Below are 56,546 nucleotides of genomic sequence, written 5' to 3' on the forward strand. Positions count from 1 at the left end.
CGGGGCCCCCCGGGGGCGGGGGCCGGGGGGGGGGGGGCTTCGGCCCCCGCCCCCCCCCCGCCCCCCCGCCCCGCCCCCCGGGCCCCGCCGGCCCCCCCCGCCCACGACGGCGGGGCGCCCGGGGTCAGTCCTTGTTCCGGGACGCGTTCCACTCCTCGACGAGCTTCTCGTGATCGGCGAGCGTCTTCGTGAACTTGCTGGTCTTGCCGTCCATGGAGATGAAGTAGTACCAGCCGTCGTGCGTCGGGTCGAGCGCGCCCCTGAGCGCTTCCTCGCCGGGGTTGTCGATGGGCCCCGGCGGCAGTCCCTTGGAGTAGTAGGTGTTGTAGGGATTGCCGTACCTGCGCAGCTCGGCGATGCTCAGGTCGAGCTTGCTCTGGTTCTTCACGTAGTTGTAGGTGGAGTCGAACTCCAGTCGCCCGTAGGTCTGCGGGTTGTCGACCTTGAGACGGTTGTACACGACCTCCGCCATCTTGCGGAAGTCGTCATGGCTGGTGCCCTCCGCCTGCACCAGGCTCGCCACCGTGAGCAGTTGCCAGGGGCCGTCGAGACCGAGCGCCTTCGCCTTGTTCTCCAGGCCCAGCGCCTTGTACTCGGCGGTGGCCTGGCTCACCATCTTCCGGAGCACGTCCACGGGCTTCTGCCCCTTGGTGACCGCGTAGCTCGAGGGGTAGAGGAACCCTTCCAGCGGGTCCTTCAGGTTCGTGCGGCCCATCGCCCAGGCGGGCAGCCCCAGGTGCTTGTACTCCTTCTTCGCGACACGCGCGGTGGTGCCCGCCGAGACTTCGAGGCGCTTGTCGATCAGGGCGTACACCGCCGTGTTGCGCAGGCCCTCGGCGATGATCAGGTTGCTCCGGCTCTTCGGACTCAGCATCAGTTCCACCGCGCTCGCGGCGGACATCTGCTTCTCCAGCGTGTAGACGCCGTCCTGCAGCGATGCGTTGTCGGGGTTCGCCTGCAGCGCGGAGACGAACGCGGCGGCGCTCTCGACGACGCCCGCGTCCTTCAGCTTCTGGCCGATCTCCCAGCCCCCCGCGCCCTTGGGGATCTCGACCGTGACCTGCTCGCCGTTGCCGTCGCCCGCGTAGTCCGGGGCGGCGCCGAAACGATTTTGGTAGAACGTGTAGCCGAAGTAGCCCACTCCGCCCAGGCCGCCGCCGAAGACGAGGACGACCACCATGCAGGCGCAGCCGGTGCGTCGTTTCTTGTCCTTGGCGGGCTTGCGGCCCTTGCCCCGCCGCTCCCGGCGGGTCTGGAGCTCGTGCTCCTCGTCGTCCTCGCCGCCGCCTCCCGCGAGGACGGCGTGCTCCTCCCCGTCCGCCGTCTCCGGCCCGGGCTCCGGCCCGGGGCGCCGGCGGCCGGGCGGCTCCGGCGGCGGGTAGGCGTCCTCGGTGCCGTAGAGGTCGGGCTGCTCGCCGCCGTAGGCCACGGGCTGCTGGCCGTACGGGTCCCCGGGGTCGGCGGCGTACGGCACGTGGCCGTGGGTGCCGGTGGCGTCCCAGCCGCCCTGGTGGAACTGCTGCTGGGTGTGGCCGGCGAACTGCTGGTCGTACTGCTGCTGCCCGGGCTGGTGGTGCTGCTGCCCGGACCCGTCGTGGTGCTGCTGCCCCCCGATGTGCCCGGAGTGCTGCTCGTGGCTCCACTCGTCGTACTGCGGCGTCTGCGGATAGTGCTGCGGCTGGCCGCCGTAAGGGGACTGCCGACCCGCCTGGGTCTGCTGTCCTGCCCATCCGCCGTCCCCGTACAACGGGTCCTCCGGATGCCACGGTTCGGAGCCTGGGCCCCGGCCATACTCAGTCATCGATCCCCTAGAGCCGCGAGGCCGACGGTCGCGCGGCCGGTGGGCCGGCTTCCGTTCCGCCTCTTGCTGTGCCCCGGCTGTTCGAACACCGGCGCATCGCGCGGAACGTTACCGTATCGCGATCAGATGACCACTTCGACGCCCTCGCCGGGTGCTTCGCCTGACACCCGTTCGGATTCCAGGGCCTGCTGGAGGATGACGACGGCGGCCGCCTGGTCGATGACGGCGCGGCCCTTCTTCGACCGCACGCCCGAGGCGCGCAGCCCCTGACTGGCCGTGACGGTCGTCATACGCTCGTCCACCAGGCGGACCGGCACCGGCTTGATGCCCGTGGCCAGCTCCTGGGCGAACGCGCGGACCTTGACCGCGGCCGGGCCCTCGCCCCCCTTGAGGGAGCGAGGGAGGCCGACGACGACCTCGATCGGTTCATACTCCTCCACCAGTTGACGCAACCGGCGGTGGGCGGCGGGGAGGTCCCGGCCGGGGACGGTCTCCACCGGGGTGGCGAGGATCCCGCCGGGGTCGCACGAGGCGACCCCGATGCGGGCGTCCCCGACGTCGATCGCGAGCCGGCGTCCTTGGCGCATGGTCCGGCCGCCCTACTTGGCCGTCTCGGCGACGAGCCGCTCGACGGCCTCGACGGCCTCGCCGACGGCGGCCGGGTTCTGCCCGCCGCCCTGGGCGACGTCCGGCTTGCCGCCACCGCCGCCGCCGAGGGTCTTGGCGGCCGTACGGACCAGGTCACCGGCCTTGAGGCCGCGCTCGCGGGCGGCGTCGTTGGTGGCGATGACCGTCAGCGGCTTGCCGTTGTTCACCGTGAACAGGGCGACCACGGCGGCCCGGCCGCCCTGGATGCGGCCGCGTACGTCGAGGACCAGCTTGCGCAGGTCGTCGGGGGTGGTGCCGTCCGGGACCCGGCCGGTGACGACGGCCACGCCGCGGACGTCCTTGGCGGACTCGGCGAGACCGGCGGCGGCCTGAAGCACCTTCTCGGCGCGGAACTTCTCGATCTCCTTCTCGGCGTCCTTGAGCTTGCCGAGCATCGCGGAGACCTTCTCCGGCAGCTCCTCCGGACGGCCCTTGAGCAGTTCGGTCAGCTGGTTGACGACCGTGTGCTCGCGGGCGAGGAAGTTGTAGGCGTCCACCCCGACGAGGGCCTCGATACGGCGCACACCGGAGCCGATGGAGGACTCGCCGAGCAGCTTCACCAGCCCCAGCTGGGCGGTGTTGTGCACGTGGGTGCCACCACACAGCTCCTTGGAGAAGTCGCCGATGGTCACGACCCGGACCCGCTCGCCGTACTTCTCGCCGAACTCGGCGATGGCGCCCTGCTTCTTGGCCTCGTCGATGCCCATGACGTCGGCGCGCACGTCGAGGTCGCGGGCGAGCACCTCGTTGATCTTCTGTTCGACGTCGGTCATCACGGCCGTCGGAACGGCGGACGGAGAGCCGAAGTCGAAGCGGAAGCGGCCCGGCTGGTTCTCCGAGCCGGCCTGGGCGGCCGTCGGGCCGAGGGCGTCGCGCAGGGCCTGGTGGGTGAGGTGGGTGGCCGAGTGGGCGCGGGCGATGGCCGTACGGCGGCGGGCGTCGATGGAGGCGTGGGCCTTGGCCCCGACGGTCACCTCGCCGACCTGGACGACGCCCTTGTGGACGTACACGCCCGGGACCGGCTTCTGGCAGTCGCGGATCTCGATGACGGCGCCGGAGTCGACCTTGATGCGGCCGGTGTCGCCGATCTGGCCGCCGCCCTCGGCGTAGAACGGGGTGCGGTCGAGGACGACCTCGACCTCGTCGCCCTCGGTGGCGGCCGGGGAGGAGACGCCGTCGACCAGGATGCCGACGATCGTGGACTCGCCCTCGGTGTCCGTGTAGCCGATGAAGTCGGTCTCGCCGGCGGTGTCGGCGATCTCGCGGTAGGCGCCCATGTCGGCGTGGCCGGTCTTCTTGGCCTGGGCGTCGGCCTTGGCGCGCTCCCGCTGCTCCTTCATCAGGCGGCGGAAACCGTCCTCGTCCACGGACAGGCCCTGCTCGGCGGCCATCTCCAGGGTGAGGTCGATCGGGAAGCCCCAGGTGTCGTGGAGCAGGAATGCCTTGTCGCCGGGCAGGACGGTCGAGCCGGCCTGCTTGGTCTCGGTGACGGCGGTGTCGAGGATGTTGGTGCCGGCCTTCAGGGTCTTGAGGAAGGCGTTCTCCTCGGCGAGGACGACCTTCTCGATGCGCTCGCGGTCGGTGACCAGCTCCGGGTACTGCCGGCCCATCATGCCGATCACGGTCTCGACCAGGTCCTTGACGACCGGGCCGGTGGCGCCGAGCAGGCGCATGTTGCGGATGGCGCGGCGCATGATGCGGCGCAGCACGTAGCCGCGGCCCTCGTTGCCCGGGGTGACGCCGTCGCCGATGAGCATGGTGGCGGTGCGCATGTGGTCGGTGACGACACGCAGGGACACGTCCGAGGCGTGGGCGTCGCCGTAGCGGACGCCGGTCAGCTCGGTGGCCTTGTCGATGACGGCCATCGAGGTGTCGATCTCGTACATGTTCTGCACGCCCTGCAGAATCATGGCGAGCCGCTCCAGGCCGAGGCCGGTGTCGATGTTCTTGCTCGGCAGGTCCCCGAGGATCTCGAAGTTGTCCTTGCCGATGCCCTCGCCGCGCTCGTACTGCATGAAGACGAGGTTCCAGATCTCCACGTACCGCTCGTCGTTGACGGCGGGGCCGCCCTCGACGCCGAACTCGGGGCCACGGTCGTAGTTGATCTCGGAGCAGGGGCCGCACGGGCCGGGGACGCCCATGGACCAGAAGTTGTCCTTCATGCCCAGGCGCTGGATGCGCTCCTTGGGCACGCCGACGACCTCGTGCCAGATCTGCTCGGCCTCGTCGTCGTCCTGGTAGACGGTGATCCACAGGCGCTCGGGGTCGAGGCCGTAACCGCCCTTGTCCTGGGCGCTGGTGAGCAGCTCCCAGGCGAGCTTGATGGCGCCTTCCTTGAAGTAGTCACCGAAGGAGAAGTTGCCGCACATCTGGAAGAACGTGCCGTGGCGCGTGGTCTTGCCGACCTCTTCGATGTCGGGCGTGCGCACGCACTTCTGCACGCTGGTGGCGCGCGGGAACGGCGGCTTGACCTCACCCAGGAAGTAGGGCTTGAAGGGCACCATGCCGGCGGGGACGAGGAGCAGAGTCGGGTCGTCCGCGATGAGCGACGCCGAAGGGACGACGGTGTGCCCGCGCTCCTCGAAGAAGCTCAGCCAGCGGCGGCGAATCTCTGCCGACTCCATCAGTGGTCCTCATTCCGGTTGTACGAGTACGTCGTGGGTTCGACGTACTTCGGCTTGCTGCGGTCGTTCTCGATGGCGGCGAGCCGCCGGGGCGCGGGCAGTTCGGGGCTGTCCTGGATGCCGAGTGCCTCCTCCAGCTCCGCCTCCCGCCGGGCCATGTTGTCGCGGACGTCGAGCGCGAAGCCGACCGCGCGGTCCTTCAGCCGCTGACCGGTCTCCAGGGCCTTGTTCGCCGCGGTGGCGGCCAGGCTCTCCGGGGTCAGCTGCCTCAGCTTGCGGTTGACCTTGGTGGTGGCCCACACTCCGGCGGCGACACCGCTGGTGAACCAGAACGTACGGCGGAACATCGCTCGGTCTCAGTCCTTACTTCCGCTTGCGTCGTGCGGCGGGGACGGTCCGGCCCACGATCACGGTACGCCGTGGCGACTTCGCGGGCATGTCCTCCTTGCGGCCGCCCAGCGCCCGGCGGACGCCGTAGCCGAAGGCCGCGACCTTGACCAGCGGGCCGCCGAAGGTGGAGGCGACGGTGGTCGACAGCGCGGAGGCGTTCGACGTGACCTCCTGGACGTCGGAGGCGATCGCGTCGACCCGGTCGATCTGGGTCTGCGCGGACCGCACGGCCTGGGAGGCGTCGGCGAGCAGGGGAACCGCCTGGTCGGTCACGTCCGCGACGAGTTTGGTGGTCGCCTTGAGCGTCTGGGCCAGCCTCGCCAGTGCGACGGCGAGGAAGGAGACCAGGATCGCCCAGAAGACGGCCACCAGGATCCCGGCCACCTCTCCACCGGACACTGTGCGCACCCGCTCCCTGAAACGTGCTCTGAACATCGGAACCATGCAAAAAAGCAGTGCCCCGAGCCTATCGCGCCGGGGCGGAGGTCCCGCACCGGATTAGTGTCGGGCGGGCGCGAGTTGCGGGAAGCGATTGTACGCAATGCACACACTTCAGTACGCTCCGTGTCCCATGCGAGGTCCTCACAGCCCCGGTCACTGGACGGAGGGCGATCCGCCCCTCGAACTCACCGCGTTCGTCGGGCGTGCGGCCGAGCTGGCCGCGCTCACGGCGGCGCTCGGCCGGTCCCGCCTGGTGACCGTGACCGGCGTGGGCGGGGTCGGCAAGTCCCGGCTGGCCGGGCGGGCGGCGGCACGGTGGGCGTCCGGCGCCCCGGCGGGCGGGGCTCCCGCGGCGGTCTGCGGCGTGGTGGAGCTGGCGTCCGTGCGCGATCCGCAGTTCGTGGAGTACGCCGTCGTGGAGGCGCTGGGACTGACCGACCACACGGCCCGAACGCCCCGGGAGATGCTGCTGGAGCACCTGGCCGGCCGCCGTGCCCTGCTGGTGCTGGACGGCTTCGAGCACCTGGTGGACACCTGTGCCGCGCTGGTGGCGGAGCTGCTGCGGAAGCTGCCGGGGCTGCGGGTGCTGGCCGCGGGCCGGCGGCCGCTGGGGCTGTCCGGCGAGTGGCTGTTCCCGCTGGCGCCGCTCGGCGAGGACGAGGCGGTGGAGCTGTTCGCGGACCGGGCCCGGGCGCAGGGGACGCCGGTGGCCGACGGCGCCGAGGTGCGTGCGGTGTGCCGCCGGCTGGAGGGGATCCCGCTGGCGCTGGAGCTGGCCGCCGGGCGGCTGCGGGCGCTGTCCCCCGCCCAGCTGCTGCGGCGTCTCGACGACCGGTTCCGGCTGCTGACGGGCGGTGGCCGGGACGCCCTCCCCCGGCACCAGACGCTGCGCACGGCGATCGGCTGGAGCCACGAACTGTGCACGCCCGCCGAACGGCTGCTGTGGGCACGGCTGTCGGTGTTCACCGGAACCTTCGACCTGGAGGCGGCCGAGTACCTGTGCAGCGGCGAGGGGCTCCCCGCGCACGAGGTCCTGGACGTGCTGTCGGAACTGCTCGCGCAGTCGGTCATCGCCCGTGAGGAGGCCCCGGCGGGCCCCCGGTACCGGATGCTGGACACCGTGCGCGCCTACGGCGCCGAGTGGCTGGCGGCGACCGGGGACGCCGGCCGGCTGCGCAGACGGCACCGCGACTGGTACCTGGGCCTGGCGACCTGGTGCGAACTGGAGTGGTTCTCGCCCCGGCAGCGGGAGGTGGCCGCGCGGGTCGAGGCCGAGCTGCCGAACCTGCGGACCGCGCTGGAGTTCTGCCTGACCGAGCCGGACGAGGCCCACCTCGGCCAGTACCTGGCCGGTTCGCTGTGGTTCTGCTGGGTGGGCTGCGGCCGGCTCGCGGAGGGGCGGCGCTGGCTGGAGCGCAGCGTGGAGCTCGCGTCGGGGTACGAGCGCTCCCGGCTGAAGGCGCTGTGGGTGCTCGGCTACGTGATGATCCTCCAGGGCGACACCGTGCCGGCGCTGCGGGTGCTGCGGGCGTGCCGGGAGCAGGCGGAACGGTCCGCCGACCCGACGGCGGTGGCGTACGCCGAGCACCGCACCGGCTGCCTGGCCCTGGTCACGGATGACATGGCCCGCGCGGAGACGCTGCTGCGGTCGGCGCTGCGCCGCTACCGGGAGACCGGCGAGCTGAACAGCAACGTCCTGATGGGCCAGGTGGAGCTGGCGATGGCCCGGGCGTTCCAGGGGGATCTGCCGGACGCGGTGCGGCTGTGCGAGGACGTGCGCCGGGTGTGCGAGGACCACGGGGAGCGGTGGGCCCGGTCCTACGCGCTGTACGTGCTGGCGTACGCGGCCTGGCTGGACGGCGATCCGGCGGGCGCGCGGGAGCTGCTGGCGGACTGCCTGCGCAACGCGCACGCCTTCCGCGACCTGCTGGGCTCGGTGCTGGCGATCGAACTGCTGGCCCTGGTGACGGCGGGTCAGGGGGATGCGGCGGAGGCGGCGGTGCTGCAGGGCGCCGCGAGCGGGCTGTGGCCCTCGGTCGGCCTGCCGCTGTTCGGTTCGGCGTACTACAACGCCCCGCACGAGCAGTGCGAGGCGACCGCACGGCGGGCGCTCGGCGACGCCCGGTACGCGCAGTGCCTGCGGGAGGGTGCCGCGCTGGACCGGGAGGCGGCCGTGGCGCGGGCGCTGCGGGGCCGGGGGGTACGGCCGGCGGGGGCGCTTCCCGCGCCGCGCGGGCAGACGGGCCGGCGGGCCGGCGACCCCGGGAGGCAGCAGGACGCCGGGGACCAGGAGCACGCCAGGGAGCAGGAGCACGCCAGGGAGCAGGAGCACGCCGGGGAGCAGCAGGACGCCGGGGAGCGGGGGCACGCCGGGGAGCGGGGGCACGCCGGGGAGCAGCAGGACGCCGGGAAACAGGGGCGCGCCGGGGAGCCCGGTCGGCACGGGAAGCGCGGTGGGGCCGGGAAGCGCGGTGGGGGCGGGAAACGCGAACCCGCCGCCTCGCCCACCCGGAAGGGCGGGGAGACGGCGGGCTGAGGTGCTGCGCCGGGGCTGGGGTCAGCGGGCGTAGTACTCGACGACGAGCTGCTCGTCGCAGATGACCGGAACTTCCTTGCGGTTCGGCTCGCGGTCCAGGCGGAACGCCAGGGCCTTGAGGTTCACCTGCAGGTAGCGCGGGGTCTCACCCTCGGGGGCGAAGCCACCCTCACGGGCGATCTGGAAGAGCGTCTTGTCCTTGGAGCGGTCGCGGACCTGCACGACGTCGTCCGGGCGGACGCGGAAGGACGGCTTGTCGACCTTCTGGCCGTTGACCTGGATGTGGCCGTGGACGACCATCTGGCGGGCCTGGTAGATCGTGCGGGCGATGCCCGAACGCAGGACCAGCGCGTCGAGGCGGCGCTCCAGCTCGACGATCAGGGCCTCACCGGTCTTGCCCTGGACCTTGGACGCACGCTCGTAGGCGCGGACCAGCTGGCGCTCGGAGATGTCGTACTGAGCGCGCAGGCGCTGCTTCTCCAGCAGACGGACCTTGTAGTCCGAGTTCTGCTTGCGGCCGCGGCCGTGCTCACCCGGCGGGTAGGGGCGGGCCTCGAAGTACTTGACGGCCTTCGGGGTCAGCGCGATGCCGAGGGCACGCGACTTCTTGACCTTGGGGCGGGACTGGTTCGCCACTTGTTCTGTCTCTTTCCTAGATTCCGGCTCGTCAGGGTTACGGAGGTCGCATCCGCAGCCGGGAAAACCCGTCGGGTCCACGGGGGACCTGCCGGGCAGCCGCTTCCCTGGTCTGGGCACATACGTGCAGCACGCGAGTGGCCCACCGACCGATCCCGGAGTTCGGGTGGTGGTGGGCTGCCCGCGACACCGTTCGACGGTGCGCGACGCTCCTGGAGCCGGTCCGCTCGGGACCGGATCTCCGGCTGACCGTCCCGCTCTGACAGCACGGGACACAGCACTTCGCAGCAGTCTACAGGGCGCTCAGGGCCGCTTGCGACCGAGGTGCGCGCGGGTCCACTCGACGGCGTCGGCGTACCTGGCCTCCGCGCCGTGCCGGCTCGGCGCGTAGTACTCGCGGTCCTTGAGGGCGTCCGGGGCGTACTGCTGCCGGGCGATGCCCTCGGGCAGGTCGTGCGGGTACACGTACCCCTGGGCGTGGCCGAGCTTGGCCGCGCCCTGGTAGTGCCCGTCGCGCAGGTGCGGCGGCACCGGACCCGCCTTTCCCTTGCGTACGTCCTCCAGGGCTGCCCCGATCGCGGTGGTCGCCGAGTTGGACTTCGGGGCGAGGGCCAGGGCGATCGTGGCGTGGCTGAGGGTGAGGGCGGCCTCCGGGAAGCCGATCATGGCGACGGCCTGGGCGGCGGCGACCGCGATGGGCAGGGCGTTGGGGTCGGCCAGGCCGATGTCCTCGCTCGCGGAGATCATCAGGCGGCGGGCGATGAACCGGGGATCCTCGCCGGCCTCGATCATGCGGGCCAGGTAGTGCAGCGCCGCGTCCACGTCGGAGCCGCGGATGGACTTGATGAGGGCGCTGGCGACGTCGTAGTGCTGGTCGCCGTCGCGGTCGTACTTCACCGCGGCCCGGTCGACCGTCTGCTCCAGCGTCCGGAGGCCGATCTCGCTCTCGCCCTGGTCCAGGGCGGCCCCGGCGGCGGCCTCCAGGGCGGTCAGCGCACGGCGGGCGTCTCCGCCGGCGATCCGCAGCAGGTGCTCCTCGGTGTCCTCGGGGAGGCCGACGGCGCCCCGCAGCCCGCGCTCGTCGGCGAGGGCGCGCCGGAGCAGCCCGCGGACGTCGTCGTCGGTGAGCGGTTCCAGGGTGAGCAGGAGGGAGCGGGAGAGCAGCGGGGAGATCACCGAGAAGTACGGGTTCTCCGTGGTGGCCGCGATCAGGGTCACCCAGCGGTTCTCCACGGCCGGGAGCAGGGAGTCCTGCTGGGCCTTGCTGAAGCGGTGGATCTCGTCCAGGAAGAGGACGGTCTCCTTGCCGAAGCCGCCGCTGGCGCGGCGGGCGCCGTCGATGACCGCGCGGACCTCCTTGACGCCCGCGGTGATCGCGGAGAGCTCCACGAACCGCTTGTCGGTCGCCTTGGAGACCACGTACGCCAGGGTGGTCTTGCCGGTGCCGGGCGGGCCCCACAGGATCACCGAGGACGGCCCGGCGGGGCCGCCGTCGCCCTCGCCGACCAGCCGGCGCAGCGGGGAGCCGGGCCTCAGCAGGTGCTGCTGGCCCACGACCTCGTCCAGCGTGCGCGGGCGCATGCGCACCGCCAGGGGACTGGCCGCCGGGTCCTTCTCCTGGCGTTCTTCTGCTGCGGCGGTGAAGAGGTCGGGTTCCACGCTGAAACCCTAGAACACCGCACCGACAATCCCCCAAGGACCGTCAGCTGGTCCAGAAGTCCCACCAGCGGGTGAGGACCAGCATGCCGATGATGCCGACGTGCAGGACCGGCAGCACCCAGGTGAACTCGCCGAAGAAGGACTTCAGCCAGCGCGGGGACGGCAGGAAGCCGTTGCGGATGTTGAACGAGGTCACGTACCAGAACATGGTGATCGTGGCGACCCAGGCCAGCGAGCACCACAGGCACAGCGCGTTGATCCGGTACAGCGACTGGAACTGGAGCCACCCGCAGAACGCGACGCCGAAGAGGGTGCCGGCGTTGAAGGTCAGCCAGTACCAGCGCGGGAAGCGGGCGCGGGCCAGCAGGCTCATGCCGACGCAGATGACGATGCCGTAGGCGACCAGGCCGAGCATCGGGTTGGGGAAGCCGAAGGCGGCGGCCTGCTTGCTCTCCATGACGCTGCCGCAGGAGACCACCGGGTTGAGGCTGCACCCGGGGGTGAAGGTCTTGCCCTCGACCTTGGCTTCGAGCAGCTTGAACTTGTCGATCGTGATGACCCAGGCGGCCAGCAGCCCGGCCGCGCCGGTGATCACCAGCAGCATGGCGAAGGCACGGCTGCCGCCCGCCGGGCGCGGGGTGCCGGCGCCCCGGTCCGGACCGGGCTCCGCTGAGACGTCTGTGACTGTCGTCTTGCTCATCACGCCGATTCCGTCTGCTTGAGAGTTGGACCTTCTTCGGGCAGGGGCCATTGTGCCGCACCGGCGGCCCCGTCCACCGTTCGCTGGACATAAATGAGGTACGCGGGACAGACCCGGAGCGTTCGGTTCCGGCCGGAGCCGGATGCCGGAGGCCGAGGTGCCCGGCGGTCCGGCGGAGGGGGCATCGGTCCGCGGCCGTGCTCCCGGCGCCCCACCCGGTTCACCCGCACGGGGCGGAAGCGCGTTCCGTCCGGTACGGCCCGGCTCCCGGCCGGGAAGAGTGCCGCCGTACCACTCGTGACGGGAGAAGACCATGTCCCAGGAGAACGACGTCGAGGCGGACCCGACGACGGACGCCGACGAGGCCGTGCTGGAGCGTGTGCTGGCCGCACGCGGAGACACCGCCGCGTCCGAGCACGGGGAGAGCGTGAGCGAGGTGCACCCGGCCCGGGCCTCCGGCGCCCAGGCCCGGCCCGACGGCAGCCCGGCCGCCCGCAGGAAACCGGAATCGGAGTAGGAGCAGCGCCATGTCGATGACCTTCAGGAACAACTACCACCAGACCATCTGGGCGATGGTCGAGTGGTACCGGCCGAACTGCTCCGACGGCAGCAACTGGCTGAAGAAAGGATGGTGGCGCATCGACCCGGGGCAGTCCGCGGTCGTCTTCGGCGGCGACGCCAGAGCGGTGAACCCGATCTGGTACGGCTACGCCCACGCGTCCGACGGGACGGAGTGGCGCGACCAGTACCAGGAGCTGGTCCCCAGCCGCGCCTTCGAATGGTGCTCGAACACGGCCGACACCAGCTCACGGCAGATCCTCATGCACGAGATCGTCGTGAGCAAGCCCAACCACACGCACAACTTCAACGCCTGACCGGCACGGGCCGCGGATGGGGCGGAGGGCCGGACACGCCCGCTCCCCCGCCCCGGCCGCCTCAGCCCAGCCGGGACTCCAGCTCCGCCACGATCTCGTTGACGCCGATCGCCGTCTGCTCGCCGGACTCCATGTCCTTGAGCTGGACGACGCCCTCGGCGAGGTCGCGCTCGCCGGCCACGACCGCGTAGCGGGCCCCGCTGCGGTTGGCGTTCTTCATGGCGCCCTTCAGCCCCTTGCCGCCGTAGGCGAAGTCGGCCGCGATGCCCACCTTGCGCAGCTCGGCGACCTTCCCGAACAGCACCCTGCGGGCCTCCTCGCCGAGCGGCACCGCGTAGACGCTGGTCGAGGCCGGGATGTCCAGCCGTACGCCCTCGGCCTCCAGGGCCAGCACCGTGCGGTCCACCCCGAGGGCCCAGCCGACGGACGGCAGCGCGGGACCGCCGATCATCTCGGACAGACCGTCGTAGCGGCCGCCGCCGCCCACCGCGGACTGGGAGCCCAGGCCGTCGTGCACGAACTCGAACGTGGTGCGGGTGTAGTAGTCCAGGCCGCGCACCAGCTTCGGGTCGTCCTCGAAGGCCACGCCCGCCGCCGTGATCAGCGCCCGGACCTCCTCGTGGTACGCCTTGCACGCGTCGCAGAGGTAGTCCCGCAGCAGCGGGGCGTCCCCAAGCTGCTTCTGGACCGACTCCCGCTTGTCGTCCAGGACGCGCAGCGGGTTGATGTCGACCCGGCGGCGCGTGTCCTCGTCGAGGTCCAGGCCGCGCAGGAAGTCCTGGAGCGCGGCCCGGTACACCGGCCGGCAATCCTTGTCGCCCAGGCTGTTCAGCAGGATGCGGAAGTCGCGCAGGCCCAGGGAGCGGTACGCCTGGTCCGCCAGGATGATCAGCTCGGCGTCCAGCGCCGGGTCCTCGGCGCCGATCGCCTCGGCGCCGACCTGGGAGAAGTGGCGGTAACGGCCCTTCTGGGGGCGCTCGTAGCGGTAGTACGAGCCCGAGTACCAGAGCTTGACCGGGAGGTTGCCCGACTTGTGCAGGTTGGCCTCCAGGGCCGCGCGCAGCACGGAGGCGGTGCCCTCGGGACGCAGGGCGAGCCGGTCGCCGCCCTTGGTCTCGAAGGCGTACATCTCCTTGGTCACGATGTCGGTGGACTCGCCGACACCGCGCGCGAAGAGCTCGACGTTCTCGAAGCCGGGCGTCTCGATGTAGCCGTAGCCGGAGTTGCGCAGCGGGGCGGCGATCGCCTCCCGGACGGCCAGGTAGGCGGCGGAGTCCGGCGGGATCAGGTCGTACGTGCCCTTGGGGGCCTTGAAGGTGCTCACGGAAGGTCTCGTCACATTCCTCGTCGGGGAGCGTCCTGGCTCCCGAGGCCGGCGGCCACCTGCCGCAGATACGGGTTGGTGGCGCGCTCCTGGCCGATGGTCGTCTGGGGGCCGTGGCCGGACAGCACCACGGTCGAGTCGTCGAGCGGCAGGCACACGCGGGCCAGCGAGTCGAGCATCTCGGCCATGTCACCGCCGGGCAGGTCGGTGCGTCCGATGGAGCCGGCGAAGAGCAGATCGCCCGAGAAGAACACCGACGGGATGTCCGCGGCCTCGGGCATCTGGAAGGTCACCGACCCCTTGGTATGGCCCGGCGCGTGCGCGACGGAGAACCTCAGCCCGGCCAGTTCGAGCGTGGCGCCGTCGGTCAGCTCCTTGACGTCGTCCGGCTCCCCCACGGTCAGCTCGCCCAGCAGCGGCATGCCGATGGAGCGGCCGAGCGCCTTCCCCGGGTCGCTCATCATGTAGCGGTCCTCGGGGTGGATCCAGGCCGGCACGTCGTGCGCCCCGCAGACGGGGACGACCGAGGCGACGTGGTCGATGTGGCCGTGGGTGAGGACGACGGCCACGGGCTTGAGCCGATGCTTCTTCAGCGTTTCCTCGACGCCTTCGGCGGCCTGGTGGCCGGGGTCGATGATCACGCACTCCTCACCGGCGGCGGGGGCGACGAGATAACAGTTCGTCCCCCAGGCCCCGGCGGGGAACCCGGCAATGAGCACGATCGTCCTTCGTTTGTGTCGACTACGGCGGCTTCGGCTGCTGTCAGAGCCTACCGGCGCTGCCGTTTCCTCAGCGAACCCATATACGGTACGGGGCTACACGCAGCGGTCGGATCACGAGGACGTACGCGTACCGCCCGACACACGACACGCATGAGGAGAGAACACCGGTGGTCAGCCAGGAGCAGCGGCGGCGTCAGCTCGCCCGGGAGAAGTTCTTGCGGCAGCAGCAGCGGCGCACCCAGGCGCGGCGCAAGGCCCGCCTGCGCAACTCCGTGATCGCGTCGGTACTCGGCGTGGTCGTGATCGGCAGCGTCGCCCTGTACACGACCGGCGTGCTGAAGGACGACGACAAGAAGGCCAACGCGAGCGCGGAGACCACGCCGAGCGCCTCGCCGACCAGCAAGGCCCCGGACCCGTGCGCGAAGCCGGCGGCCGGTTCGGCGAAGAAGCTGAGCTGGAAGAAGGAGCCGGCGATGACGATCGACACGTCGGCGAAGTACACGATGAAGCTCGCCACGACGTGCGGTGAGATCGGCGTCGACCTGAAGACCTCGGCCGCCCCGCACACGGTGAACTCGTTCGCGTTCCTCGCGGGCAAGGGCTACTTCGACCACACCAAGTGCCACCGGCTCACCGCCGAGGGCATCTTCGTGCTCCAGTGCGGCGACCCGCAGGGCACGGGTATGGGCGGTCCCGGCTACACGCTCCCGGACGAGAACCTGAAGGACAAGGTCCTGAAGGGCGACACCTACCCGGCGGGGACGGTCGCGATGGCCAACACCGGTCAGAAGCACACCGGCGGCAGCCAGTTCTTCCTGGTCTACAAGGACAGCCCGCTGCCGCCCCAGTACACCCCGTTCGGAACGGTCGACGCGGCGGGCATGAAGGTGCTGAAGAAGATCGCCGACGCCGGTGCGCAGCCGGCCGATCCGACCACGGGCAACACCGCTCCCAACGCGACCGTGGTGATCGACAAGGCGACCGTCGCCAAGTCCTGACGACGACCGCGGTCCGGGAACGGCCGACCGTGGAATTTCGGTCGTGCTGGATGCGGACAGGCAACCCGCTGGTCGCCTATGTTGGCCGTGACGAAACTGTGGACGATGCCCGGGGGTGCTGACGCCCCCCGCAGGCATCATGTGGAGGAGGCGCTGTGAGCAGCGACCCGTGGGGCCGCGTCGACGAGACGGGGACCGTGTACGTGCGTACGGCCGACGGCGAGCAGGTCGTCGGTTCCTGGCAGGCAGGCTCCCCCGAGGAGGCGCTGGCCTACTTCGAGCGCAAGTACGAGGGCCTGGTTGTCGAGATCGGCCTCCTCGAGAAGCGAGTGAAGACCACCGACCTGTCGGCGAAGGACGCCCAGGCCGCCATCGGTCACCTGCGCGAGCAGGTGGACGCGCACCACGCGGTCGGTGACCTGGACGCGCTGCGGGCCCGGCTGGACAAGCTCGTGGCGACCGTCGAGGCGCGCCGTGAGGAGCGCAAGGCGCAGCGGGCCAAGCAGTCCGACGAGGCCCGCAAGGCCAAGGAGGACCTGGTCGCGGAGGCCGAGGAGCTGGCGCGGTCCGACCAGTGGCGGGCCGCGGGCGAGCGGCTGCGGGCGCTGGTGGACACCTGGAAGGGGCTGCCGCGCCTGGACCGCAAGTCCGACGACGAGCTGTGGCACCGCTTCTCGCACGCCCGGTCGGCGTTCTCCAAGCGGCGCAAGGCGCACTTCGCGCAGCTGGACGCGCAGCGCGAGGAAGCCCGCCGGACCAAGGAGCGGCTGGTCGCCGAGGCCGAGGCGCTGTCGGGTTCGACGGACTGGGGGCCGACGGCCGCCCGGTACCGCGAGCTGATGGCGGAGTGGAAGGCCGCGGGCCGCGCCCAGCGCGAGCACGAGGACGACCTGTGGAACCGCTTCCGCGGTGCCCAGGACGTGTTCTTCGCGGCCCGCAGCTCGGTCTTCGCCGAGCGGGACGCGGAGCAGTCGGAGAACCTGAAGCTGAAGGAGGAGCTGGCCGAGGAGGCCGAGAAGCTCCTGCCCATCGGCGATCTGAAGGCCGCCCGAGCCGCCTTCCGCTCGATCAACGAGCGCTGGGAGGCCATCGGTCACGTCCCGCGGGACGCCCGGCCGAAGGTCGAGGGCCGCATGCACGCCGTCGAGCGGGCGATCCAGGAGGCCGAGGAGGCCGAGTGGCGCCGGACCAACCCGGAGGCACGCGCGCGTGCCGAGGGCCTGACCGGTCAGCTCCAGGCCGCCGTGGACAAGCTCAGGGCGCAGATCGAGCAGGCGCGCGCCCAGGGCAACAACGCCAAGGCGGACAAGCTGGAGCGTGAGCTGGAGGGCCGTCAGGCGCTCCTGGACCAGGCTCTGAAGGGCCTTCAGGAGTTCGGCGGCTGAACACCCCACCGCACCCGCGAAAGGGCCCCGTACGCGCGTACGGGGCCCTTTCCGTGCCGGGCCCGCTTCGCGGCGGGCTCCGCCGGCGGGTCTACGACCGGGTGCGTCCCGAGGTCACGCGGTAGACGTCGTACACGCCCTCCACGCCCCGGACGGCCTTCAGGACGTGGCCGAGGTGCTTGGGGTCGCCCATCTCGAAGGTGAACCGGGAGGTGGCGACCCGGTCGCGGGACGTCTGGACGGCCGCGGAGAGGATGTTGACGTGCTGGTCGGAGAGGACGCGCGTGACGTCCGACAGCAGCCGGGACCGGTCCAGCGCCTCGACCTGGATGGCGACCAGGAAGACCGACGACTGGGTGGGCGCCCACTCGACGTCGAGGATCCGCTCCGGCTCCCGGGACAGTGACTCCACGTTGACGCAGTCGCTGCGGTGAACCGATACACCGCTGCCGCGCGTGACGAAGCCGATGATCGGGTCGCCGGGTACGGGCGTGCAGCAGCGGGCCAGCTTGACCCACACGTCGTCGACGCCCTTGACGACGACGCCGGGGTCGGCGCTGGAGCGCCGCTTGCGGCCGCGGCTGCGGGTCGGCGGGACCGCCTCGTCGATCTCCTCGGTGGCGGCCTCCTCGCCGCCGAGGGCCTGGACGAGTTTCTGCACGATGTGCTGCGCGGAGACATGGCCCTCACCGATCGCCGCGTACAGCGCGGAGATGTCCGAGTACCGCATCTCGTGGGCGAGCGTGACGAGGGAGTCGCCGGTGAGGATGCGCTGGATCGGCAGGTTCTGCTTGCGCATGGCCCGCACGATGGCGTCCTTGCCGTGCTCTATCGCCTCGTCCCGGCGCTCCTTGGAGAACCAGGCACGGATCTTGTTGCGCGCCCGGGGCGACTTGACGAAGCCGAGCCAGTCGCGGGACGGGCCGGCGCCGGGCGCCTTGGAGGTGAAGACCTCCACCAGGTCGCCGTTGTCCAGGGTGGACTCGAGCGGTACGAGGCGGCCGTTGACCCGCGCCCCTATGGTGCGGTGGCCGACCTCGGTGTGGACGGCGTAGGCGAAGTCCACCGGGGTCGCGCCGGCGGGCAGTGCGATGACGTCGCCCTTGGGGGTGAAGACGAAGACCTCGTTGCGGGACAGGTCGAAGCGCAGGGACTCCAGGAACTCGCTGGGGTCCTCGGTCTCCTTCTGCCAGTCCAGCAGCTGCCGCAGCCACGCCATGTCGTTGATGGCGTCCTTGTCCTTCGCGGACGTCCGGGGCGCGTCGGTGCGGATCTTGGAGGCGCCGGCGACGGCCTCCTGCTTGTACTTCCAGTGCGCCGCGATGCCGTACTCGGCGCGGCGGTGCATGTCGAAGGTGCGGATCTGGAGCTCGACCGGCTTGCCGTTGGGTCCGATGACCGTCGTGTGCAACGACTGGTACATGTTGAACTTGGGCATCGCGATGTAGTCCTTGAACCGGCCGGGGACCGGGTTCCACCGCGCGTGCACCGTGCCGAGCGCGGCGTAGCAGTCGCGGACCGTGTCGACGAGGACGCGGATGCCCACCAGGTCGTAGATCTCGGCGAAGTCGCGGCCCCGCACGATCATCTTCTGGTAGACGCTGTAGTAGTGCTTGGGGCGGCCGGTGACGGTCGCCTTGATCCGGGCGGCCCGCAGGTCGGCCTGGACCTCGTCGGTCACTATGGCCAGGTACTCGTCGCGCTTGGGCGCCCGCTCGGCCACCAGCCGTACGATCTCGTCGTACATCTTGGGGTAGAGGATCGCGAACGCGAGGTCCTCCAGCTCCCACTTGATGGTGTTCATGCCGAGGCGGTGGGCGAGCGGAGCGTAGATCTCCAGCGTCTCGCGCGCCTTCTTCTCCTGCTTCTCGCGCTTGAGGTAGCGCATGGTGCGCATGTTGTGCAGGCGGTCGGCGAGCTTGATGACCAGCACGCGCGGGTCCTTGGCCATCGCCACGACCATCTTGCGTACGGTCTCGGCCTGGGCGGCCTCACCGAACTTGACCTTGTCCAGCTTGGTGACGCCGTCGACGAGCAGGGCCACGACGTCGCCGAAGTCGCGGCGCAGGTCGTCGAGGCCGTACTCGGTGTCCTCGACGGTGTCGTGCAGCAGGCCCGCCATGAGGGTGGCCGGGTCCATGCCCAGCTCGGCGAGGATGGTGGTCACCGCGAGGGGGTGCGTGATGTACGGGTCGCCGCTCTTGCGCTTCTGGCCGCGGTGCCAGCGCTCGGCGACCTGGTAGGCGCGCTCGATCTGGCGCAGGGTGGAGTTCTCGATCTTGGGGTCGTTGCTGCGCACTATCCGCAGCAGCGGCTCCAGGACCGGGTTGTACGGGTTGGCGCGCTGGACACCGAGGCGGGCGAGGCGGGCCCGGACGCGGTTGGAGGAGCCGGTGCGGCCGGGCTGGACGGCCGGCGGGCGCACCACCGGCGGCTGCGGCGGACGCTCGGGCGTCCGCTGTCCGCCCGCCCGGGCGGCGTCGGGGGCGGGCGCGGGCTTGGGGCGCGCGGACTCGGCGCTCTTCTCGACGGGCGCGGACTGGGCGTGCTCGACCGTCCCGCGGGAGTCGTTCTTCACCTGGGAAGCGCTCGGCGCGGGCTTCGCCGCGGCCGCCGAGGCGGGCTCGGGCTTGGCGGCGGTCAGTGGCTGGGCCTCGTCTGGCAAGAGGGCTCCTCGTGCGCGATCCGGGTCCCCCGGTCAGGCTCCGGAGACCCCATGGTAGCGATCCTGCGCCCGGTCATCGTCTCCAGGCCGCTGTGAGGACCGTGTACCCGTGCAACGCACGGGGCTCCCGCGGGATTCCGGCGAATGTCCCCCGGGGGTTCCCCGGGTGTGCGGCAGGTGTCCGGACGACGACGGCCGCCCCGGGGCTCCCGGGGCGGCCGTCGTCGTGGCGCAGGTCCGTCAGACCTTCAACAGGGCCTCCAGCGGGGCCTCGCCGAGGGCCTCCTCCAGGCGGAGACGGCCGCCCAGGAAGCCCAGCTCCATCAGGACCGCGAGGCCGCAGACCTCGGCGCCCGCGCGCTGGATGAGCTGGATGGCGGCCTCGGCGGTGCCGCCGGTGGCCAGGACGTCGTCCACGATGAGGACGCGGTCGCCGGCGGCCAGGTCCTCGGCGTGCACCTCGATCTCCGCCGAGCCGTACTCCAGGTCGTAGGCCTGGCGCAGCGTGGCCCCGGGCAGCTTGCCGGCCTTGCGGACCGGGATGAAGCCCAGGCCGGCGTGGACGGCGACCGGCGCGCCGAGGATGAAGCCCCGCGCCTCCAGCCCGACGACCTTGGTGGCGCCGGTGTCGGCCGCTATGCCGGCCAGCGTGCCGGTGAGCGCGGTGAAGGCCGCCGGGTCGGCCAGGAGCGGGGTGATGTCCTTGAACATCACGCCCGGCTCCGGGTAGTCGGCCACGTCGCGGATACGGCTGAGCAGCAGCTCCTCGATGTCGCTCATCGGCGCTTCCCCGAGGTGCGGCCGCGGCCCCGGCCGCGGGAGACGGGCTGGTTGCGCGGGCCCACGACGGCGGGGGTGGCCTCGTCGGAGTCGTCGACGGCGAGGGTACGGGCGTCCGCGAGGTCCTCGTCCGCCGGGGACTGGGCGCGCTTGGCCAGCACCCGCTTGGTGAGGGCCTTCATCGCCGGCTCGCGCTCCTTGAGGTCGGCGACGAGCGGCGTGGCGATGAAGATCGAGGAGTAGGCACCGGCCGCGAGACCCACGAACAGCGACAGGGAGATGTCGTTGAGCGTGCCCGCACCGAGGAAGCCGCCGCCGATGAAGAGCAGGCCGGCGACCGGCAGCAGGGCGACCACCGTGGTGTTGATGGACCGGACCAGCGTGCCGTTGATCGACCGGTTGGCGATGTCGCCGTAGGTGAAGCGGGTCTGCTTGGTGATGTCCTTCGTCTGCTCCTTGAGGCTGTCGAAGACGACGACCGTGTCGTAGAGCGAGTAGCCGAGGATGGTCAGCAGACCGATGACCGTGCCGGGCGTGACCTCGAAACCGACCAGGGCGTAGATACCGGTCGTGATGGTGATGTCGTGGATCAGCGCGACGAGCGCGGCGACGGCCATGCGCCACTCGAAGGCGATCGCCAGGTAGATCGTCACCAGGACCATGAAGATCGCCAGGCCCTCCCAGGCCTTGTTGGCGATCTGCTCGCCCCAGCTCGGGCCGACCAGGTCGGCGGCGAGCTTCTCCGGGTCGAGCTTCAGGTCCTCGGCCAGCTCCTGCTTGATCCTGTCGGACTGGTCGGTGTCGATGCCGGCGATCTGGATGCGCAGGCTGCCGTTGCCGAGCTTCTGCACGATCGCCTGGTGGCCGGAGGCGTCCTGGGCGAACTCCTCCGCCTGTGCCACCGACGTGCTCATCTTCGTGGGCGTCGTGAAGACCGCGCCGCCCTGGAACTCGATGCCCATGTTCAGGCCGCGCACCGCCAGGCCGACGATGGCCGTGATGGTGATCAGGATCGAGATGCCGTACCAGATCTTGCGCTTGCCGACGAAGTCGTAGGAGATCTCGCCGCGGTGCAGCCGAGCGCCGAGGTTGCCGAGTTTCGACATCGCTCACGCCTCCTTCGGGTCGACAGGGCCGGCGACGGGACCGGCGGGACGGCGGGTGCGGCGCAGCGGCGGCTTGGCACCCAGGCTCTTCGGGTCGAGGCCGGACCACTTGTGGCCGTTGGCGAAGAACGGGCGGCGGGCGAGCAGTGTCATCAGCGGCTTGGTGAAGAAGAAGACGACGACCACGTCCAGCAGGGTGGTGAGACCCAGCGTGAACGCGAAGCCCTGGACCTTGCCGACGGTCACGATGAACAGCACCGCGGCGGCGAGGAAGGACACGAAGTCGGAGACGAGGATGGTGCGCCGGGCGCGCGGCCAGGCCCGCTCGACGGCGGGGCGCAGCGAGCGGCCCTCACGGATCTCGTCCCGGATGCGTTCGAAGTACACGATGAACGAGTCGGCGGTGATACCGATGGCGACGATGGCACCGCAGACGGCCGGCAGGTTCAGCGCGAAGCCGATGGCCGGGCCGAGCAGCGACATGATCACGTAGGTGAGGATCGCCGAGACCACCAGCGAGGCCATGGCCACGAGCGACAGACCGCGGTAGTAGACCACCAGGTAGAGCACGACCAGCGCGAGGCCGATGGCGCCGGCGAGCAGGCCGGCGCGCAGCTGCTCACCGCCGAGGGCGGCGGTGACGGTGGTGACGGACTGCTCCTGGAAGGACAGCGGCAGGGCGCCGTACGACAGCATGTTGGCGAGGCCCTGCGCCTCCTCCTGCTTGAAGCTGCCGGAGATCTCCGCCTGGCCGCCGGTGATGGCCTGCTGCACGTACGGGCTGGAGACGACCTCGCCGTCGAGGACGATGCCGAACTCGTTCTGCGGCGGCTGGTTCTTGGCGAGCTCGCCGGTGATGTCCGCGAACTTGTCGGCACCGCTCTTGGTGAAGTTCATCTGGACCTGCCAGCCGGCGGCGCCCTGGGTGTCGAAGACGGCCTGCGCCTTCTTCACCTCGGTGCCGTCCACGGCGGCCGGGCCGAGCAGGTACTTGTACCAGGTTCCGTCGATCTCGCCGCAAGCCACGGTGGACTGGCCGGGCTTGGCGCGCTTGCCGGCGTTGGCGCGGGCGGTGGGCTTGGTGCAGTCGAGGGCCGCGTACTGGGCCTGGAGCTTGGAGTCCGTGGCCGTGCCGCCGCTGGAGGAGGCCGACGGGGTGGCCGACGGCGTGCCGCTGCCGGAGGCGGAGGCGCTCGCCGACGGGGTGGGGCTCGCCTTCTTCAGCGCGTCGGTGACGGCGCGGCCCTGGGAGGTGGCCGAGGCGCCGGGGGACGCGGTGCCGGACGAGGAGGCCTCTTCCTTGGAGGAGGCGCTGGAGGACGGGCTCGCGCTCGGCTTCGGCGAGGAGCTGCCGCTGGAGGAGGCGCTCGGCGAGGGGCTCTTCGCGGCCTGGCCGCTGGGCTCGCTGGCGAGGACCGGCCGGAAGTACAGCTTTGCGGTGGTGCCGACCTGCTCCTGGGCCTCCTCGGAGTTGGTGCCCTTGGGGATGTTGACGATGATGTTGTCGTTCCCCTGGGTCTGCACCTCCGCCTCGGAGACACCCAGACCGTTGACACGGCGGTTCATGATGTCGACCGCGGTGTCCATGTTGGCCTTGTTGATCGCGGACCCCTGGTCGGCCTTCGCCTTGAGCGTGATGCTCGTGCCACCGGCGAGGTCGATGCCGAGACGCGGGGTGGTGTGCCCGGAGAGGAACATCCCCCCGGTGAGCGCCACGATGGCGATCAGGATGAGGGCCAGCGAGCGCCCTGGCTTGCTCGGGGCGCTCGCGCTTCGGCCCCTCTTAGGTGCTGCCACCTTCTCGTACTCCCTCTCGGGCCGCCCCGCGCCCGGTCGGCGCGGTCGGCCATGACATGGTGTCGGGCTCCCGTGCGGGAAACAGACGCGCCCGGGATGCGCGGGGCGCCATCATGCCGCCGCCGCGCCTCCCGGGGCGTGACTACTTCGCGTCGGAGTCGCCGTCGGTCTTCTTCGGCTCGTCCTCCGCCTTGGCGTCGGCGGCACCGGCCGCGTCGGCGTCCTTCGCGGCGTCCTTCTTACCGAGGTCGATCTTGTCGTCGGAGGCGGCGGCAGCGGCGGCGGATCCGTCGGTCCGGTCGGTCTCGGTGAGGGAGGAGGCGTCGTCCGGGACGAGGTCGGCGTCGGACTTCAGGTCGTGCTCGATGCCGTGGACGATGCGGTTGTACTCGTCGTCGGTGAGGACGGCGCCGATGGCGTTCTTGGCGAAGAGGAGCTCGACGCCCGGCCCGGCGTCGAGGAGGACCGTGTCCTCGTTGACCTCCTTGACCGTCGCGTACATCCCCCCGATCGTGCGGACACCGGAGCCGGGCTGCATCTGGTTCCGCATGTCGACGGCCTGCTGCTGCTTCTTCTTGGCCGAGCGCGTCATCAGGAACATGGCCGCGATGAGCACGATGAAGGGGAGAAGGGTATAGGCATTCACGGGACGGAATTTCCTTCGCGCGACCGCGCGGTGAGCGGCCTGTTGGATGGGGGTGTGGTCGGCGCCGCCCGGAAGGGCGGCATCGGCGGAGTCTAAGCGAGTCCGCTCTCATGGAACAACGCTCAGCATGGCACCTGGGTTCCTCCCCTGGCCATCGCCCTCGCCGAGCGGCGGCCATCACGCCCCGAACAGGTCCTGTTGTCCGTTTCCCGGGGCCGCCGGGCGCGGTGGGGTGAGGCCGAGGTGCGCCCAGGCCGCCGGCGTCGCGACCCGGCCGCGCGGGGTGCGGGCGAGCAGGCCCTCCCGCACCAGGAAGGGTTCGGCGACCTCCTCCACGGTCTCCCGCTCCTCCCCCACCGCGACGGCGAGGGTGGACAGGCCGACCGGTCCGCCGCCGAAGAGCTTCAGCAGCGCTTCGAGGACCGCGCGGTCGAGCCGGTCGAGACCGCGCGGGTCGACCTCGTAGACGGCGAGGGCGGCGGCGGCGATCTCCCGGGTGATCACCCCGTCGGCCTTGACCTGCGCGTAGTCCCGGACGCGGCGCAGCAGGCGGTTGGCGATACGGGGCGTGCCCCGGGAGCGGCCGGCGATCTCGGCGGCGCCGTCCGGCTCGATGCCGACGTCCAGCAGCTGCGCCGAGCGGTGGACGACGCGCTCCAGCTCGTGCGGTTCGTAGAACTCCATGTGCGCGGTGAAGCCGAAGCGGTCGCGCAGCGGCGGCGGCAGCAGGCCCGCGCGGGTGGTGGCGCCGACGAGGGTGAACGGCGGCAGTTCCAGGGGGATCGCGGTGGCGCCGGGCCCCTTGCCGACGATGACGTCGACGCGGAAGTCCTCCATCGCCATGTACAGCATCTCCTCGGCGGGCCGGGACATGCGGTGGATCTCGTCCAGGAAGAGGACCTCGCCCTCCTGGAGGGAGGAGAGGATGGCGGCGAGGTCGCCGGCGTGCTGGATGGCCGGGCCCGAGGTGATGCGGATCGGGGCGCCCATCTCGGCCGCGATGATCATCGAGAGGGTGGTCTTGCCGAGGCCGGGCGCGCCGGAGAGCAGCACGTGATCGGCGGTGGCACCGCGCGCCCGGGCGGCGCGCAGGACCAGGTCGAGCTGTTCGCGGACCTTCTGCTGGCCGATGAACTCGTCGAGGTCCTTGGGGCGCAGGGCGGCCTCGACGGCCTGGTCCTCCCGGTCGGCGGACGCACCGACGAGCCGCTCGGGAGCGGGGGTGTCGGTCGAGTCGTCCCAGTTCACGAGGTTCTCCTAGCGAGGTGGCGCAGGTCAGCGGGCGCGGTTCAGGGTCTGGAGAGCGGCCTTCAGCAGCTGTCCCACCTGCGGGGTGCCGCCGGCGGCCTCCGCCTGGGGCGCCACGGCGGTCACGGCCTCGTCGGCCTCCCGGGTGGCGTAGCCGAGGCCGATGAGGGCCGCGTGCAGCTGGTCGCGCCAGCCCTGGCTGACGGGCGCGCCGACGGCCGGGGCGCCGACGGGCTCACCGAGCCGGTCCTTCAGCTCCAGCAGCAGCTTCTGGGCACCCTTCTTGCCGATGCCGGGCACGGCGGTGAGGGCCTTCTCGTCGCCGGTGGCGACCGCGCGGCGCAGCGCGTCCGGGGTGTGCACGGCGAGCATCGCCTGGGCCAGGCGCGGGCCGACGCCGCTCGCGGTCTGGAGCAGTTCGAAGACCTGGCGCTCGTCGTCGTCGGCGAAGCCGTAGAGGGTGAGCGAGTCCTCGCGGACCACGAGCGAGGTGTGCAGCTTGGCCGGCCGGCCGACGCGCAGCGCCGACAGGGTGTTCGGCGTGCACTGGACGGCCATGCCGACGCCGCCGACCTCGACGACCGCTGCGTCGGGGGCGAGCGCGGCGACCGTGCCGCTGACGAAGGCGATCATGCCGTACGGCCTTTCGTTGCGTGGGCTGTGTGCCGGGCGGCCGCCTGCTGGAGCCGGTTCTGGGCGGGGCCGCGCCAGATGTGACAGATGGCGAGCGCGAGGGCGTCGGCGGCATCGGCGGGCCGGGGCGGCGCGGCGAGCCGGAGCAGCCGGGTCACCATGGCTCCGACCTGCGCCTTGTCGGCGCGGCCGCTGCCGGTGATGGCGGCCTTGACCTCGCTGGGGGTGTGCAGGGCGACGGGGATGCCGCGCCGGGCGGCGCACAGCATGGCGACGGCGCTGGCCTGGGCGGTGCCCATGACCGTGCGCACGTTGTGCTGGCTGAAGACGCGCTCGACGGCGACGAACTCGGGCCGGTGCTCGTCCAGCCACTGCTCGATGCCCTGCTCGACGGCGAGCAGCCGGTGGCTGAGCTCGGCGTCCGCCGGGGTTCGGACGACGCCGACGCCGACCATGGTGAGCGGCCGGCCCGCGACCCCCTCGACGACGCCGATCCCGCACCGGGTCAGCCCGGGGTCCACCCCCAGAACACGCACCGCGCCCCTCCCTCCGATCGCCTCGATCACATGTTTGTGCAGGCTATCGGGTCCCACTGACAATGACGGCGGGCCGGTGGGACGTGTCCCACCGGCCCGCCGTCATCGCCGCCGTACCGGCGGGGGTCAGGCGTCGACCTTCTCCATGACCTCGTCGCTCACGTCGAAGTTGGCGAAGACGTTCTGCACGTCGTCGCTGTCCTCGAGCGCGTCGATGAGCTTGAAGATCTTCTTGGCGCCCTCCTCGTCCAGCTCGACCTGCATGGTCGGGACGAAGTTGGCGTCGGCGGAGTCGTAGTCGATGCCGGCGTCCTGGAGGGCGGTGCGGACCGCGACCAGGTCGGTGGCCTCGCTGATGACCTCGAAGGTCTCGCCGAGGTCGTTGACCTCCTCGGCCCCCGCGTCCAGGACGGCACCGAGCACGTCGTCCTCGGTCAGCTCGCCCTTGGGGACGATCACGACGCCCTTGCGGTTGAACAGGTACGACACCGAGCCCGGGTCGGCCATGGAGCCGCCGTTGCGGGTCATCGCGACACGGACCTCGGAGGCGGCGCGGTTGCGGTTGTCGGTGAGGCACTCGATGAGCACCGCGACGCCGTTCGGGCCGTAGCCTTCGTACATGATCGTCTCGTAGTCGGCGCCGCCGGCCTCGAGACCTCCACCGCGCTTGATGGCCGAGTCGATGTTCTTGTTGGGAACCGACTGCTTCTTGGCCTTCTGGACAGCGTCGTAGAGGGTCGGGTTGCCGTCGAGGTCGACGCCGCCCATCCGCGCCGCGACCTCGATGTTCTTGATCAGCTTCGCGAAGAGCTTGCCGCGCTTGGCGTCGATCACGGCCTTCTTGTGCTTCGTCGTGGCCCATTTAGAGTGGCCGGACATCTGCCTGTCTCCTTCGCGTAACCCATCCTGTACGAACGCCCCCTGGCGGGAAGGCCGGGGGGACCCCCGGAGATCCTACAAGGACTCCGGTGTCCGGTTGGCGCGCACCATGTCGACGAACAGGGAGTGCACGCGGTGGTCGCCGGTCAGTTCGGGGTGGAACGAGGTGGCGAGCGCGTTGCCCTGGCGTACGGCGACGATGTGGCCCTCGTGCTCGGCGAGCACGTCGGCCCCCGCGCCCACGGACTCCACCCAGGGGGCGCGGATGAAGACGCCCTCCACAGGATCGCCCGGAATGCCCCGCACGTCGAGCGCCGCCTCGAACGACTCGTTCTGCCGCCCGAAGGCGTTGCGGCGCACGATCATGTCGATGCCGCCGATGGTCTCCTGGCCCGAGCGCGGGTCGAGGATCTTGTCGGCGAGCATGATCATGCCGGCGCAGGTGCCGTAGACGGGCATGCCGCTGCGCACGCGTGCGCGCAGGGGCTCCATGAGGCCGAACAGGACGGCCAGCTTGGAGATGGTGGTGGACTCGCCGCCGGGCAGGACGAGGCCGTCGACCTCGGCGAGTTCCTCGGGGCGCCGCACCGGCCTGGCCACGGCGTCGGCCGCGGCCAGGGCGATGAGGTGCTCCCGTACGTCGCCCTGGAGGGCCAGGACGCCTATGACAGGAGTGTTCATGGAGTCAGTACCTGGGTTTCAGTGCCTGGGCTTCGGTACGGGTTTCCGTACCGGTGGTCACCAGCCGCGGTTGGCGTACCGCTCGGACTCGGGCAGGATGTCGCAGTTGATGCCGACCATGGCCTCGCCGAGGTTGCGGGACGCGTCCGCGATGATCTTCGGGTCGTCGTAGAAGGTGGTGGCCTTCACGATGGCGGCGGCGCGCTTGGCCGGGTCGCCGGACTTGAAGATGCCGGAGCCGACGAAGACGCCCTCGGCACCGAGCTGACGCATCAGGGCGGCGTCGGCCGGGGTGGCCACGCCACCGGCGGAGAAGAGGACCACCGGCAGCTTGCCCAGCTCGGCGACCTCCTTGACCAGCTCGTACGGGGCGCGCAGCTCCTTGGCGGCGGCGTAGAGCTCGTGGTTGTCCAGGCCGCGCAGGCGGGCGATGTCGCCCTTGATCTGGCGCAGGTGGCGGACCGCCTCGACGACGTTGCCGGTGCCGGCCTCGCCCTTGGAGCGGATCATCGCGGCGCCCTCGGCGATGCGGCGCAGGGCCTCGCCCAGGTTGGTCGCACCACAGACGAAGGGGGTGGTGAAGGACCACTTGTCGGAGTGGTTGACCTCGTCGGCCGGGGTGAGCACCTCGGACTCGTCGATGTAGTCCACGCCGAGGGACTGGAGCACCTGGGCCTCGACGAAGTGGCCGATGCGGGACTTGGCCATGACCGGGATCGAGACGGCGTCGATGATGCCTTCGATCATGTCCGGGTCGGACATGCGGGCCACGCCGCCGTCCTTGCGGATATCGGCCGGGACCCGCTCCAGGGCCATGACGGCGACGGCGCCCGCGTCCTCGGCGATCTTCGCCTGCTCCGGCGTGACGACGTCCATGATCACGCCGCCCTTGAGCTGCTCGGCCATGCCGCGCTTCACGCGGGCGGTGCCGGTCTCGGGAGCCTGGTTCTCGATGGTGGACACGGGTGACCTCACTGAAGTGAAAGAGGGTTTCTGCTCCGATGAGGAAACGCGAGTGGACCAGGCCACAGCAAGGGCCAATGGCAAGCCGGTGGATCCTTTTGGTCCGCCCGGGCTCAGGCGGCCCGCTCCGCCAGGGCCGCCGGCGGCTCGTCGTCCATCTCGAAGGCCAGCGGGAAGGGGGCGTGGCCGGCCAGGCGGAACCAGCGGACCTTGCGGTGTTCGCGGAGCCTGCGGGCCGCGCCCACGGTGTCGTTGTGGAAGCGGCGGGCCATCGGCACCCGGCGTACGGCCTCGGCGAGCTCGCGGGTGGCCTCCTCGCCGCCGGGGGCCTCCCGGACCGCCTCCACCTGCGCCGGGTCCTCGAAGACCGCCCGCAACGCCTGGCTGAGCTCGCTCTCGGCGACCTCCCGTTGCTCCTCCTCGGCCTGCCGGGCCGCGTGCGCGGCCTCGTAGAGCACGATCGAGGCGGCCGGGTCCAGCACGCCCGAGGTCGCCAGTTCCTGGGTCACGGAGGCCCGCCGCAGCAGCTGGGCGTCGAGCGCGGCCCGGGCGGCGTCCATCCGCACGTGCAGCCGGTCCAGCCGCCCGGCCGTCCAGCTCAGGTACATGCCGATGGCGAGGAGTGCGACGAAAATCCAGATGAGGGTTGCGGTCACGGCCGAAGGCTATCGGCTGCCCCGGCACGCTCCCCGGGTCAGTCCCGGGCCAGGCCGAACCGGGCCCGCAGGCCCGTGGTGCGCTCGTCGGCGCCGACCGCGGCCGCGCCGGCGGTGACCGTCTCGTAGACCGACAGGATGTCCGCGCCGACCGTCGACCAGTCGAACCGCCGTACATGGGCGCTGCCGCGCTCGCGCAGCTCCGTCCGGCGGGCCGGGTCCGCCAGCAGCCGCACGGCCGCCTCGGCGAGCGCGTCGGAGTCCTCGTTGGCGAACACCTCCCCGGCCTCGCCCTGGTCGAGGACCTGCACGAAGGCGTCCAGGTCGGAGGCGAGGACGGGCGCGCCCGCGGACAGCGCCTCGACCAGGATGATGCCGAAGCTCTCGCCGCCGGTGTTGGGGGCGACGTACAGGTCGACGCTGCGCAGGAGGCGCGCCTTGTCCTCGTCGCTGATCATGCCGAGGAACTCCACGCGCGGGCGCAGTTCCTCGGGCAGGTCCGCGACGGCCGCCTCCTCGTCGCCCCGGCCCGCCACCAGCAGCCGCGTCCCGGGGCGGGCCGCGAGGATCTTCGGCAGCGCCTTCATCAGGACGGGCAGGCCCTTGCGGGGCTCGTCGATACGGCCGATGAAGCCGATGGTCCCGCCCTGCCACTCCGCCTTGGGCTCGGCCTCGGCGAAGAAGTCCACGTCGACGCCGTTGGGGATGACGACCGCGTCCCCGCCCAGGTGCTCGACCAGCGTCCGGCGGGCGTACTCGCTGACCGCGATCCGCGCGCTGATCTTCTCCAGGGCGGCCTGGAGGATCGCGTAGGCGGCGATCATCGCGCGCGAGCGCGGATTGGAGGTGTGGAAGGTGGCGACGATGGGGCCCTGCGCCGCCCAGCAGGTCAGCAGGCCCAGCGAGGGCGAGGTCGGCTCGTGGATGTGCACCACGTCGAAGGCGCCGTCGTGCAGCCAGCGGCGCACCCGCGCGGCCGACAGGAACCCGAAGTTCAGCCGGGCCACCGAGCCGTTGTACGGCACCGGGACCGCGCGGCCGGCCGAGACGACGTACGGCGGCAGGGGCGTGTCGTCGTCGGCCGGGGCGAGGACCGAGACCTCGTGGCCCAGCCGGATGAAGTACTCGGCGAGGTCGCGGATGTGGAACTGGACGCCCCCGGGGACGTCCCAGGAGTACGGGCAGACGATCCCGATTCTCACGCGGGTCCCTTCGCGGGGTCGAGGTCGGCGAGCCACAGCCGCTGGAGCATGTGCCAGTCCTCCGGGTGGTCGGCGATGCCGGTGGCGAAGGCGTCGGCCAGCGCCTGTGTCATGAGGGACGTCTTCTCGGCCCGGGTACCTGCCTCCGGCACCTCGACGGGGGCGTGGACGCGGCCCTTCATGACGGGCGAGTCGTCGTACCAGAGAGTGACGGGCAGCAGCAGCGCCCCGGTCTGCTGGGCGAGCAGGGCCGGTCCGGCCGGCATCCGGGCCGGCTCGCCGAAGAAGTCGACCTCCACGCCCGAGGCGGACAGGTCGCGGTCGGCGACCAGGCAGACCAGGCCGCCGTCGCGCAGCCGGCGGGCCAGGGTGCCGAAGGCGGACCCGCCGCTGTGCGGCAGGACCTCCATGCCGAGACCCTCGCGGTAGGCGACGAAGCGGTCGTAGAGCGTCTCGGGCTTCAGGCGCTCGGCGACCGTCGTGAACGGTGTCTGCAGCTTGGTGGTGACCCACGCGCCGGCCAGGTCCCAGTTGGCCAGGTGCGGCAGGGCGATGATCACGCCCCGGCCGGAGGCGAGGCCGTCGGTGAGGAAGTGCAGGTCCTTGGCCTCGAAGCCGGTCCGTACCCGCTCGGCGCTCCAGGCCGGGAGCCGGAAGGACTCCATCCAGTAGCGCAGGTAGGAGCGCATGCCCGCGCGGGACAGTTCGGCGAGGCGCTCGGGGCCGGCGTCGGGCACCACGCGCGCGTAGTTCGCCTCCAGCCGCTGCACGCCCTTGCCACGCTGCTTCCAGGCGAGGTCGGCGATGGTCCGGCCGAGGCGGACCGCAACCGGCTCGGGGAGCTTCCTGACGGTGCTCCAGCCGAGGCCGTAGAGCGTGTCGCTCAGCCGTTCCGCCGCGCTCACTGCGCCGCCTCGCTCCCCTGGGCCGCGTTCTGCGGGGCCGCCGCCTCCGCCTCGGCGGACTCGCGGCGGACGGTGACCACCCGCTGGATCAGCGTGACGAGGCTGCCGACGGCGACGATCCACAGGGCGACCGGCAGCAGCCACTGGATGCCCGGCACACCGAACGCGTGCAGACCCGCGAAACCGGCGGCGACCAGCGAGATCACCAGCCGCTCGGCGCGCTCGACGAGCCCGTTGACGGCGACCGGCAGCCCGATCGACTCGCCGCGCGCCTTGGTGTACGACACCACCTGGCCGCTGGCCAGGCAGAAGATCGACACCGCGCACAGGGCGTCGTTGTGCCCCTGGCCCGCGTACCAGAGCGCGAAACCGCCGAAGATCGCGCCGTCGGCGACCCGGTCCAGGGTGGAGTCCAGGAAGGCGCCCCAGCGGCTGGAGCGGCCCAGCTGGCGGGCCATGTTGCCGTCGACCAGGTCGGAGAAGACGAACAAGGTGATCACGACCGTGCCCCAGAAGAACTCGCCCCGGGGGTAGAAGACCAGCGCGCCCGCGACCACACCGGCCGTGCCGATGAGCGTGACCGTGTCGGGGCTCACGCCCCGGCGGATGAGAAACGCGGCGAACGGTGTGAGGACACGCGTGAAGAATGCACGCGCGTACTTGTTCAGCATGGCCTTCCCGACGGTCGGTGTGCCGCGGCCCCTGGTGGCCCCCGGCTGGCCCATCGTAGCCACGCGCGCGGGCGCGTGACGGGCGGGCACCCGCGGCTCGTGGCGTGAACCGGTGCGTGCCGCCGCGCACGGAGCGTGAGTGGCGCGATCGGTACCGGTCCGTACCCTTCGCGGCCGTTCGTATGGACGCCACGTGACGGGAGTGGAAAGCTCGAATAACCGCGGGCGTCGCCGGAGCCGCCAGAGCACGCGGATCCCGCGTGTCCGCGCCCACAGTGACCTCACCGTGCACGGGAGGCAGGATCATGGGCGACAAGGCACACACTCACCACCCCGGAGCCGCCGGCAGGGCTCTGTCGGCCGACCACCCCGCGTCCGTACGGAACGTGGTGCTGGTCGGCCACTCCGGCTCGGGAAAGACGACTCTGGTGGAGGCCCTCGCGCTGACCGCGGGGGCGGTGAACCGGGCGGGCCGGGTCGAGGACGGCGGCACCGTCTCGGACTACGACGACATCGAGCACCGGCAGCAGCGCTCGGTACAGCTTTCCGTGGTGCCGGTCGAATGGGACGGCATCAAGGTCAACGTGCTGGACACGCCCGGCTACGCCGACTTCGTCGGGGAGCTGCGGGCCGGTCTGCGCGCCGCCGACGCGGCCCTGTTCGTCGTCTCGGCCTCGGACGGCGTGGACGGCTCGACCCGGATGGTGTGGGAGGAGTGCGCGGCCGTCGGCATGCCCCGCGCGATCGTGATCACGCACCTGGAGTCCGCGCGCGCGGACTTCGAGGAGACGACCCGGATCTGCGCGGAGGTCTTCGGCGGGGACGACCCCGACGCCGTGCTGCCGCTGTACCTGCCGCTGCGCGGGCCCGAGGGCCCCGACGGGCACGCGCCCGTGACCGGGCTGATCGGGCTGCTGACGCAGCGGCTCTTCGACTACTCGACCGGGGAGCGCAAGGAGTCCGAGCCCGGTGAGGACCAGCTGCCGGACATCGAGGAGGCCCGCAACCGGCTCATCGAGGGGATCATCGCCGAGAGCGAGGACGAGACCCTCATGGACCGCTACCTGGGCGGCGAGCAGATCGATGTCGAGATCCTCGTCCAGGACCTGGAGCGGGCCGTGGCGCGCGGTTCGTTCTTCCCGGTGCTGGCCGCAGCCCCCGCCGCGGAGGGCGCCCGGCAGGGCCTCGGCACGGTCGAGCTGCTGGAGCTGGTCACCGGTGGCTTCCCGACCCCGTTCGAGCACCCGCTGCCCGAGGTGACCACCATCGACGGCAAGCCCCGGGAGCTGGAACCGTGCGACACCGGCGGTCCGCTGGTCGCCGAGGTCGTGAAGACCTCCTCCGACCCCTACGTGGGACGAATCTCGCTGGTCCGCGTCTTCTCCGGCACGCTGCGCCCGGACCAGACGGTGCACGTCTCCGGGCACGGCCTCGCCGACCGCGGGCACGAGGACCACGACGTCGACGAGAAGGTCGGCGCCCTGTCCATGCCGTTCGGCAAGCAGCAGCGCCCGGTGACCCGGGCCGTCGCCGGCGACCTGGTGTGCGTGGCCAAGCTGAGCCGCGCCGAGACCGGCGACACCCTCTCCGCCAAGGACGATCCGCTCCTGATGGAGCCCTGGCGGATGCCCGACCCGCTGCTGCCCCTCGCCATCCACGCGCACAGCAAGGCCGACGAGGACAAGCTGTCGCAGGGGCTGGCCCGGCTGGTGGCCGAGGACCCCACCATGCGCCTGGAGCAGAACCAGGACACCCACCAGGTGGTCCTGTGGTGTCTGGGCGAGGCCCACGCGGACGTCGCCCTGGAGCGGCTGCGCAGCCGCTACGGCGTCCAGGTCGACGTGGTCCCGCACCGGGTCTCGCTGCGGGAGACGTTCGCGCACCGGGCCACCGGGCGGGGCCGGCACGTCAAGCAGTCCGGCGGCCACGGCCAGTACGCCATCTGCGAGATCGAGGTGGAGCCGCTGCCGGGCGGCTCGGGCATCGAGTTCGTGGACAAGGTGGTCGGCGGCGCGGTGCCCCGCCAGTTCATCCCGTCCGTCGAGAAGGGCGTGCGGGCGCAGGCCGCCAAGGGCGTCGCCGCCGGCTATCCCCTGGTGGACGTGCGGGTCACGCTGCTGGACGGCAAGGCGCACTCGGTGGACTCCTCCGACGCCGCCTTCCAGACGGCGGGCGCGCTGGCGCTGCGGGAGGCCGCGGCCGACGCGCGGATCCACCTGCTGGAGCCGGTCGCCGAGGTGACCGTGCTGGTCGGCGACGACTACGTGGGCCCCGTGATGAGCGACCTGTCCGGGCGCCGCGGCCGGCTGCTGGGCACCGAACAGGTGGGCACGGGACGGACCCTGATCCGTGCCGAGGTGCCCGAGTTCGAGATCGGCCGGTACGCCGTCGACCTGCGCTCGCTCTCGCACGGCACGGCGCGCTTCGACCGGAGCTACGCCCGGCACGAGCCGATGCCGCCGCAGATCGCCGAGCGGATCCGTGAACAGGCCGGGGACGAGGGGTAGTACGAGGGGTGCGGCCCGGCGCGCGGGCGGGCGGCTTCGGCCGTCCGCCCGCGGGCTGTCGGTGCCGGCGGATACGCTGATCACCTGATCACGTCGTGCCGAAAGGCGTCCGGTATCGGCACGGCGACCGGTCCAACAGGTGTGCGGAGCAGGGAAGTCGGGAAGGCCGCAGGAACGGCACCGGCGGTGATGGGGGCGGGAATGTCGTTTGGAACGGAGTGGGACGGGCCACAGGTGCCCGTCTCGGGCGGTGAGGGACAGGCGGCGACCTCCGCGCTGGCGTCCGCCGCGTACCGGGACAGCCCGATGGAGGAGATCAAGAAGGCCGACAACGAGTGGCACCAGTCGACCGTGAAAGCCGGCCGGATGAGACTGTTCCGGCCCAATCTCGGGGAGGCGTTCTCCCGGGCCGTCGTCGACCGGATGCTCGCCCCCGGCCGCGCCGCGCTCATCCAGTCCTTCGGCACCGATCCCCAGTTCGTCGTGGAGCACTGCCTGGCGGCGAACAACATCCGGCGGGAGCGCGACAACCGTCTGACCGCCGTCACCGTCGTGTGCGGCCTGCTCTTCCTGCCCGGCATGCTCGTCTGGCTGCTCGTCTTCCAGCTGCGCACCTTCGTCGCCAAGCGTGACGACAAGCGGGCCGGGACGCTGGGCACCGTGCTCCTGCTGGGCGTCGGCCTGCTCGCCGCCCTGTTCCTGCTCAAGATGCCCTTCTCCGGCTTCTGGGCGCTGTACGGCCGGGCGGCCGTCGTCGCCCCCGTGCTCGGCTGGTTCTGGGCGAAGCGGATCTGCGAGCGCACCGCGAAGGATCTGCGGGCCCGCTGGGACGGTCTGCTCTCCGGCACCAGCGTCGGCGCCAAGGTCCCCGAGGCCGTGCCGCGCGGCCCGGGTCACACCGCCGCCGAGGACCTGCGGCTGTCCCTGGCCCGGCTCAGCGCGGAACAGCAGTCCAACTCCGTCTTCTACGCCGGCCCCAAGGGCATACTCGGCATGGGCACCCGCTGGGGCGCCTGGCAGCTCGCCGAGGACCTGGTGCCCGCCGACCCGGGCCGGGAGATCCACCCCTTCCGCAGCTGGGACGTCATACGTGCGATCCACGACCAGCTGGCCCTGCTGGAGCGCGGCCCGCTGCACACCGGCGGCTTCCCCAAGCCGTCGATCAAGCACTGGATCGTCACCCCGATCGGCGAGAAGGCCACGTCCGTGTCCCGGCCCGAGGGCACCGACGTGGAGGCGTTCCAGGTCAAACCGCACGCCATACAGGAGATCTGCAACAAGCAGCAGTTCGGCAGCGGCGACCGCTACTACCTGGGCGTGCAGTGGACGCTGTGGGACGGCCAGCTGGTCATCACCATGCTGATCACGGTGACCGTGCTGCACCAGACGCTGCGCATCGAGGTCACCGGGCATGCGCTGGGACCGGTGAACCCGCTGTTCACGACGAAGCCGGCGGCGCCGACCAAGGAGGTCGCCAAGTCCTTCAAGCCGTGGGAGAACCGCACCGTCACGCTGCCGCTGGTCGGTCCGGACGAGGTCGTACGGCTGGCCGTGCGCGCCCCGCTGACCTGGTACCCGCCGCTGCTGAAGTGGCTCGGCGGCTCGCTGGGGCTGCCCGAGCCGTTCGGACTGCGGCACGCCTGGGCCGACCAGCCCTGGCGGCACCGCTTCATGGCCGACGACGCGCTGCGCGCGGCCACTCCGGTGCTGCGCGTGGTCCACTCGGCCGCGATCAAGGTGCTGGAGGAGAACGGCGTGAACACGGAGAAGTTCGGTGCCCGGTCGGCGTTCCTCAGCGGCAACGTACAGGATCCGACGCCGCGGAAGGCCGACGTGTACGACGCGTGAGCGGTGCCCTCGGCCGAGGGCACCGCGGGGCCTCACGCCGGCCACGCCTCCGCGAGCATCTTGCGGGTGTCGGCCAGCAGCTGCGGCAGCACCTTGGTGTGGCCGACCACCGGCATGAAGTTCGTGTCGCCGCCCCAGCGCGGGACGATGTGCTGGTGCAGATGCGCGGCGATGCCGGCGCCGGCGACCGCGCCCTGGTTCATGCCGATGTTGAAGCCGTGCGCGCCGGACGCCGTGCGCAGGGCCGTCATCGCCTGCTTGGTCAGCTCGGCCAGCTCGGCGGTCTCCGGGCCGGTCAGGCCGGTGTAGTCGGCCACGTGGCGGTAGGGGACCGTCATCAGGTGGCCGCCGTTGTACGGGTAGAGGTTGAGGACCGCGTACACGTGCTCACCGCGCCGGACGACCAGCCCGTCCTCGTCGGACTTGGCCGGGATGGAGCAGAAGGGGCAGCCGTCGTCGGCCCCCGGACCGGTCGGCTTGTTCTCGCCCTGGATGTAGGCCATCCGGTGGGGCGTCCACAGGCGCTGGAACGCGTCCTGCGTCCCCACTCCGATCTGCTGCTCCGGCTCACTCGTCATGCTAGGCAGCATATGGCTTCGCCCGATCGCGGCGTGTCGCCGGGGCCGGGGGGAGACGGTCTCCGGCCAAGCTTGGCCGGTGGACGACGACAGCCGTACGGCACGCTGGGAGAGCGGGGCGGCCCTCCCGCTGGGCATCGCCTCCCTGGTCTACCTCGCCTCCTACGCGGCGCACGTCCTCCTGCCCGGTCTGCCGGGGCCGGTCCGCGTCACCCTCCGGTCCGTGCAGCTGCTCGCCTGGGCGCTGTTCGTGGTCGACTACGCGGTGCGCTGGCGGCTCAGCGGTGCCGGGCTGCGGTTCGTGCCGCGGCACTGGCTGGACACGGTGGTCGTCCTGCTGCCGCTGATGCGGCCGGTGCGGATCGTGCGGACGTACGAGGCCGTGCAGCGCCGGGGCGGTCGCCCGCGGCTGGCCCTGCACGCGCGCGTGATCGTGTACGCGGGCCTTTCGGCGGCACTGCTGGGCTTCGCCGGCGCGCTCTCGGTGTACCAGCAGGAGCACGCGGCCCCGCACGCCACGATCCGGACGTTCGGCGACTCGGTGTGGTGGACCTGTTCGACCCTGGCGACGGTCGGGTACGGCGATGTGGCGCCGGTGACGCCGTGGGGGCGGACCATCGCCGTGGGCCTGATGGCCTGCGGTCTCGCCCTGCTCGGCGCGGTGACGGGCTCGTTCTCGTCGCTGCTGCTGCAGCGGTTCCGCCGGGAGGGCGACGACGAGGACGTGCCAAGGCCCCCGGGACGGTGATCCCGGGGGCCTTCGGTGCCGGGGCGGCTCAGACCTGGGTCCGCTCCTCCACGATCTTCGCGATCTTCGAGATGGCCTCGTCGAACGGGATGCCGTTCTCCTGCGAGCCGTCGCGGTAGCGGAAGGACACCGAGCCGTTCGACATGTCCTCGTCGCCCGCGATGACCATGAAGGGCACCTTCTGCTTCTGGGCGTTGCGGATCTTCTTCTGCATGCGGTCCGAGGAGGAGTCCACCTCGACGCGCAGGCCCTTCTTCCGGGCCGCCGCCGCGAACTTCTCCAGGTACTCGACGTGCGCGTCGCCGATCGGGATGCCGATCGCCTGGACCGGGGCCAGCCAGGCCGGGAAGGCGCCCGCGTAGTGCTCCAGGAGGACGGCGAAGAAGCGCTCGATGGAGCCGAACAGCGCGCGGTGGATCATGACCGGGCGCTGCTTGGAGCCGTCCGGGCCGGTGTACTCCAGGTTGAAGCGCTCGGGCAGGTTGAAGTCGAGCTGGATCGTCGACATCTGCCAGGTGCGGCCGATCGCGTCCTTGGCCTGGACGGAGATCTTCGGGCCGTAGAAGGCGGCGCCGCCCGGGTCGGGCACGAGGGGCAGGCCCTGCTTCTCGGCGACCTGGCGCAGGGTCTCGGTCGCCTCCTCCCAGACCTCGTCGGAGCCGACGAACTTCTCCGGGTCCTTGGTGGACAGCTCCAGGTAGAAGTCGGTCAGGCCGTAGTCGCGCAGCAGGCCGAGGACGAACGTGAGCGTCTTGTCCAGTTCCTCGGACATCTGCTCACGGGTGCAGTAGATGTGCGCGTCGTCCTGGGTGAAGCCGCGGGCGCGGGTCAGGCCGTGCACGACGCCCGACTTCTCGTACCGGTACACGGTCCCGAACTCGAAGAAGCGCAGCGGCAGTTCGCGGTAGGAGCGGCCGCGCGCGTCGAAGATCAGGTTGTGCATCGGGCAGTTCATGGGCTTGAGGTAGTAGTCCACGCCCTCGTCGAGCTGCATGGGCGGGTACATGCCCTCGGCGTACCAGTCCAGGTGCCCGGACGTCTCGAAGAGCTTCCCCTTCGTCGCGTGCGGGGTGTAGACGAACTCGTAGCCCTCCTCCTCGTGGCGGCGCCGCGAGTAGTCCTCCATGACGCGGCGGACGATGCCGCCCTTGGGGTGGAAGACGGCGAGGCCGGAGCCGATCTGCTCGGGGATGGAGAAGAGGTCCAGCTCGCTGCCGAGCTTGCGGTGGTCGCGCTTCTCGGCCTCGGCGAGGAAGTCGAGGTACGCCTTCAGCTCGTCCTTGGACGGCCAGGCGGTGCCGTAGATGCGCTGGAGCATCGGGTTTTTCTCGCTGCCGCGCCAGTAGGCGGCCGCGTTGCGCATCAGCTTGAACGCCGGGATGAGGCGGGTGGAGGGCAGGTGCGGACCGCGGCAGAGGTCCTTCCAGCACAGCTCGCCGGTCTTGGCGTCCAGGTTGTCGTAGATCGTCAGCTCGCCGGCGCCGACCTCGACGTCCGCGCCGTCGTCGTGCGACGCGGAGCCCTTGAGGCCGATCAGCTCCAGCTTGTACGGCTCGTCCGCGAGCTCCTCGCGGGCGGCCTCGTCGGTGACGACGCGGCGGGAGAAGCGCTGCCCGCGCTTCTGGATCTCCTGCATCTTCTTCTCGACGGCCTTGAGATCCTCGGGCGTGAACGGCTTCTCGACGTCGAAGTCGTAGTAGAAGCCGTCCTTGACGGGCGGGCCGATGCCCAGCTTGGCCTCGGGGAACAGCTCCTGCACGGCCTGCGCCATGACGTGCGCGGTGGAGTGGCGCAGGATGTTCAGGCCGTCCTCGGACGAGATCTCGACGCCCTCGACCTCGTCACCGTCGGACAGGGCGTAGGTCAGGTCCTTCAGCTCGCCGCCCACGCGTGCGGCGATGACCGAGCGCTCGCCCGCGAAGAGGTCGGCGGCCGTAGTGCCCGTCGTCACCACGCGTTCTTCCCGCTCGGAATCGCGTTGGATGATCACACGGACGTCTGACACCGGTCTCTCCTGACTGAAGGTGGGGTGCGGCGCCATACCAGGAGCGCGCGCACAGGCGATCGTACCGACCGCACGGCACCGACCGCTAAACGGTCACCCTGCGTCCCCGTCCCCGTACGCTCCCGGCTCGCCGTCCTCGCACCCCTCCTCAAAGAAGTCGTGGTTCTCCTGGAGGGCCTTCATCAGCCGGTCCCGCTCGGCCTCGTCCACCTGTACGGGGACGACTCCGCCGGCGCCGGTGAGCCGCCGGAAGCCGCCCCGGCGCTCCAGCCGGCCGTGCACGCGGACGGGGAGTCCGACGAGGTGGGCGTGGCCGGCGACGCGGTAGTCCTCCTCGTCGAGGGTGACGCGCAGGTGCGGGACGTCGGCGCCGGCCAGGACGCGCAGGCGTACGGTGCCCTCGCCGCCGGGGCCGGAGCGGTGCATGCGGACGACGGCGCCGGTGACGCGGACCGGGACGGAGGGTTCCGCGTGCAGGTAGCGGGCGGCGGCCTCGCGGAGCGCGGGCAGGTCGCCGGGCGAGAACTCGACCGGTTCGGCGGAGGGGACGCAGTTCTCGGGGACGCCCGCGCCGGGGGCCCAGGACACCGCGACGCGGGCGCCCTCGGTGCCCCGGACGAGCGCGCCGAGCGCCTCGGTCAGCTCGCGGCTGACACCGGCCTCGACCGCGCCGTCGAAGGCGTCCATGCCGCCGGTGGCCCGCTGGTAGTCGATGGCCTCGCGGGCCGCGTGCAGGGCCTGGTGGAGGCGGACGGCGACGGGGCGTCCGGTGGGCAGGGGCGCGAAGGCGGTGAGGGTGCGGCCCTCGGCGGCGGGGCCGACGAGGACGTCCGCCAGGAGCGAGGCGGCGGCCCGGCGGTGGCGGGCGCCGTGGTAGCCGGCGCGCGCCCGGGTGGCGAGCGCGGCGGCGAGCAGCATCTGCCGGGCGGCGCCGCGCAGCCGGTCGTCGGCGGTCCACGGGGTGGCCCCGGCGGGGCCGCCGGGGGTGTCGCGCCACCAGCGGATCTCGTCGCTGGGGACGGCGAGGGAGATCAGCACCTCGCGGGCGGCGGGGGCGGCGCTGCGGGCGAGGGCGTCGAGGGCCTCGCCGAGCAGGTCGTCGCTGTCGGGGAAGGCGCGGCTCTCGGGGACGAGCAGGCTGGTCCCGCCGCCGCCGGGACCGGGCGGGGTCCAGCGGCCGTAGCGGCCGGCGGCTCCGCCGCGCCGCTGCCAGCCGTGCCGGTGCAGCAGGGCGCCGAGCACGGCGGGGTCGACGTCGGCGGGCCGGGGGGCCCGGTGCCAGGGGAGGTCGCCGGGGTGCGGCCCGGCCGGCCGTACGGGCTCCTCGGGGGGACGGTTCCTCATGGTCTGCCTCCCGTCCCCACCCGGGTCATGATCTCGCAGAGCGCCCGGTCGTCGAAGATGCGCGAGGTCGGGATCCGCACGGTGCTCCGGTGCCGGCCGGTGACCGGGTGGCCGGCGAGGTTGACCCAGTAGCAGCAGTGCCTGAGGTCGAGCCGGTCGTGGCTGGCGCGCAGCCAGTCGCCCTGGGAGCGCGGCACGAGCATGACGACCAGGATCTTGTGCACCGAGACCGGGGTGCGGGCGAGCTTGCGCAGGTGGTCGTTGTCGAGGGTGAAGGAGAAGAAGCGGCCCGGGGGGTTCGGCGGGACCTGGTAGGTGGCCTTCAGCTGCACCTTGATGGTGACCTCGTCGTCGACGGTGTGCCCGGGCGCGCTGTGGCTGACGTGCCAGTCGATGCCGTTGTCCGGGAAGGGCTGGGACAGCGAGCAGCCGGCCGCGGCGGCGACCGCGTGCAGATAGCCGACCTGCAGCGTCTCCATGCAGGCGGTGGTGGCGAGCGTGCCGCGGAGGGTGCCCGGGCGCTCGGGCAGCAGCCCGCCCCGCTCGGGCTGCGCGATGGCCATGACGAACAGCCTTCCCAACCAGGGGTTTCCTGTCACGGGCTGCTGAACTGCAAAGACCCGTACTCCTGTTGTCTCCTCCCGGCGTACGGCGCAAACGGCCCGGGTATCACCAAACTGGCAGAAGACGGAACGTCACCTGCCGTGGGTGAGCGAGGAGTTGGCTTGGCATGACGACCTGGTACGAGGGGCCGCTGGCCGCCTTCGACACGGAGACGACGGGCGTGGACGTCGAGACCGACCGGATCGTGTCGGCCGCCGTCGTCGTCCAGGACGCGCCGGGGACCCGGCCCAGGGTCACCCGCTGGCTGGTGAACCCGGGCGTCCCGGTGCCGGAGGCGGCGACGGCCGTGCACGGACTGACGGAGGAGCACCTCCAGCACAACGGCCGCTGGCCGGCGCCGGTGATGTACGAGATAGCCGAGCAGCTGGCCGAGCACGCGGCGCTGGGCCGCCCGCTGGTGGTGATGAACGCGCCGTTCGATCTGACCCTGCTGGACCGCGAGTTGCGCCGGCACCGCGCCTCCTCGCTGGAGCGCTGGTTCGAGGCGACCCCGCTGCGGGTGCTGGACCCGCGGGTGCTGGACAAGCACCTGGACCGGTACCGCAAGGGCCGGCGCACGCTGACGGACCTGTGCGCGCACTACGGCGTGACGCTGCAGGGCGCCCATGACGCGGCGGCGGACGCGCTGGCCGCGCTGGACGTCGTACGGGCCGTGGGCCGCCGGTTCGCGACCCGGCTGGAGCGCCTCTCCCCCGCCGAGCTGCACACGCTCCAGGCGAACTGGCACGCGGCGCAGGCGCGGGGGCTCCAGGCGTGGTTCGCGCGCAGCGGCTCGGAGGAGACGGTGAGCACGGAGTGGCCGCTGCGTCCGGAGCTGCCGGCGGCGGCGTGACGTCCGCGGCGGCATGACGGCACGAAGCAGTATGAGCGGCATGAACAGCAAGAACGGCACGAACAAGGCCGGTCCGCTGTGGCGGACCGGCCTTTCCCGGTGGGCGATACTGGGTTCGAACCAGTGACCTCTTCGGTGTGAACGAAGCGCTCTCCCACTGAGCTAATCGCCCGGGAACGCACTGAACAATACAGGTCCGGGCGCCCTTCCTTCAAACCGCTTCCAGGTGGCGCCGCAGTCCGCGCCGTCCGGCGCGCATCATCAGCCGGTGGTTGAGGCGGAAGAGCGGCCGTCCCACCACCGCGAGCCGCCTGAGCAGGGGCTTGTGTACCCGGACCTCCTGTTCGTACCGGGCGAGCGTGCCGGGGCCGTCGGCGGTGACCGTCCAGCGGGCCCAGCCGTCGATGTCGCCGGACAGGGCGACCTCCAGGACACCGGCGACGGGGTCCCGGCGGGTCTCCCGCAGGGTGGCGGTGAGGCTGTACGGCAGGGCGGAGCGGATGGTGATCACCCCGGTCGTGCCGTCGAGCCGGGTCACCGCCCGCACCTGCGGCCACCAGCGGGGGTAGTCCTGGGGCCGCGCCAGCACCGCGTGCACGACGGCCGGCGGGGCGGGCAGGGTCCACAGGCTGAGGAAGCGGTAGTGGTTCCAGTCCATGGGACGAGTGTGGCGTGAACCGGTGCATAAATCTGAGTACGCGTACTCATGCGCCGGACCGTGGCCGAGGTCACACTGAGGGCGCGAGCGCCGCCGCCCGTGCGACGGCGCTCCCCCAGTTCCGGCTAGGTCGGCATCCGGTCGCCGAGCAGGGCCAGGTTCTCGATGGCGGCGAGGCCGTACAGGGCGGTGTCGTTGGTGGACACCCAGGCCGCTTCGCCGCCCCCGACCAGGGCGGCCGGGCCGGTCAGCTTCTCGGTCTTCCACGGCGCGGACTCGGTGTAGCCGTCGGAGCGGTAGAACTTGGCCCAGGCGCGCTCGGCGAGGGCCGCGTCCCCGGTCTGCACGGCGGCGTAGGCGTCCAGGCGCGAGTGGCCCTGGAAGAGCAGCAGCGTGCCGAAGTGGGAACCGTAACGGGCCGCCTGTTCGGCCTTGGTGGCGTTGAAGTAGCGGCAGTAGTCGAGGTAGGCGTCCCTGAACGCCGGCATGTCGACGAGGTGGATCAGTTCGGCGCACAGTTCGTTGAGGCCGAAGACAGCCGAGAGGTGGGAGACGGACACCGCGGGCTTGTCCGCGACGGCGAACCTCCCGGTGTCGAGGTCGTACAGGCCGCTGCCCTGCACGAAGCCGTTGGGCTGGGCGGCGATGGTCTCCATGGTCGACAGGACCCGCGCCCTGGCCTTCTCCCACTTGGGTCCCTTGCGCTCCCACTCCGTGAGCCACGCCGACACCAGGCCGCTCCAGTCGGTGCCGAACCCGATGGACAGGGCGTGCGGGTCGGGGGTGTAGGGGTCGGTGCGGACCTTGCGCTGCGGGTCCAGGACGAGGAAGGTCTCGTCGGAGTCGACATTGGCGTGCATGAGGTCGCCGACGCGTTCGTCCGCGGTGAGGAAGTAGTAGAAGCGCCGGTACGTCGTGTTGGCGATGCGCTGCTGCTTGGCGCTGTCGGCGAAGTGCTGCACGCCGTGCCGGGTGCCGAGGCCCGCCCACTTCCCGAGGTGGTAGACGTCGACCTCGCCGGTGTGCCGGGTCATCGCCTCGGCGAAGCGGAAGATGTCCGAGCGGCCGCTCCTGAGGTACGCGTACCAGAGCCACAGGTCCGGTGAGAGCTCGGAGTTGTCCCAGGCGTAGCCGCCGATGTCGTACCGCCACACGTGCCGTGCCGTGTCGTAGGTGTGCATGATGTCGCCGTAGTCCCAGAAGCCGTACCAGCGGCGCATCTCCACCTGGTCCTTGTAGTAGGTGAAGAGGAAGTCGAGGTGGTCCTCGATCTTCGCCTTGGCCGGGGTGGAGCGGTCCGGCTCGGCGTACAGGCCCGGGCCGAAGACCCCGGCCCCGATGAGCTGCCGGGGCGGGGCGGCGAGCTGGGGCGGCACCCGTACGGCTTCGGCCTGCCGGGCGAGGGTCTCGGCGGCCGGGGTGGACTCGTTGGCCCAGAAGAGGAGTTCGGAGGTGCGGGCGATGCCGTAGGGGGTGCCGAACTCCGGTTCGTAGTCCTCGTAGGTGATGTTGAGCCCTTCGAGCTGCTCGGCGTACGTGTCCTGGCCCATGCCGTCGTGGTAGAAGCGCAGGTCCATGGGCTGGGCTTCGGGCGACCAGAGCCAGAGGGTGACGGTGGCCGCGTCGGTGTGGGCGTCGCGGATGTCGAGCTGCGCGGGGAACTTCTCCCAGAAGTCCCGCAGCCCGAAGGAGAGTCCGCCGCTCGCGCCGCCGACGTAGCCGAAGCCGGAGGCCCGCCTGCCGCCGCCGGCGGCGATCCAGCCGTGGCCCTTCTTCGTGCGCTTGCGCACGGTGAAGCCGTCGGCGGAGAGCTGGGAGAGGGTGTAGTCGCCCCAGTGGGGGATGTACGCGAGGCGGGTGGTGACCCGTTGGTCCCAGCCGGCCGGGTCGGGCAGCTTCCGGCCCTCGTACTGGGCCGCCTGCACGGCCGCGCCCGGGTCCCGGCGCAGGCCGGTGATGCCCTGGACGGCCTCGCGCAGCAGGCCGGTGCCCTCACCGCCGAGGCGGATGTGCCGGTCGTACGCCGCGTCGCGCATCGGCACGGTGAAGCGGACGCCGAGGCCGCGGATGAAGTCCCCGCTGGCCCTGCCGGGTTCCTGGGTGCCGTCGTAGGTGACGGTGTGCACCATGCGGAAGGAGTCGGAGCCCGCGTAGAAGTACAGGCGCAGGGAGAACGGCAGCCAGCCGCGGTTCCCCTTGCGGTGCTTGCCGTCGATGCGGACCACCGCGCGGACCGGTCCGTCCTGTTCGACGGTGACCGCGTCGACGGCGCCGTCGAACCGCTCGGTGCGGACCGAGCCCTGGTCCTCGTCCTCGATCTCGGGCTGCCGGATGAGGACGAGCCTGCCGTTCCTGGCGATCTCCGTCGATCCGCGGGTGACGGATCTGATCAGGGTGGAGCCGTTCCTGCCGAGCTTCGCGGTGATGACGCCGGTGGAGACGTCGATGGTGCCGCCGCTGTCGTCGACGGTCACCTTCCGGTGCGGCGCGGCGGGTGTCCCGGCGCGGAGGGTGAGCTTCCCGGTGCCGGAGGCGACCGCGTGTGCCGTCCACTTGAGGGAGCCGTCGGGCCAGTAGGCCAGCGGCCAGGTCTGTACGGGGACGTCCTCGCCGTCGGCGTCCGTGACGGCGAAGGTCTGGTCCTCCCGGTGGGTGCCCATCGGCCAGGGCACGCCGACGGTGGTCCCGGGAGCGGCGCCGAGGCCGCCGTCCTCCAGCCAGTCCAGGGTCACCGGGCCGGCGCCGCCCGCGGCGGCCCGGGGCGCGGCCCCGGCGTCCCGGGCCCCGAGGGCCCAGCTGAACTGCGCGGCGGCTCCGGCGACGGCGGCGGCCTTGAAGAGGGACCTGCGGGGAATGGGGGACATGGCCTTCCTTCCGTCGAACTAATCAGGGACATGACAGGCAGGGTCCGGTGCCGGGAGGCGCCTCCCCCGGACCGGGCCGTCAGCGGCTCACCGGCGCCGGCAGCGCTCCTCCACGGCGACGGCCGCCGCCGCGACCGCGCCGAGCACGGGAACCGCCAGCGGCGCGATCAGCAGGGCGGAGCCGCACGTCAGGACGGCTCCGCCGACGAGCAGGAAGGAGCCGGCGGGGTCCCGGACGGTACGCCGCCCGGCGTCGGCGAGCAGCACCCGCCAGCGCTCCCCCGGTGCCCAGACCGCCGCCGCGCGCAGCCCGGTCACGGCGAGCCCGATCAGCGCGAACAGCCCCGCGGCCCCCACCAGCGGCCCGCCGGGCAGCCCGGCGCGCACGGCCTGGACGTCCACCAGGGCGAGCAGCACGGCGGCCCACCCGGCGACGCCGACCGCCCATCCGCCGCGCAGCGCGGACCGGAGGTCGGCCATGAACTCCCGCAGGCCGCCGCGCTCGTGGGCCGTGCGCCGGCGCAGGTGCCGGGCCCCTGCGGCGAACGCGGCCGGAACGGTGACGACGCCGAGGGAGGCGACCGCGATCCAGACCCCGGTCAGCAGGCATTCGGCGAAGAGTCCGAACGTTCCCCCCTCCTTCGGCTCCGTCCGGTCAGGGGAGGCCCCGGTCGCGGACGGAGTCTCCCGGCGCGCTCTCACCTGTGCTCGCGCCACGGCTCAGCCCTTCAGTCCGGAGGTCGCCATGCCGTCGATCAGATAGCGCTGGAAGGCGAGGAAGAAGAGCAGCACCGGCAGCAGCGCCACCAGCGACATCGCGATCATGCCGCCGTAGTTGGCGGCCACGCCGTCGGAGTCGCGGAACATCATCAGACCCAGGGAGACGGTGTACTTGCCGGGCTCGTTCAGGTAGATCAGCGGGCCCATGAAGTCGTTCCAGGCGTTGATGAAGGTGAAGATGGCACTGGTGATCAGCGCGGGCCGGCACAGCGGCAGCACGATCGACCAGTAGATGCGCAGGTGGCCGCAGCCGTCGAGCCGGGCCGCCTCGTCCAGTTCGCGGGGCAGGTTCCGCATGAACTGCACCATGAGGAAGACGAAGAACGCCTCGGTGGCGAGGTACTTGCCGATCAGCAGCGGGGTGTAGGTGTTGATCCAGCCCAGCTTCTGGAACATCACGTACTGCGGGATGAGCAGCACGTGGTACGGCAGCAGGAGCGTGCCGATCATGAGCGAGAACAGCAGGTTGCGGCCCGCGAAGCGGATGCGCGCGAAGGCGTACGCGGTCAGCGAGCAGGAGACCAGGACGCCGACCACCGCTCCGACCGCGTAGACGAGGGAGTTCTGGAAGAACGTCCATATCCCTACATCCGCTATGCCGTCGGTGAGGGATTGGAAATTGGACGGGATCGGGTGGGACGGGAACAGGGTGAGGCTGTTGATGATGTCCTTGCTCGGCTTGAACGAGGCGCCGATCACCCAGACGACCGGGTAGAGGATGACGGCCAGGATGAGCAGGGCGCCCAGGTGCCAGGCGAGGGAGCCGGTGCGCCGGCGGGTGAGCACGGGCGGCTTGGTGGTGGACGGCGGTGCCGCCCGGTCGAGCGGAGCGGAGAGCCGCGGGGAGCTCATCGGGCACCCTCCTCGTAGTGCACCCACTTCTTCTGGGACCAGAAGAGGACAGCCGTCACCAGGGTCACCGCGAGCAGCAGCATCCAGGCCATGGCCGCGGCGAAGCCCATCTGGGAGTTCTTGAAGCCCTGCTGGTACAGGTAGCAGGTGTAGACGAGCGTGGCGTCGGCCGGTCCGCAGGAGGTGTTCGAGACGACGTAGGCCGAGCCGAAGATCTGGAAGGAGTGGATGGTCTCCAGCAGCACGTTGAAGAAGAGCACCGGGGAGATCATCGGCAGGGTGATGTTCCAGAACTTCCTGAGCGGTCCGGCGCCGTCCACCTCCGCCGCCTCGTACAGCTCCCTGGGCACCTGCTTGAGGCCGGCCAGGAAGATGACCATGGGCGCGCCGAACTGCCACACCGTCAGCGCCACCAGGCAGTACAGCACCCAGTCCGCGTTGCCGACCCACCCTCCGACGTGCCAGCCGAAGAAGGACTGCGTACGGTCCACGACCGCGCCGTCGGAGAACAGGGACCGCCAGACGAAGCCGACCGAGACGCTCGCGCCGATGAGCGAGGGGGCGTAGAACGCCGCCCGGTAGAAGGCCTGGCCGCGGCGGCTCTGCGCGAGGAGCAGCGCGACCCCGAGGGCGAGCAGCAGTTTCAGCGGGGTGCCGATGACGACGTACTTGGCCGTCACCTCCACCGACTTCTGCCAGCGCGGGTCGTCGAACATCTTGGTGAAGTTGTCGAACCCGACCCACTTCGGGGTGTTGAAGAGGTTGTAGTCGGTGAACGCGAAGTACAGCGACGCGATCATCGGGCCCGCGGTCAGCAGCAGGAAGCCGGCGATCCACGGGGACATGAAGAGGTAGCCGGCGAGGTTCTCCCGCCGCCGGCCCGGCCGTCCCGTCCTCGCGGTGGCGGCCGGGCGGGCCGCGCGGGACGCGGGCACGGAGTCCTTGACGAGCGTCACGGCGGTTCCCATCAGGCCTGGAAGGCGGCCTCGGCCTCGGTGAAGAACTGCTTCACCGCGTCCGAGACCCTCGTCTTGCCCTGTCCGAGGTCGCCGCCGATGCGCAGGAAGGCGGCCTCGACGGTGTCGGCACCGGAGGGGTGCGGGGTGATGGTGCCGAGGACGCCGGACTCGGCGGTGTCCTCCTCGTACCGCGCGATCTCCTTGTTGGTCGCGTCGGTCGGCTCGTAGGCCTCGTACTGCTCGGTGCCGGCGAGGATGCCCCGGTCGTAGCCCATGATCCTGCCGACCTCCGGGTCGTGGACCATGAAGTCGATGAACCGGGCGACCTCCTCGGGGTGCGCGGTGCGGGCCGAGGCGCTGAGCATCAGGGAGGCGAGGTACTGGCCGGTCTGCTTGCCGTCGGTGGTGGGGATCGGCGCGAGGCCGTACTCGCTGTCCCCTTCCGCGGAGTAGCGGACGGTGAAGTTGTCCCAGGTGAACTCCGAGGCGCCGTGCCCGGCGGAGAGGGAGGACTTGGGCAGGTCCTGGGAAACGACCTTCGGGTCGGTGACGATGCCGGCCTTGACGCGGTTGTAGCCGTCGTTCCACCACTCCGTCAGATCGGCCTTGTCGAAGCCGAGTCCGTCGTCGGTGAAGAACGCCTTGCCGTTCTGGCGGAGGTAGAGGTCGTACAGGTACATGATCGCGAAGTAACCGGTGTCCCCGGGAACCTTCGTCCTGTCGTGGATGGTCTTCAGGGCTTTGAAGTACTCGTCCCAGGTCCAGCCCGGACGCGGCTCGACACCGGCCTCGCGGAAGACCTTCTTGTCGATGACGAGCGCCATGGTGTTGGAGCCGACCGGGATTCCGAGCTGTTTGCCGTCGACCTCCCCGACCTTCGTGACCCCCTCGCGGAAGTGATCCAGGCTCAGATTTCCTGCCTGCACCTGAGGCTTCAGATCGAGGAGAATTCCTCGCTTGTCGTACTTCCGAAGGAATGTGACGGCGCTTTGGAAAACGTCGGGGGGATTGCCGCCGGCGGCCTGGGTCTGGAACTTCTCCCAAAAGCTCTGATACGTCTGGAAGTCCGTTTTGACCTTGATCTTGGGGTTCTTCTTCTCGAAGAGCGCGATCGTCCGGTTGATCTTCTTGGCCCGCTCCTCGGCACCCCACCAGGAGTAACGGATCGTCACCGTTCCGTCGCCGGAACCGGCGCCGCTTCCGCAGCCGGTCGTCGCGGCGAGCCCGAGCGTGGCCGCCGAGACCCCGGCCGCCTTCAGGATCGTACGCCTCTCAAGATTCCTGTTTCCCACAGTCGGGCCCTCCCGCAGCGTCGTCGCCGCCGCCGTCGACGATGTCCTGAACGATGTCGAGCGACGTCGTGAATCGTTTCAAGTAAGCGCTTGCTGGCACAAGGTACGGAGGGGCCGGGGGTGCGTCAATGATTCGGACAGGATTTCTTCGGGGCGGCGGGGCGGGGAGCGGGACCGGAGGCCGTTCGGGCTGGTGAGGTGATGGGGGCTGAGATGGGAGCCGGGCGGAGTGGCCGAGAGTGGCGGGCAACGCGCTCGGGGCCGGCCGGGCGGTGGAGCGGCGGTCACGGTGAGTGCTGACGCCGAACCGCGTGAGAAGTGCCGGCGCCGACGGCGTACGAGGGCTTCGGGAGGGACGGACGCGGGCCGGGCAACGCCCGCTCCGGGCGCGCCGCCCCTGGCAACCGTTCGCCACAGGCACGCCGCCCGGTACCCGGTCGCCACAGGCGCGCCGCCCCGGCAACCGCCCGCCGACGACGCGTACCGCCCCGGCACACGCCCCCTCTCGAACGCCGCCGCCGGGGGACCCGACCCGCCCGCCTCGCCCGCTGCCGTCCCGGCCACCCTGCGCGCCCGCTGCCGTCCCGGCCACCCTGCGCGCCCGCTGCCGTCCCGGCCGCCCTGCGCGCCGCTGCGGTCCCGGCCGCCCTCCTCACCCGTCGCGGTCCCGGCCGCCCTGCGTGCCCGTTGCCGTCCCGGCCGCCCGCCTCGCCCGCTGCCCCGTCCGGGCCGCCCTGCGCGCCCGGCGCACGGGTGCCGGCTCCGCACCGGCCCGCTCGGCAGGCCCACGCCCCCCGAGTGCGTCGCGCCTACGGCCGTCTCTGCCGCCCCGCCTGGCGCGCTCATGCCTACAGCCGCCTCCGCCGCCCCACTCGGGTGCATACGCCGACGACCGCCTCCGCCCCCCCGGGTGCGCATACGCCGACGGCCCACCTGCTGGTGCAGGTGGGCCGTCGGTCCGGGTGGGCGATACTGGGTTCGAACCAGTGACCTCTTCGGTGTGAACGAAGCGCTCTCCCACTGAGCTAATCGCCCGGGCGCAGGAAGAACATTACCCCATGTCAGGGGGTGCGTCCGACCAGGGGGCGGACGTCGGGCGCCGCCCCGCCCCGCGCCGGTGTCACTGGTCCTCGATCTTCCAGGGCATGACGAGGCCGAACTTCCAGAGGTAGATCCCCACCAGGACGCCGATGATCACCAGGCCGATCACGGTCAGGGTGATGTTGCGACGGCGCACCCTGGGATCGAGGGCGCGCTGGGCCGCCTCGGTGACCTTGCGTTTCGTCCAGCGGAGCACCAGCTGGGCCCAGACGAACTCGGTCGCCCAGATCGCCATGCCGCCGAAGATCACCACCCAGCCGGGGCCGGGCAGCGGCAGCATGATGATGCCCGCGCCGACCACCGCCAGGCCGACCACGAAGACGCCGACCTGCCAGCTCAGGTGCAGGTACCGGCGGGCCTTGATGAACTCCGGCGCACGTGAGCCGAGCCCCTGCCCGGCCTCCTCACCGGCCTCGGGCCGGTCCGTCTTCGCCTTCTCCGATGCCACGGCGACCTCGCCCAGCTCGTCACTCCCCGTATTCATACACACAAACCCTACCGGAGTGAATCCGGTCACCGGAATGGACGCAGGTGTGGTACGAGTTCTCGGCCGGAAGAGTTACGTAAACACACGCAAAACCCTCAGAGGGGTTTACAACGGCACCGTAGGTGGCATGTCGATTTCGCCGACGTGCGAATCCCCGAGCGCACACTGAGCGAAAGGCCCTGGCGCTTATGAACACCACGGTCAGCTGCGAGCTGCACCTGCGCCTCGTTGTGTCGAGCGAGTCCTCCCTGCCTGTCCCCGCAGGCCTGCGGTACGACACGGCCGACCCCTACGCCGTGCACGCCACCTTCCACACCGGAGCCGAGGAGACCGTCGAGTGGGTGTTCGCCCGCGACCTCCTCGCCGAGGGCCTCCACCGGCCAACCGGCACCGGCGACGTCCGCGTCTGGCCATCGCGCAGTCATGGTCAGGGCGTCGTGTGCATCGCCCTCAGCTCCCCGGAGGGGGAGGCCCTGCTCGAGGCCCCGGCGCGGGCCCTGGAGTCCTTCCTGAAGCGAACCGACGCCGCCGTGCCGCCCGGCACGGAACACCGGCACTTCGACCTTGATCAGGAGCTCTCGCACATCCTGGCGGAGAGCTAGGTCGCGGCCCCTTCAAGCAGCCCGGCGCCGTCCACTCGGGGAGACGGCTCGGGCCAAGACAGCCGTATGCGGCACAGACCGGCGTCGTCACCGTGAGTGATCACGGGGCGGCGCCGGGCTGTGCGCGGGCCCGTCCGCCGCCGCTTGGACGGCGGTACGGGCTGTGCGCGGGCCCGTCCGCCGCCGCTTGGACGGCGGTTATCGGGAACCGCCGGCGGCGCGGAGGCGTTCTCAGGGCAGTCGAGGTCGGACAGGGGCCGGTACGGCGGGCACGGTTGTCGCTACCATCGGCCAGCATCGGCGGGCGCCCGCCCGACCCCTCAGGCCAGGGAGCGAAACGTGCTGATCACCCACGACACCCGGTGTGCCCTCGACACCGTGGTGGATCTGGTGAACACCGTGCCGGAGGACGACGCGGCGGCGGACGGACTGCCCGATGTCCCGGCCCTCACGGAGTTCGTGCGGAACCACAAAATCAGCGATGTCGGCGTGCTGTCGGAGTTCGACCTCTCGGCGGTGCGCCGGATCCGGGGACGTTTCGCGGCGATCTTCGCGGCCCCGGACACCCGGTCCGCGGCCGGGATGATCAACGATCTGGTGGCCGCGGCGGGCACCACCCCCCGGCTGACCGACCACGACGGCTACGACTGGCACGTGCACTACTTCGCACCCGGCGCGTCCGTCGCCGACCATCTCGCCGCCGACTGCGGGATGGCACTCGCCTTCTTCGTGGTCGCCGGCGAGCAGGAGAGACTGCGGCGCTGCGAGGCACCGGACTGCCGGCGCGCCTTCGTGGACCTGTCCCGCAACCGCTCACGCCGCTACTGCGACAGCCGCACCTGCGGGAACCGGCTGCACGTCGCCGCCTACCGGGCCCGGCGCAAGGAAGCGGCGGGCTGAGCGACGGGCCGGAAGGGGGCCGCCCCTCGGGCTGAGCCTGCTGGGACACGGCGCCCAGGGCCAGGCGGTCCCGTGGGCCGCGGTGCCCGGTCCGGCCCGGCGCCCGCCCGCGACCGAGGCGCACGGTGCTACGTCGGTCCCGGCGGGTGGCGCCGGGACGGACGTGTACGGCTCACAGCAGCAGCAGATCGTGCAGCGCAGCCATGAGCAGCAGACACCCGATCACCGCAAGGAAGATCATCAGCGGTGGCTGGGATAGGGCGAAGAGGCACCCGCGCGGCTCGTCCTCCGGCGGCGCGGCCTGGCTCTGTGTCGTGTCCAGCATCTCGCCGCAGATCATGACGCACCGGGCGCCCCGCCCGCGATCACCGCAGAGGATCTTGCGGGAGTTCACCGAATCCCGCGAGGTCTCGTCCGACTGGTGAACGAATCCGGACGTCCACGGACCTTCTGTGTCGTTTCAGCGAGTCATGTGACTGTCATATGCCGTGCTTCTTGAGGATGGCCTCGATGTCACTGAAGTCCTCGGACGCCTCGCCGGCCCGGGGTGCGGCGGCGGGGCGCCGCGCCCCGGGGCGGGCCGAACCGCCCAGGGGCGGCGCCGAGGCCGCGGGCGCCACCGCGTCCCGTCCGGACCGCCCGGCCGCCCCGCGCCCGGCGCCCGCGTCGCCGCGCCGGCGCTCCACGGCACGTGTCCCGGCGAAGAGGAGCCAGGCCGCGCCCAGCACCCCGAACCCCGCCCAGGCCGTGGGGCTCAGGGCGGTGTCGGCGAGCCAGCCGACGACACCGGTCATCACCAGGCCGATCGGCACCAGCGAGTAGGCCGCGATGCGGGCCGCGGCCAGAAAGCGCCTGCGGTAGGCCGTGACCACCGCGATGCCCAGGCCCGCCGCGGACACGGCGGAGCACACTGTCTCGGCAATCATCCGGTCCTCCTGGCGGGCTCGGGTTCGTCGCTTCCATCCTGCATCGTCGGCTCCCCGCGATGCCATGGTCCGGCCGGACATCAGGGACATCTCCGGGTCGCCTCATGACGGGGTCCTGGTTCCGGACAGGGCCGTGCGCGTCCGCGCCGACGTCCGTGCCCCCTGCCGTCCCTCCGCACCTTCCGGGTCCGGGCCGCCGAGATCACGATTGGGCCGCCCGCGTCCGGCCTGGAAGACTGGTGGGCATGAACGACCTCTCCCCCGCCGGCACCGACGCCGTCCTCCTGGACGTCTGGTGCGAACTCCAGTGCCCCGACTGCCGTAGCGCCCTGGACGACGTCCGCGCCCTGCGCGCCCGCTACGGCGACCGGCTGGAGCTGCGGCTGCGGCACTTCCCGATGGAGAAGCACAAGCACTCCTTCGCCGCCGCCCAGGCGGTCGAGGAGGCGCTGGAGCAGGGCAAGGGCTGGCCGTACGTGGAGGCCGTGCTGGAGCGGGTCGAGGAGCTGGACCGTCGGGGGGAGTCCTTCCTGGTCGAGGTGGCCCGGGAACTGGGTCTGGACGCCGAGGAGTTCGACACCGCGCTGATCGACGGCCGGCACATCCTGATCGTCGACGCCGACCAGGCCGAGGGCAAGGCGATCGGCGTGACCGGCACCCCGACGTACGTCATCGGCGGCGAGCGCCTCGACGGCGGCACGAGCCAGGAGGGGCTGCGCGGGCGCGTCGAGGAGATCGCGGACCGGCTGCTCGCGGAGCGCGACGAGCAGGGGGCCTGAGTCCGGGAGGGGCCGCCGCCGGCCTGCGCCACGGTCACGGGCCCGGGCCCGTGAACCCGCAGGGGCCGGCCCCGGCGACACGGGCAGAGGTCGGGAGCCCGCAAGGGCCGTCCCGGACGACCCGGTCCGAGGGTTCGAGCCGCCCGGTGCAGCCGGAGGTTCGATCCCTCCGGGCCACCCCGGCCTGCCCCCAGGGCGCCCCGGGTGGCGTCTCGGCCGGAGGGCGCTGCCGGACGGCGGGTGGACGACGCTACAGCAGGGGCTTGGTCAGGAAGTGGGTCACCGTCTCGTAGCCGAGTGACGCGTACAGCCGCTCGGCCGGGGTGTTTCCCGCGAACACGTTGAGGCCGAGGACCGGCCGGCCGGCCTCGATCGCCTGGCGTTCGGCGAGCAGCATGAGCGTACGGCCGTGTCCCCGGCCGCGGTGGGCCGCGTCGGTCTCGACGTCGAACACGAAGGCCCGGCCCTCCTCCAGCGCCAGCCACAGCGTGCCCACCCGGTCGCCCGCGTGTTCCAGCACGCTGAAGAGCACGCCGTCGGTCGCGAGCCCGTGCGGCAGCAGCCGCGCGTGGTCGGCGGCGGCCTTGGCGCGGGCCGCGGCCTCGGGGAGGCCCCGCTCGATCCACGAGCGGGCGTAGCGCTCGCCCTCCGTAGCGCGCCAGACCTCGAACTCGGCCTCGGTCATCGGCCGGGCGTGGCTGCCCGGCGGCAGCGCGGGCGGGGCGGCGCCGAGGCGTTTTTCCATCCCCCGGTTGCGCGGCGTGTAGCCGAGGGCGCCGAACAGGCGCAGGGCCGTCTCCGCCGCCGCCGGAACCGCGGTCTCCATCTGTGCGCAGCCCCAGCCGCGGGCCACCTCCTCCGCGGCGAGCGCGGCCACGGTGCCCCGGCCGCGCCGCCGGTCGGGCTCGGCGATCCGCAGCTCGATGATGCGGGCCACCGAGTCGCCCAGGGACGGGGAGGTGCCGAGGTGGACTTCGCCGACGGGACGGCTGTTCACGCACACCGCGTAGCGGCGGGAGCGGGTTCCGTCGGGGTGTTGCCGGAGCGGCTCGGCCGGCCGCAGGGTCGTGGTCATCACAGGTGTTCTACCCGCGACGACCGGCCTCGTCAGCCTCTTTTCGCGGCCCGTTCCCGGCAGCTCGCAGCCCGGAGCCGTGTTCGCCGCCGGCCGCGGTCCTGTGCCCCGGTCGCCGGCCCCGGTCGTATGCCCCTGTTGCCGACCCCGGTCGCCGGCCTCTGTCGTATCCCCCGGTCGCCGGCCGCGGTCGTCGGCCCCGGGCGGCCGGGATCAGGGGTCCTGGTCGTGACCGGAGCGCTCGGCGAAGATCCGCATGGCCTTGGCGGTCACGGGGCCCGCGGTCCCGGGCAGTTCGCGCTCGTCGGCCTGGTGCACGGCCTGGACGTCGCGCAGCGTGGAGGTGAGGAAGACCTCGTCGGCACGCCGGAGGACGTCCAGCGGCAGGTCGGTCTCCTTGGCGCCCGTCCACTCGATCACCAGGGCCCGGGTGATGCCCGCGAGACAGCCGGAGGCGACGGGCGGGGTGTGGATCTCGCCGTCCAGGACGACGAAGACGTTCGACCCGGTGCCCTCGCACAACTGCCCCACCGTGTTGCCGAACAGCGCCTCGGACGCGCCGTGTTGGTGGGCGCGGGCCAGGGCGACCACGTTCTCGGCGTACGACGTGCTCTTCACGCCGGCCAGAGCACCGCGTTCGTTGCGGGTCCACGGGACGGTGATCACCGCCGTGGAGTC

At 71.6% G+C, this 56,546-nt stretch carries 52 protein-coding genes and 2 tRNA genes (1 of these 54 running past the window's edge); 12 read left to right on the plus strand and 42 right to left on the minus strand.

Going from position 1 to position 56,546, the window contains the following annotated elements; genetic code table 11:
- Positions 1-124: 124 nt before the first annotated feature.
- From mltG to ABZ576_RS24790, 5 genes are all read right to left on the minus strand, one after another.
- Positions 125-1,801: an endolytic transglycosylase MltG gene (gene mltG / locus ABZ576_RS24770; protein ID WP_360744795.1), complete on the minus strand. Its 1,677-nt coding sequence runs from the start codon at positions 1,799-1,801 to the stop codon at positions 125-127.
- A 122-nt stretch (positions 1,802-1,923) separates the two neighbouring features.
- Positions 1,924-2,388, minus strand: coding sequence for a Holliday junction resolvase RuvX (gene ruvX, locus ABZ576_RS24775; RefSeq protein WP_360744798.1), 465 nt, complete (start codon positions 2,386-2,388; stop codon positions 1,924-1,926).
- Between the two features lie 12 nt (positions 2,389-2,400).
- Entirely contained in the window at positions 2,401-5,073 is a 2,673-nt protein-coding gene (alaS, locus tag ABZ576_RS24780) for an alanine--tRNA ligase (RefSeq protein ID WP_360744801.1), read from the minus strand.
- The gene (locus ABZ576_RS24785) at positions 5,073-5,420 is read right to left on the minus strand and encodes a hypothetical protein (protein ID WP_360744804.1); all 348 of its coding nucleotides are present in this window, start codon (positions 5,418-5,420) and stop codon (positions 5,073-5,075) included. The genes alaS and ABZ576_RS24785 overlap by 1 nt, the downstream gene beginning before the upstream one ends.
- 16 nt (positions 5,421-5,436) lie before the next feature.
- Positions 5,437-5,871, minus strand: a complete 435-nt coding sequence (locus ABZ576_RS24790; RefSeq protein ID WP_360745212.1) for a DUF948 domain-containing protein — start codon at positions 5,869-5,871, stop codon at positions 5,437-5,439.
- Positions 5,872-6,034: 163 nt separating this feature from the next.
- On the opposite strand from ABZ576_RS24790, the gene ABZ576_RS24795 reads away from it, so the two are divergent.
- On the plus strand, positions 6,035-8,440 hold the full coding sequence (locus tag ABZ576_RS24795) for an NACHT domain-containing protein (RefSeq protein WP_360744807.1): 2,406 nt from the start codon (positions 6,035-6,037) through the stop codon (positions 8,438-8,440).
- A gap of 21 nt (positions 8,441-8,461) precedes the next feature.
- On the opposite strand, the gene rpsD is transcribed toward ABZ576_RS24795, so the two are convergent.
- The 3 genes from rpsD to ABZ576_RS24810 all read right to left on the minus strand — a co-directional run bounded on the left by rpsD (position 8,462) and on the right by ABZ576_RS24810 (position 11,435).
- Positions 8,462-9,076 carry a 30S ribosomal protein S4 gene (gene rpsD / locus ABZ576_RS24800; RefSeq protein ID WP_228618885.1) on the minus strand — a complete coding sequence of 205 codons (615 nt, stop codon included), beginning with the start codon at positions 9,074-9,076 and terminating at the stop codon, positions 8,462-8,464.
- Between the two features lie 303 nt (positions 9,077-9,379).
- A complete protein-coding gene (locus ABZ576_RS24805) occupies positions 9,380-10,735 on the minus strand; it encodes a replication-associated recombination protein A (RefSeq protein WP_360744810.1) in 1,356 nt (451 codons plus the stop codon).
- Between the two features lie 43 nt (positions 10,736-10,778).
- On the minus strand, positions 10,779-11,435 hold the full coding sequence (locus ABZ576_RS24810) for a vitamin K epoxide reductase family protein (protein ID WP_360744813.1): 657 nt from the start codon (positions 11,433-11,435) through the stop codon (positions 10,779-10,781).
- A gap of 313 nt (positions 11,436-11,748) precedes the next feature.
- On the opposite strand from ABZ576_RS24810, the gene ABZ576_RS24815 reads away from it, so the two are divergent.
- A complete protein-coding gene (locus ABZ576_RS24815) occupies positions 11,749-11,952 on the plus strand; it encodes a hypothetical protein (RefSeq protein ID WP_360744816.1) in 204 nt (67 codons plus the stop codon).
- Between the two features lie 10 nt (positions 11,953-11,962).
- Entirely contained in the window at positions 11,963-12,310 is a 348-nt protein-coding gene (locus ABZ576_RS24820; RefSeq protein ID WP_360744819.1) for a DUF1036 domain-containing protein, read from the plus strand.
- Positions 12,311-12,371: 61 nt separating this feature from the next.
- Here the strand turns inward: ABZ576_RS24820 and hisS are convergent, their stop codons facing one another.
- Positions 12,372-13,634 (minus strand): histidine--tRNA ligase, encoded by a 1,263-nt coding sequence (gene hisS / locus ABZ576_RS24825; RefSeq protein WP_360744822.1) that lies wholly within the window; start codon positions 13,632-13,634, stop codon positions 12,372-12,374.
- A gap of 11 nt (positions 13,635-13,645) precedes the next feature.
- The gene (locus tag ABZ576_RS24830) at positions 13,646-14,353 is read right to left on the minus strand and encodes an MBL fold metallo-hydrolase (RefSeq protein WP_360744825.1); all 708 of its coding nucleotides are present in this window, start codon (positions 14,351-14,353) and stop codon (positions 13,646-13,648) included.
- A gap of 170 nt (positions 14,354-14,523) precedes the next feature.
- Between ABZ576_RS24830 and ABZ576_RS24835 the strand changes: the two genes are divergently transcribed.
- Together ABZ576_RS24835 and ABZ576_RS24840 are read left to right on the plus strand one after the other, a co-directional pair.
- The gene (locus ABZ576_RS24835) at positions 14,524-15,354 is read left to right on the plus strand and encodes a peptidylprolyl isomerase (protein WP_360744828.1); all 831 of its coding nucleotides are present in this window, start codon (positions 14,524-14,526) and stop codon (positions 15,352-15,354) included.
- Between the two features lie 155 nt (positions 15,355-15,509).
- Positions 15,510-16,739 (plus strand): DUF349 domain-containing protein, encoded by a 1,230-nt coding sequence (locus tag ABZ576_RS24840; RefSeq protein ID WP_360744831.1) that lies wholly within the window; start codon positions 15,510-15,512, stop codon positions 16,737-16,739.
- A 91-nt stretch (positions 16,740-16,830) separates the two neighbouring features.
- Here ABZ576_RS24840 and ABZ576_RS24845 read toward each other — a convergent pair whose 3' ends face one another.
- The 15 genes from ABZ576_RS24845 to pgsA form a co-directional block, all read right to left on the minus strand.
- Positions 16,831-19,404, minus strand: coding sequence for a bifunctional (p)ppGpp synthetase/guanosine-3',5'-bis(diphosphate) 3'-pyrophosphohydrolase (locus tag ABZ576_RS24845; RefSeq protein ID WP_360744835.1), 2,574 nt, complete (start codon positions 19,402-19,404; stop codon positions 16,831-16,833).
- 240 nt (positions 19,405-19,644) lie between these two features.
- On the minus strand, positions 19,645-20,184 hold the full coding sequence (locus ABZ576_RS24850; protein WP_360744838.1) for an adenine phosphoribosyltransferase: 540 nt from the start codon (positions 20,182-20,184) through the stop codon (positions 19,645-19,647).
- Positions 20,181-21,290: a protein translocase subunit SecF gene (gene secF, locus ABZ576_RS24855; RefSeq protein WP_360744841.1), complete on the minus strand. Its 1,110-nt coding sequence runs from the start codon at positions 21,288-21,290 to the stop codon at positions 20,181-20,183. Before secF ends, ABZ576_RS24850 begins: the two co-directional genes overlap by 4 nt.
- A gap of 3 nt (positions 21,291-21,293) precedes the next feature.
- Positions 21,294-23,087 carry a protein translocase subunit SecD gene (gene secD, locus ABZ576_RS24860; RefSeq protein ID WP_360744844.1) on the minus strand — a complete coding sequence of 598 codons (1,794 nt, stop codon included), beginning with the start codon at positions 23,085-23,087 and terminating at the stop codon, positions 21,294-21,296.
- A gap of 142 nt (positions 23,088-23,229) precedes the next feature.
- Positions 23,230-23,733 (minus strand): preprotein translocase subunit YajC, encoded by a 504-nt coding sequence (gene yajC, locus ABZ576_RS24865; RefSeq protein WP_360744847.1) that lies wholly within the window; start codon positions 23,731-23,733, stop codon positions 23,230-23,232.
- 177 nt (positions 23,734-23,910) lie between these two features.
- Positions 23,911-24,981, minus strand: coding sequence for a Holliday junction branch migration DNA helicase RuvB (ruvB, locus tag ABZ576_RS24870; protein WP_360744850.1), 1,071 nt, complete (start codon positions 24,979-24,981; stop codon positions 23,911-23,913).
- 27 nt (positions 24,982-25,008) lie between these two features.
- Entirely contained in the window at positions 25,009-25,614 is a 606-nt protein-coding gene (gene ruvA, locus ABZ576_RS24875; protein ID WP_360744853.1) for a Holliday junction branch migration protein RuvA, read from the minus strand.
- Entirely contained in the window at positions 25,611-26,150 is a 540-nt protein-coding gene (ruvC, locus tag ABZ576_RS24880) for a crossover junction endodeoxyribonuclease RuvC (protein WP_360744856.1), read from the minus strand. Before ruvC ends, ruvA begins: the two co-directional genes overlap by 4 nt.
- A gap of 126 nt (positions 26,151-26,276) precedes the next feature.
- Positions 26,277-27,029, minus strand: a complete 753-nt coding sequence (locus ABZ576_RS24885; protein WP_360744859.1) for a YebC/PmpR family DNA-binding transcriptional regulator — start codon at positions 27,027-27,029, stop codon at positions 26,277-26,279.
- A 75-nt stretch (positions 27,030-27,104) separates the two neighbouring features.
- The gene (gene pdxT / locus ABZ576_RS24890) at positions 27,105-27,710 is read right to left on the minus strand and encodes a pyridoxal 5'-phosphate synthase glutaminase subunit PdxT (protein WP_360744862.1); all 606 of its coding nucleotides are present in this window, start codon (positions 27,708-27,710) and stop codon (positions 27,105-27,107) included.
- A gap of 57 nt (positions 27,711-27,767) precedes the next feature.
- A complete protein-coding gene (pdxS, locus tag ABZ576_RS24895; protein WP_360744865.1) occupies positions 27,768-28,673 on the minus strand; it encodes a pyridoxal 5'-phosphate synthase lyase subunit PdxS in 906 nt (301 codons plus the stop codon).
- Positions 28,674-28,786: 113 nt separating this feature from the next.
- A complete protein-coding gene (locus ABZ576_RS24900; protein ID WP_360744868.1) occupies positions 28,787-29,329 on the minus strand; it encodes a hypothetical protein in 543 nt (180 codons plus the stop codon).
- Between the two features lie 38 nt (positions 29,330-29,367).
- Positions 29,368-30,531, minus strand: coding sequence for a glycosyltransferase family 4 protein (locus ABZ576_RS24905; RefSeq protein ID WP_360744871.1), 1,164 nt, complete (start codon positions 30,529-30,531; stop codon positions 29,368-29,370).
- Positions 30,528-31,436, minus strand: coding sequence for a phosphatidylinositol mannoside acyltransferase (locus ABZ576_RS24910; protein WP_360744874.1), 909 nt, complete (start codon positions 31,434-31,436; stop codon positions 30,528-30,530). Before ABZ576_RS24910 ends, ABZ576_RS24905 begins: the two co-directional genes overlap by 4 nt.
- On the minus strand, positions 31,433-32,161 hold the full coding sequence (gene pgsA / locus ABZ576_RS24915) for a phosphatidylinositol phosphate synthase (protein WP_360745216.1): 729 nt from the start codon (positions 32,159-32,161) through the stop codon (positions 31,433-31,435). The genes ABZ576_RS24910 and pgsA overlap by 4 nt, the downstream gene beginning before the upstream one ends.
- Positions 32,162-32,412: 251 nt before the next feature.
- Between pgsA and ABZ576_RS24920 the strand changes: the two genes are divergently transcribed.
- Together ABZ576_RS24920 and ABZ576_RS24925 are read left to right on the plus strand one after the other, a co-directional pair.
- A complete protein-coding gene (locus ABZ576_RS24920) occupies positions 32,413-34,614 on the plus strand; it encodes an elongation factor G-like protein EF-G2 (protein WP_360744877.1) in 2,202 nt (733 codons plus the stop codon).
- 201 nt (positions 34,615-34,815) lie between these two features.
- Entirely contained in the window at positions 34,816-36,462 is a 1,647-nt protein-coding gene (locus tag ABZ576_RS24925) for a hypothetical protein (RefSeq protein WP_360744880.1), read from the plus strand.
- 32 nt (positions 36,463-36,494) lie between these two features.
- Here the strand turns inward: ABZ576_RS24925 and ABZ576_RS24930 are convergent, their stop codons facing one another.
- Positions 36,495-37,052 (minus strand): HIT domain-containing protein, encoded by a 558-nt coding sequence (locus ABZ576_RS24930; protein WP_360744883.1) that lies wholly within the window; start codon positions 37,050-37,052, stop codon positions 36,495-36,497.
- A 67-nt stretch (positions 37,053-37,119) separates the two neighbouring features.
- Here ABZ576_RS24930 and ABZ576_RS24935 point away from each other — a divergent pair, with 67 nt between their 5' ends.
- Positions 37,120-37,788: an ion channel gene (locus tag ABZ576_RS24935; RefSeq protein ID WP_360744886.1), complete on the plus strand. Its 669-nt coding sequence runs from the start codon at positions 37,120-37,122 to the stop codon at positions 37,786-37,788.
- A 28-nt stretch (positions 37,789-37,816) separates the two neighbouring features.
- Here the strand turns inward: ABZ576_RS24935 and thrS are convergent, their stop codons facing one another.
- The 3 genes from thrS to ABZ576_RS24950 all read right to left on the minus strand — a co-directional run bounded on the left by thrS (position 37,817) and on the right by ABZ576_RS24950 (position 41,700).
- Positions 37,817-39,793, minus strand: a complete 1,977-nt coding sequence (gene thrS, locus ABZ576_RS24940; RefSeq protein ID WP_360744889.1) for a threonine--tRNA ligase — start codon at positions 39,791-39,793, stop codon at positions 37,817-37,819.
- 93 nt (positions 39,794-39,886) lie between these two features.
- Entirely contained in the window at positions 39,887-41,137 is a 1,251-nt protein-coding gene (locus ABZ576_RS24945; RefSeq protein WP_360744892.1) for a hypothetical protein, read from the minus strand.
- On the minus strand, positions 41,134-41,700 hold the full coding sequence (locus tag ABZ576_RS24950; protein ID WP_360744895.1) for a DUF4365 domain-containing protein: 567 nt from the start codon (positions 41,698-41,700) through the stop codon (positions 41,134-41,136). The genes ABZ576_RS24945 and ABZ576_RS24950 overlap by 4 nt, the downstream gene beginning before the upstream one ends.
- A gap of 167 nt (positions 41,701-41,867) precedes the next feature.
- On the opposite strand from ABZ576_RS24950, the gene ABZ576_RS24955 reads away from it, so the two are divergent.
- Positions 41,868-42,593: a 3'-5' exonuclease gene (locus tag ABZ576_RS24955; protein ID WP_360744898.1), complete on the plus strand. Its 726-nt coding sequence runs from the start codon at positions 41,868-41,870 to the stop codon at positions 42,591-42,593.
- 100 nt (positions 42,594-42,693) lie between these two features.
- Here ABZ576_RS24955 and ABZ576_RS24960 read toward each other — a convergent pair.
- From ABZ576_RS24960 to ABZ576_RS25000, 9 genes are all read right to left on the minus strand, one after another.
- Positions 42,694-42,765: transfer RNA gene (locus ABZ576_RS24960), tRNA-Val, on the minus strand.
- A gap of 39 nt (positions 42,766-42,804) precedes the next feature.
- On the minus strand, positions 42,805-43,251 hold the full coding sequence (locus ABZ576_RS24965; RefSeq protein WP_360744901.1) for an SRPBCC family protein: 447 nt from the start codon (positions 43,249-43,251) through the stop codon (positions 42,805-42,807).
- 125 nt (positions 43,252-43,376) lie between these two features.
- Positions 43,377-46,115, minus strand: coding sequence for a Tat pathway signal sequence domain protein (locus tag ABZ576_RS24970; protein ID WP_360744904.1), 2,739 nt, complete (start codon positions 46,113-46,115; stop codon positions 43,377-43,379).
- 87 nt (positions 46,116-46,202) lie between these two features.
- Positions 46,203-46,721: a hypothetical protein gene (locus tag ABZ576_RS24975; RefSeq protein ID WP_360745219.1), complete on the minus strand. Its 519-nt coding sequence runs from the start codon at positions 46,719-46,721 to the stop codon at positions 46,203-46,205.
- A gap of 114 nt (positions 46,722-46,835) precedes the next feature.
- Positions 46,836-47,747, minus strand: coding sequence for a carbohydrate ABC transporter permease (locus ABZ576_RS24980; RefSeq protein WP_360744907.1), 912 nt, complete (start codon positions 47,745-47,747; stop codon positions 46,836-46,838).
- The gene (locus tag ABZ576_RS24985; RefSeq protein WP_360744910.1) at positions 47,744-48,703 is read right to left on the minus strand and encodes a sugar ABC transporter permease; all 960 of its coding nucleotides are present in this window, start codon (positions 48,701-48,703) and stop codon (positions 47,744-47,746) included. The genes ABZ576_RS24980 and ABZ576_RS24985 overlap by 4 nt, the downstream gene beginning before the upstream one ends.
- Positions 48,704-48,714: 11 nt before the next feature.
- The gene (locus ABZ576_RS24990; protein ID WP_360744912.1) at positions 48,715-49,998 is read right to left on the minus strand and encodes an extracellular solute-binding protein; all 1,284 of its coding nucleotides are present in this window, start codon (positions 49,996-49,998) and stop codon (positions 48,715-48,717) included.
- Positions 49,999-50,961: 963 nt separating this feature from the next.
- Positions 50,962-51,033: transfer RNA gene (locus ABZ576_RS24995), tRNA-Val, on the minus strand.
- 85 nt (positions 51,034-51,118) lie between these two features.
- Positions 51,119-51,583, minus strand: coding sequence for a TIGR02611 family protein (locus ABZ576_RS25000; protein ID WP_360744915.1), 465 nt, complete (start codon positions 51,581-51,583; stop codon positions 51,119-51,121).
- A 191-nt stretch (positions 51,584-51,774) separates the two neighbouring features.
- On the opposite strand from ABZ576_RS25000, the gene ABZ576_RS25005 reads away from it, so the two are divergent.
- Together ABZ576_RS25005 and ABZ576_RS25010 are read left to right on the plus strand one after the other, a co-directional pair.
- Positions 51,775-52,188 (plus strand): SsgA family sporulation/cell division regulator, encoded by a 414-nt coding sequence (locus ABZ576_RS25005; protein WP_004002642.1) that lies wholly within the window; start codon positions 51,775-51,777, stop codon positions 52,186-52,188.
- A gap of 339 nt (positions 52,189-52,527) precedes the next feature.
- A complete protein-coding gene (locus ABZ576_RS25010) occupies positions 52,528-53,088 on the plus strand; it encodes a CGNR zinc finger domain-containing protein (RefSeq protein ID WP_360744918.1) in 561 nt (186 codons plus the stop codon).
- Positions 53,089-53,260: 172 nt separating this feature from the next.
- Here the strand turns inward: ABZ576_RS25010 and ABZ576_RS25015 are convergent, their stop codons facing one another.
- The gene (locus tag ABZ576_RS25015; RefSeq protein ID WP_360745237.1) at positions 53,261-53,482 is read right to left on the minus strand and encodes a hypothetical protein; all 222 of its coding nucleotides are present in this window, start codon (positions 53,480-53,482) and stop codon (positions 53,261-53,263) included.
- 85 nt (positions 53,483-53,567) lie between these two features.
- The gene (locus ABZ576_RS25020) at positions 53,568-54,014 is read right to left on the minus strand and encodes a hypothetical protein (RefSeq protein WP_360744920.1); all 447 of its coding nucleotides are present in this window, start codon (positions 54,012-54,014) and stop codon (positions 53,568-53,570) included.
- A 245-nt stretch (positions 54,015-54,259) separates the two neighbouring features.
- Between ABZ576_RS25020 and ABZ576_RS25025 the strand changes: the two genes are divergently transcribed.
- A complete protein-coding gene (locus ABZ576_RS25025) occupies positions 54,260-54,793 on the plus strand; it encodes a DsbA family protein (protein ID WP_360744923.1) in 534 nt (177 codons plus the stop codon).
- 250 nt (positions 54,794-55,043) lie between these two features.
- On the opposite strand, the gene ABZ576_RS25030 is transcribed toward ABZ576_RS25025, so the two are convergent.
- Both ABZ576_RS25030 and ABZ576_RS25035 read right to left on the minus strand, forming a co-directional pair.
- Positions 55,044-55,868: a GNAT family N-acetyltransferase gene (locus ABZ576_RS25030; protein ID WP_360744926.1), complete on the minus strand. Its 825-nt coding sequence runs from the start codon at positions 55,866-55,868 to the stop codon at positions 55,044-55,046.
- Between the two features lie 213 nt (positions 55,869-56,081).
- On the minus strand, positions 56,082-56,546 hold the 3' portion of the coding sequence (locus ABZ576_RS25035; RefSeq protein WP_360744929.1) for an aminodeoxychorismate lyase. The gene runs 357 nt beyond the window's last position; 465 of the gene's 822 nt are visible here — the last part of the coding sequence; its start codon lies beyond the right edge, outside the window — the gene reads right to left on this strand; its stop codon occupies positions 56,082-56,084.

The sequence above is a fragment of the Streptomyces sp. NPDC013455 genome (genome assembly GCF_040632975.1).
Taxonomy (GTDB): domain Bacteria; phylum Actinomycetota; class Actinomycetes; order Streptomycetales; family Streptomycetaceae; genus Streptomyces.

Coding starts and splice junctions, on each gene's coding strand:
- ABZ576_RS24885 (WP_360744859.1), bottom strand. CDS start 27,029: ATGTCCGGCCACTCTAAATGGGCCACGACGAAGCACAAGAAGGCCGTG.
- ABZ576_RS24820 (WP_360744819.1), top strand. CDS start 11,963: ATGTCGATGACCTTCAGGAACAACTACCACCAGACCATCTGGGCGATG.
- mltG (WP_360744795.1), bottom strand. CDS start 1,801: ATGACTGAGTATGGCCGGGGCCCAGGCTCCGAACCGTGGCATCCGGAG.
- ABZ576_RS24965 (WP_360744901.1), bottom strand. CDS start 43,251: ATGGACTGGAACCACTACCGCTTCCTCAGCCTGTGGACCCTGCCCGCC.
- ABZ576_RS25020 (WP_360744920.1), bottom strand. CDS start 54,014: ATGATTGCCGAGACAGTGTGCTCCGCCGTGTCCGCGGCGGGCCTGGGC.
- ABZ576_RS24945 (WP_360744892.1), bottom strand. CDS start 41,137: ATGAGGAACCGTCCCCCCGAGGAGCCCGTACGGCCGGCCGGGCCGCAC.
- ABZ576_RS24950 (WP_360744895.1), bottom strand. CDS start 41,700: ATGGCCATCGCGCAGCCCGAGCGGGGCGGGCTGCTGCCCGAGCGCCCG.
- pgsA (WP_360745216.1), bottom strand. CDS start 32,161: ATGGGCCAGCCGGGGGCCACCAGGGGCCGCGGCACACCGACCGTCGGG.
- ABZ576_RS25005 (WP_004002642.1), top strand. CDS start 51,775: ATGAACACCACGGTCAGCTGCGAGCTGCACCTGCGCCTCGTTGTGTCG.
- ABZ576_RS24795 (WP_360744807.1), top strand. CDS start 6,035: ATGCGAGGTCCTCACAGCCCCGGTCACTGGACGGAGGGCGATCCGCCC.
- ABZ576_RS25000 (WP_360744915.1), bottom strand. CDS start 51,583: ATGAATACGGGGAGTGACGAGCTGGGCGAGGTCGCCGTGGCATCGGAG.
- ABZ576_RS24970 (WP_360744904.1), bottom strand. CDS start 46,115: ATGTCCCCCATTCCCCGCAGGTCCCTCTTCAAGGCCGCCGCCGTCGCC.
- ruvX (WP_360744798.1), bottom strand. CDS start 2,388: ATGCGCCAAGGACGCCGGCTCGCGATCGACGTCGGGGACGCCCGCATC.
- ABZ576_RS24920 (WP_360744877.1), top strand. CDS start 32,413: ATGGGCGACAAGGCACACACTCACCACCCCGGAGCCGCCGGCAGGGCT.
- ABZ576_RS24815 (WP_360744816.1), top strand. CDS start 11,749: ATGTCCCAGGAGAACGACGTCGAGGCGGACCCGACGACGGACGCCGAC.
- pdxT (WP_360744862.1), bottom strand. CDS start 27,710: ATGAACACTCCTGTCATAGGCGTCCTGGCCCTCCAGGGCGACGTACGG.
- secF (WP_360744841.1), bottom strand. CDS start 21,290: ATGTCGAAACTCGGCAACCTCGGCGCTCGGCTGCACCGCGGCGAGATC.
- ABZ576_RS24810 (WP_360744813.1), bottom strand. CDS start 11,435: ATGAGCAAGACGACAGTCACAGACGTCTCAGCGGAGCCCGGTCCGGAC.
- ABZ576_RS25030 (WP_360744926.1), bottom strand. CDS start 55,868: ATGACCACGACCCTGCGGCCGGCCGAGCCGCTCCGGCAACACCCCGAC.
- ruvA (WP_360744853.1), bottom strand. CDS start 25,614: ATGATCGCCTTCGTCAGCGGCACGGTCGCCGCGCTCGCCCCCGACGCA.
- alaS (WP_360744801.1), bottom strand. CDS start 5,073: ATGGAGTCGGCAGAGATTCGCCGCCGCTGGCTGAGCTTCTTCGAGGAG.
- ABZ576_RS24980 (WP_360744907.1), bottom strand. CDS start 47,747: ATGAGCTCCCCGCGGCTCTCCGCTCCGCTCGACCGGGCGGCACCGCCG.
- ABZ576_RS24850 (WP_360744838.1), bottom strand. CDS start 20,184: ATGAGCGACATCGAGGAGCTGCTGCTCAGCCGTATCCGCGACGTGGCC.
- ABZ576_RS24930 (WP_360744883.1), bottom strand. CDS start 37,052: ATGCTGCCTAGCATGACGAGTGAGCCGGAGCAGCAGATCGGAGTGGGG.
- ABZ576_RS24785 (WP_360744804.1), bottom strand. CDS start 5,420: ATGTTCCGCCGTACGTTCTGGTTCACCAGCGGTGTCGCCGCCGGAGTG.
- ABZ576_RS25025 (WP_360744923.1), top strand. CDS start 54,260: ATGAACGACCTCTCCCCCGCCGGCACCGACGCCGTCCTCCTGGACGTC.
- ABZ576_RS24955 (WP_360744898.1), top strand. CDS start 41,868: ATGACGACCTGGTACGAGGGGCCGCTGGCCGCCTTCGACACGGAGACG.
- ABZ576_RS24925 (WP_360744880.1), top strand. CDS start 34,816: ATGTCGTTTGGAACGGAGTGGGACGGGCCACAGGTGCCCGTCTCGGGC.